Origin of the sequence: Thermophilibacter gallinarum, assembly GCF_014982725.1 — a bacterium.
Taxonomy (GTDB): domain Bacteria; phylum Actinomycetota; class Coriobacteriia; order Coriobacteriales; family Atopobiaceae; genus Thermophilibacter; species Thermophilibacter gallinarum.
Genome location: NZ_JADCJZ010000002.1, coordinates 510,576 through 568,246, shown reverse-complemented (window position 1 = coordinate 568,246; position 57,671 = coordinate 510,576). Strand labels below are relative to the sequence as shown.

Here is a 57,671-nt window from a genome sequence, read left to right as displayed (position 1 = left end):
AGGCCGGCGGCCTGCTCAAGGAGGAGGTTACCTCCGAGGAGATCGCCGAGGTCGTGAGCTCGTGGACCGGCGTGCCCGTCTCCAAGATGATGCAGGGCGAGCTGGACAAGCTCAAGAACCTCGAGGCCGAGCTGCACAAGCGCGTGATCGGCCAGGACGAGGCCGTCTCCGCCGTGGCCGCCGCCGTGCGCCGCAGCCGCGCGGGCCTCTCCGACCCCAGCCGCCCCATCGGCAGCTTCTTCTTCCTCGGCCCCACCGGCGTGGGCAAGACCGAGCTCGCCAAGGCGCTCGCCGAGTGCCTCTTCGACGACGAGCGCGCGCTCGTGCGCATCGACATGTCCGAGTACATGGAGAAGTTCAGCGTCCAGCGCCTCATCGGCGCGCCCCCGGGATACGTGGGCTACGACGAGGGCGGCCAGCTCACCGAGGCCGTGCGCCGTCGCCCCTACTCCGTCATCCTCATGGACGAGATGGAGAAGGCGCACCCCGACGTCTTCAACATCCTGCTGCAGGTGCTCGACGACGGCCGCCTCACCGACGGCCAGGGCCGCATGGTGAGCTTCAAGAACACGATCATCATCATGACGTCCAACGTGGGCAGCCAGTTCATCGCCGGCGCAGACGCCGCAAGTGACCCGGACGAGGTCCAGCGCGAGGTCAACAACGCCCTGCGTCAGACCTTCAAGCCGGAGTTCCTGAACCGCATCGACGACGTGGTGGTCTTCCACGCCCTCGGCCTCGAGGACATCGAGAAGATCGTGGACATCCAGCTCAAGGACGTCCGCGAGCGCCTGTCCCGCGACCGCATCCAGCTGGAGCTCACACCGGCGGCCAAGCAGTCGCTCGCCTTCGACGGGCTCGACCCGGTCTACGGCGCCCGCCCGCTCAAGCGCCTCATCCAGCGCCAGGTCGTGGACAACGTCGCCAACCTGATCATTGGCGGCGAGCTCGGCGAGGGCGACGTGGTCCGCATCGACGTGGGCGACGACGACCGGCTCTTCGCCGCGCGCGACGACGCCGCCTCCGAGCGCCGTCACGCCGGCGCGCCGGCTGGCTCCGTGCCTGCCGACGACGAGCCCCTGGAGCCGGACGCCCTGGAGTAGCGCCGACGCGTCCTTCTCGCCCGCGCCTTGCCAATCCGGCGCCGAGAAAGACAATCGGACCAAAATCGCCCTCCCAGAGGCCGCGTTTTGGATGAGATGTCTTTCTCGGCGCCGTTGCGTGCGAACGCGCCGGGACGCTACCATGAACGTGACGCAACGACCGGTTGAGGGGGCGAGATGGACGAGAAGAACGACGACAGGACCGTCAGGATGAGCCCCGACGACCTGCCCTCGGTCGACCCGGGCGCCACGCGCCTCATGGACGATGCCACGCGCGCGGACGCGACCCACGTCGCGCCGCGGCGCATGGCGGACCGTCTTCCCTCCATCGATACCCCGTCCGACCTGCCGCGCATTGACGACACGTCCGGACGCGACGGCATCGACGCGCTGTCCGACCCGTACTTCTCGCCCGCGGCGGCGCCCGAGGACCTCACCGCCGCGCGCCCCGTCGTCACCATCGAGTCCCCCGTGGAGAGCCTGCCGGAGCGCAAGCGCCGCATGCCGCGCTGGGGCATCGCCCTTCTCGTCGTCCTCGCGCTGGCGGTCGCCGGCGGGATCGCCTATCTCACCTACGCAAACGAGCTCTGGGGCGGCAAGACCGTCCCCGCGGTCGTCGGCCTGACCGAGGAGGAGGCGCGCGCCGAGCTCGAGGCGCTCGGCTTCCAGGTGGAGGTCGAGTACCGCTCCGGCGACGAGAACATCGGCATGGTCCTGGACTGCACGCCGGACGAGGGCCTTCGTACGGACCCTGCCGCGGGCGTGACGCTGGTCGTCGGGGCCGAGCGCACGATCCCCGACGTCATCGGGATGACGGAGGACGCCGCCACGCAGGCGCTCTACGACGCGGGCGCCACGGACGTCCTGGTGAAGACCAGCAACTCGGACGAGGAGGCGGGCACCGCGATCGAGGTGAGCCCCGGGGTCGGGGAGCCCTTCGTCTCCGGGGACCAGATCACGCTCGTGATCGCCCAGCCCTACAAGGTGCCCGACGTGAAGGGCCTCACGGCCGACGAGGCGCTCGCCGCGCTGGAGGAGCAGGGCCTCAAGGGCGAGGTCTCCTACGTCGACTCCGATGCCAAGAAGAACACGGTGGTCGCGGCCGACCCCGGCGAGGGCACCGAGGTGGCGGGCGGCACGACGGTCAAGCTGAGCGTGTCGAGCCCCAACCCGTCCTCGCCGACGAGCCTGGCCGAGTACTTCGAGGCCACGCCCGAGCAGCTCGCCGAGTATCTTGCGGACGAGGGCTTCTCGCTGGTCTACGGCGGCGTCTACGTCCACAACGGCAACGCTCACGCGGTGTACAAGGGCTCGTCTGGCGACCTGCTCCACATCACCGACGACCCCGAGACCTCCCACTACGAGGGCGGCTCCAAGGGAGACGTGCTCGCGGAAGGCGCGGGCGTCGGCGGCGTCCGCTACGCCTTCAGCTCCGACACGCTGCCCTCCGGCGGCGGGAGGGAGAACGAGGAGGGCGTGCGCGCCGTGATGGCGGCCTGCGGCCTCGAGGGCCTCAAGGACACCTGCACGGCCGAGGACGTCGTCATGCCCGAGGAGCTCCCGGAGGACGCGCACTTCATCTGCGCCGTCGGCGAGCAGGGCGGCTACACCTGGGCCGTCAGGATCGGGGGCGTGGGCGACTCCACGGGGGTCGTGGCCATGATCGCCCCGACGTCGCACTTCTCCGGCGTCGACCTCTCCGACTTTGACGGCAAGCTCTGCGACTACATCGCCTACATCGACCTGTTTACGGGGTGATCTGATGGACGACAAGGAAAAGACCGTCGAGAAGGACGAGTTCAGGCGCGCCGAGAACGAGGACGACGACGGCTACGACCCCTACTCGGACCGCCGCCCGGACCCCGAGCCCCTCTTCGAGCGCGACCCCTGGGCGTAGGCAAAAAAGGGGTCAAAAGGGACAGTCCCTTTTGACCCATACGGCTAGCGGGCGGTGGAGCCCCAGTTGGTCTGCATGTACTCCCAGACGAAGAAGACCACGATCGCCAGCACGGCCAGCACGGCGACGAGCGCGATGGCCGTCTTGATGCGCGTCTTGCGCTCGCGCGAGGCGAAGATGTCGCGTCGTCCCCGGGGAATCTCGAGGTACTGGCCATAGTGGAGGTCGCGGCGCAGCTGCACGCCCTCGGCGCGCGAGCGCCTGTGCCCGAGGGTGGGGAGGACGCCGCCGGCGGCCCTGCTGGAGCCCTGGTCGTCGGACTCGGGCTCGCCCGTCTCGGACGCAAGGTCGTCGATGGGCTCCACGCTGCGATGGGTGGGACGCTGACGGACGTAGGGGGCCGCATGCCTCTCGGCGTTCCCCTTGGCGGGCTCGGTGCTGCTCATGGTGCCTCCGGCTCTCTCTGTTACCGTCGCCATTATGATACAGGCCGCGCCGTGCTCAAAATCTAAGTTGATGACGCTTAGATATGGTGAGTATATGTCGCTCAGAAAAATGGTCCTTCTCGGTTTAGAAGCTGGATGGCGGGGAATAACTACCAACGAGCGACAGGGTGCCCGAGGAGGCGCCCACCACAGACCAAAAGGAGTGAGCACCATGGCAAGCATGATTCCGTATGACCGTTACTCGAGGGCTCTTCGCAGCTGGCCGTTCGACGAGTTCGACCGCTTCTTCGATGCGCCGTTCGCCGCGCTCTCCACGGGCAACGCCGGCTTCAAGATGAACGTCGAGGACGCGGGCACCGCCTACGTCGTCACCGCCGAGCTCCCGGGCGTCAAGCGCGAGGACATCGACGTCGAGCTCAACGAGGGCCGTCTCTCCGTCTCCGTCGAGAAGAAGGAGTCCGACGAGGAGAAGGGCAAGAACTACCTCTACAAGGAGTCCGGCGAGTGGAGCGCCACACGCGGCGTCTTCCTGAAGGACGCGGCCACGACCGGCCTCACCGCCAAGCTCGAGGGCGGCATCCTCACGGTGAACGTCCCCAAGCAGGACGAGAAGGCCAACGTCACCAAGATCGCCATCGACTAGCTGTTGCGTAGCGGCGACTCAGCGGGCCGGGACCCACGGGTTCCGGCCCGTTTTCTGTAGCGGGCGGGTGGCGCGCCCGCTCCTCAGAACACGGAGAGCGGCCAGTCCTGCGCGGCGCAGCAGATCGTGAGGCGACCGTCGGGCGTGCGTGCCTCCGGGCGACCGTCCTCGCCGGTCGCGACCTCGGCGCCCACCGCGGCTGCCAGCGCGCGAACGCAGACGCTCGGCCGGTTGTTCTGCTGGGAGAGGTGCATGGCCACCACGGTCTCGGTGTCGGGTCCCACGAGGTCCGCGAGTGCCGCCGCGGTCTGGGCGTTGGAGAGGTGGCCGGTCGGCCCGCCCACCCGCGCCTTGAGGTAGGCGGGGTAGTCGCCCGTCGCGAGCATGCGCTCGTCGTGGTTGGACTCCAGCGCCAGGATGCGCGTGCCGGCGAGGGCGTCCAGCGCCTCCGGCCCCAGCTCGCCGGTGTCGGTGCAGAAGCCGAGTGCGTCGTCGTCCGTCGAGAAGCGCAGGCCAACGGGGTCGGCCACGTCGTGCGAGGTGGGGAAGGTCCGCACGCGCATGCCGGCCAGCTCGAGCTCGTCGGAGTGGCCCACGAGCGTGAATGGCAGCTCGGAGAGGTAGCGGCGCGCCGCCACGGTTCCCGCCGTCGCAAAGAGCGGGCCGTCGAAGCGGTTGCAGAACACGCTGAGCCCACCCACGTGGTCCGAGTGCTCGTGGGTGAGGATGACGGCGACCACGCTCCCCATGTCCACCCCCAGCTCCTCCGCGCGGCCGAGAAGGGCGCGGCGCGAGATGCCGCAGTCCACTAGCACGGAGCCGTCGGGGCCCTCGATCACCGCAGCGTTGCCCTTTGAGCCGCTGGCGAGTACGTGCAGGTGGATCTCGGGGGTCATGGGGCTCCTCTCGCTGTCGTACACTTCTGGGTGGGACGCGCCCGCGCGTCGCCGAAGTACAGGGTAACCGTTGGAGGTGACCATGCCGAGCGTCTCTCGCCGATACGGCGCCTCGGGCGCCCGTTTCGAGCGGCCGAGTGGGCCGGCGGACGTCGAGCTCTCCGCGCCCGTCATCCTCATGGTCTCGGGCGGGGCGGACTCCACGGCGCTGCTCGTGCTGGCCGCGACCTCGGCGCTCGACATCGACGACGGCCGCGGCGTCGCGCGCATCGCCCGCGAGCGCCTGCGCGTGCTGCACGTCAACCACGGCCTGCGCGGCATCGATGCCGAGGAGGACGAAGAGTTCGTGCGCGACCTCTCCGCGCGCTTTGGCATCCCCTGCACCATTCGTCGCGCCGACGTGGCGGCCCTCGCCGCGGACGCGCGGGACAACGTCGAGAATGCCGGCCGCGAGCTGCGCTACGCCGAGGCTGCACGCCTCGCGAACGAGCTCTCCGAGCGCTTCGGCACGCCGCGCTCCGCCGCGCGCATCCTCACGGCGCACACCGCCGACGACCGCGCCGAGACCTTCTTCATGAACGCGATCCGCGGCACCGGGACGGCGGGGCTTTCGTCCATCCCGCGCCGGCGCAACCGCATCGTGCGACCCCTGCTGGACCGCACGCACGACGAGCTCTGCGACCTGCTGCGCATGCGCGGCATCGTCTGGCGCGAGGATGACACCAACGCCGACACTCGCTACCTGCGCGCCTACGTCCGCCATGAGGTCATGCCCGTCGTGCGGGCGAGAAACCCGCGCGTGACGGCCAGCCTCGCGAACACCTGCGACATCCTCTCGGACGAGGACGCGTACCTCACGGCGGTCGCCGGCCGCGCCCTGCGCGACCTCACGCGCCGCGAGGGCGACGGGCTCGTCGTGCTGGACGCGTCTCGCCTCGCCGCACTCGAGGTGGCGATCGCCCGGCGCGTGGTGCGCGCCGCGCTTCTCGCCCTGCGCCCAGACGCCCGCCTGGAGGCCCGCCACATCGCCGCGGTGTTGCGAGCGGTCGCGGCGGGGGAGGGCTCGCTCACAATTCCGATGGCCGTTTCCGCCCACGTGGAGCATGGGCTGCTGTTCCTTCGCGCCCGCAGCGCGGCGACGCCCTCGGCGGCGTGGCTCGAGGTGCCCGGCCGCCTCGAGCTCCCGGACGGCCGCGTGCTGTCCGCGCGCGTCGTCGAGTCGCCCGCCGGCGCGGATCCCGCCGCCCGTGCCCGCACCCACGCGCTCGAGTGGGAGGGCGCGTCCGTGCTTCTTGACGCGCAGGCCGCGGGCGTCGACCCCTCGCGCGGCGGCAGGCTCTGGGTGGACGCCCCGCGCCCCGGCGACGTCCTCTGCCCGCTGGGCATGCACGGGCAGTCGAAGAAGGTGTCCGACCTGCTGGGGGAGGCGCGCGTCCCCCTGGACGAGCGCACGAGCGTCCCCGTGGTGCGCACCTCGCCCACCGGGCCGGTCGTGTGGGTCGCCCCCGTGCGCCCCGACGAGCGCGTGCGATGCGCCCCCGCGACGAAATGGCTGCTCGAGCTGACGCTTTTGGAGGCGCCCGACCCCCTCGCGTAGGGTTTGGGTTCGAGATTTTGCCCCGGCCGCGCCACTCGGGCGCAAAACTCCAGTTGACACATATATCTAGAAACCAACTTCGCGTTTTCTGAACCCAAACCCGATTCGGGTTTGGGTTCGAAAAATCGGACACGACGCGCCAAAAATCAAACTAGAAATCAGTTATCTACGCTTTTGCGACCGGTTGCGACTCCGACGCCCCGTCTCCGAACCCAAACCCTATTTTGCGCGTGGCATTCCGGCGCCTCCGGCGGGTCGCAGGTGCGCTATCCTTGGAAATCAGGCCAGAGAGCTTCCGCCGACGGAAGGAGCGAGCGATGGAGGCACTGCATTCCGACGTCAAGGAGGTCCTGCTCAGCGAGGAGGACATCCATCAGATCGTCAGCCGCATGGGCGAGCAGATCACGCGCGACTATGCCGGAAAGAACCCGCTGGTCGTGGCCGTGCTGCGTGGCGCCGTGGTCTTCACGGCGGATCTCATGCGCGCCATCGACTGTCCGATGTCGGTGGACTTCATGGCGGTCTCCAGCTACGGCGAGGCGGCAAAGAGTTCCGGCGTGGTGCGCATCGTCAAGGATCTCGACACCAAGATCGAGGGCCGCGACGTCCTGATCGTCGAGGACATCCTCGACTCCGGCCTCACCCTCTCGTACCTCATCGACCTGCTCAAGGGCCGCGGTCCCGCCTCCGTCGAGGTGGCCGCGTTCCTCGTGAAGGACGTCACCGGCAAGACGCCCGCGATCGAGCCCCGCTACGTGGGCACCCACGTGCCCGACGAGTTCATCGTGGGCTACGGCCTCGACTTCGCCGAGCGCTACCGCAACCTGCCCTACATCGGCATCCTCAAGCCCGAGGTCTACCAGAAGTAACCCAAAAAGGAGTACGTGTTGCCAGATCCCGAGAACAACAACAGGCCGCCGCTCCCCGGCGAGCCCGGCGGCTCGTCGCGGTCCGGCGCGATCACGTCGCTGATCGTCCTTGCCATCGTGGTCTACCTTGCCTACTCGATGGGCTCCGCGCTCTTCAACAGCCGTCAGTCCAGTGAGGTGCTGCCCACCAACGAGTTCGTGACCGCCGTCGAGGAGGGCCGCGTGAGCGACGTCCGCTACCGCACCTCTGATGCCAGCGTCACCGGCTCCTACTGGAAGACAGAGGCCGACAAGGACGACGACTCCAAGCTCGTCTCGTACAAGAGCGTCTACGTGGGCTCCGACTCCCTTGCCGAGCTCATGGCGGACCACCCGGACGTCACCTACGAGATCGACACGTCCTCCGACGACCTTCTCCAGACGGTCCTGGTCTCCGTCGTGCCGACGCTGCTGCTCGTGGGCGTCTTCGTCTACTACATGAACCGCATGTCCGGCCAGCAGGACAAGACGATGTCCTTCGCCAAGACCAAGGCCCGCATCGAGGGGGAGCGTCCCAAGGTGACCTTCGCCGACGTCGCGGGCATCGACGAGGCGGTCGAGGAGCTCCAGGAGGTCCGCGACTTCCTCTCCGACCCCGAGCGCTACCGCAAGATGGGCGCCCGCATCCCGCGCGGCCTTTTGCTCGTGGGCCCGCCGGGTACCGGCAAGACGCTGCTCGCCAAGGCCGTCGCCGGCGAGGCGGGCGTCCCGTTCTTCTCGATCTCCGGCTCCGACTTCGTGGAGATGTTCGTGGGCGTGGGCGCCTCGCGCGTGCGCGACCTCTTCAAGCAGGCCAAGGAGGCCGCGCCCTGCATCGTCTTCATCGACGAGATCGACGCCGTCGGCCGTCAGCGCGGCGCCGGCCTCGGCGGCGGCCACGACGAGCGCGAGCAGACCCTCAACCAGCTGCTCGTCGAGATGGACGGCTTCGAGGACAACTCCGCGGTGATTCTGGTCGCCGCCACCAACCGCCCCGACATCCTCGACCCGGCGCTCCTGCGCCCCGGCCGCTTCGACCGGCGCGTGACGGTGGACCGTCCGGACGTGGGCGGCCGCGAGAAGATCCTGGCCGTGCACGCCAAGGGCAAGCCCGTCGCCGATGACGTGGACCTGGCGCGCCTGGCCAAGGTGACCCCCGGGTTCACGGGCGCGGACCTCGCCAACCTCATGAACGAGGCAGCCCTTCTCGCCGCGCGCCGCCGCAAGGAGACGATCGGCGAGGCCGAGGTCGAGGAGGCCATGGAGCGCGTCATGGCCGGCCCCGAGCGCAAGAGCCGCGTCATCACCGAGCGCGAGCGCCGCGTCATCGCCTACCACGAGTCCGGTCACGCCCTCGTGGGCCACGTCCTCGAGAACTCCGACCCGATCCACAAGATCAGCATCGTGAGCCGCGGCCAGGCGCTCGGCTACACCATGCAGATCCCCGAGGAGGACCACTTCCTCGAGACGCGCGACGGCATGCTCGACCAGATCGCCGTGCTGCTCGCGGGCCGCACGGCCGAGGAGCTCTTCTGCGACGACGTCACCACCGGCGCGAGCAACGACCTCGAGCGGGCCACCAAGCTCGCGCGCACGATGGTCACGCGCTACGGCATGAGCGACGAGCTGGGCGCGCAGGTCTTCGGCGAGGCGCAGCACGAGGTCTTCCTCGGCCGCGACTACGCCAACCACCAGGACTACTCAGCCGAGACCGCCAAGCGGATCGACGACGAGGTCGAGCGCATCATGCGCGAGGGCCACGAGCGCGCCCGCGAGGTCCTGGGCACCCGTCGCGACCAGATGGACACCATGGCGCGCGTGCTCCTCGAGCGCGAGACCGTGGAGGGCGCCGCCGTTGACGCCCTCCTCGAAGGACGCTGGGACGAGTACGCCGCGGGCGAGAAGGACGACGAGGCGGCGGAGGCCGCCGGAGGGGAGCAGCAGTGAGCATCAACGAGACCAGCCGCGCGTACGGCGCGCAGAAGTCCTCCATCCGCGAGATCGCGGCGTACGCGGGCGCCCGCAAGGCCGAGATCGGCTCCGAGAACGTCTTCGACTTCTCGCTGGGCAACCCCTCGGTCCCCGCGCCCGACGCCGTGCGCGCCTCGATCGAGCGCGCGCTCGCGCTCCCGGCGACGCAGCTCCACGGCTACACGCCTGCCAACGGCCTGCCCGCCGTGCGCGAGGCCGTGGCCGCGAGCCTGACGCGCCGCTTCGGTGACGGCGCTGCCTCCGCCGGTGACCTCTACCTCACCTGCGGCGCGGCCGCCTCGCTCTCCATCACCTTCCATGCCGTCGTGAACCCCGGCGACGAGGTCATCGTCATCGCCCCGTACTTCCCGGAGTATCGCGTCTGGATCGAGACCTCGGGCGCCACGTGCGTGGAGGTCCTCGCGGACCCCGCCACGTTCCAGGTGGACGTCGCCTCCGTGGCCGCCGCGATCACGCCGCGCACCAAGGCGGTGGTCATCAACTCGCCCAACAACCCCGTGGGCTCCGTGTACTCCCGCGACAACCTCGCCGCGCTCGCGGACGCGCTCCGCGAGGCCGAGAAGAGCCTCGGCACGGCCATCTACCTCGTGGCCGACGAGCCCTATCGCGAGATCACCTACGGCGCCGAGGTGCCTTGGGTGCCGTCCGTCTACGACCGCACGATCGTGTGCTACTCCTACTCCAAGAGCCTGTCGCTGCCGGGCGAGCGCATCGGCTGGGTTCTCGTGCCGCCGACCAACCCCGACCACGACGACCTGATTCTCGCCGTCGCCGGCGCCGGCCGCAAGCTGGGCTTCGTTTGCGCCCCCGCGCTCTTCCAGCGTGTGCTCATGGACTGCGTGGACTGCCCGAGCGACGTCGAGGCCTATGCCAAGAACCGCCGTGCGCTCACCGAGGGGCTCTCGGCGCTGGGCTACGAGTTCATCGAGCCCGAGGGTGCCTTCTACCTGTGGGTCAAGGCCCTCGAGCCGGACGCCGAGAAGTTCTTCGAGCGCGCCAAGGCGCTCGAGCTGCTGCCCGTCCCGTCCGACTCCTTCGGCTGCCCGGGCTGGGTACGCGTGGGCTACTGCGTGAGCTACGAGACGATCGTCAACTCCATGCCCGCCTGGGAGAAGCTCGCCGCCAGCTACCGCTAGGGAGCCACCATGCTCGAGAACCGCTGCGACACGCACACCCACACGATCTTCTCGCGCCACGCGTACTCGACGGTGCGCGAGGACGTGCTCGCCGCCCGTGACGCGGGCCTCGAGCTTCTGGGCGTGACCGACCACTTCTCCGACATGCTCTTCCGCGACGCCGATCTCGCGCATGCGGACCTTCGTGACTACCAGCACTTCCTCAACATGGTGGTCTGGCCGAGGACCTGGGAGGGCGTGCGTCTCCTGCGCGGTGCCGAGGCGGACATCCGCGCGCTCGACGGCCGGCTCTTCGGCCAGGACATCCCCGTTTTCGCCGACATCACCGGCGGCGGGCTGCGGAGCGAGACCACGCTCTACGACCACGTCGTCCGGGGCTGCGACTACGTGATCGCGAGCGTCCACTACCGCGAGTTCGCCCGCGACGCCACGCTCGCCCAGGCGACCGAGATGTACCTCGGTGCGCTCTCCCAGCCCAAGGTGCTCGTGCTCGGGCACGCCGGCCGCGCCGGGGTGCCGTTCGACGTGGCCGAGGTCGTGGGGGAGGCCGCCCGCCTCCACAAGCTGGTGGAGATCAACGCCCACAGCCTCGCCGCCCGTCGTCGCGAGGGCGGCACGTGGCAGGCGTGTCGCAGGATCGCGGAGACCTGTGCCGAGCTGGGCTGCCAGGTGGCGGTGAACAGCGACGCCCACATCTGCTGCGACGTGGGCGGCGTCGCGCCCGCGCTCGAGATGCTCGACGAGATCCACTTCCCGCAGGAGCTCGTCGCCACGCGCTCCGCCGGGGCGTTCCTCGCCGCGATGGACGCGGCCGGCCTCGAGGTGCCCGCCGCCTAGTCGAACTCCGACTTATGTACGAGCGCTCGGCACTTTTCGTCCGGCGAGGCGAAGCAATTAACTGCTCTAGCTGCGTATATGCATATCGCAACTACGTCGAAGTCGGTTGCGCTCATACATAAGTCGGAGTTTGAAAGTCGTCTTGCGCCGGTGGGGCATCATGCGAGGGGCAGGCGCCCCCAATCCGTGAGGATTTCGGCACGGAGACGCGTCTGGGCCGCGAGCTGTGCATCGGTCTTCTCGTGATACGGCAGCCCGAGCTTCTCAGCAAGGAGAGCCGAGAAGATCTTGAATCGTGCGGGGTCGGCAAGCTGCGCATAGGTAAGCTGCACAACCTCGATGCCCATGAGCTGCAGCGCCGTTGCCCGGTTTGCGTCGGAGGCGGAGCTCCTGGTGCCGAAGTGATGGGCGGAGCTCTGGCACTCCACGTCGATGCCCATGAGCTTCGGGTCGACGGCACCACGGTAGAACAAGTCACAGGAGCAGACGTGCCGCTCGGCGACCCGCGCCGCATTGGGCGTGAGCGCGATGCGGCGGTTGTGCTGGAAGTCGCCCAGGCTCTCCCCGCCTCGTCGCCGGCTGAGCCCGAGCAGCATACCCGCCTGGACTTCGAAAGGAGAGGCTGCTCCCGGGTGCACGAGCCCGGCCGCCTGTTCGAGACGCGCCCGTCCGCGCGAGGCCCCGCTCTCTTCGGCGCTGCGCACGAGCCCTGCGGGCGTTGCAAGCGGCGGCCTCGACCAGAGGCCCGTGAGTCGCCCGTTGTTGTCTGCCGCGGCGCCCCAACCTCCATATGGGATGAGCCTGCCCTCATCGAACAGGTCTTGGAGCATGTCCGCTAGCGGCTGAGGGGGTTGGTAGGCAGAGAAGACCCCGCAGAGCTCTGAGGCAAGCGCGATGGTGCGCCCAAGCGAGGAGCGCGCCGTAACCTGCTGCAGCGCGAGTGCCGGCGGGACCACCGTCAGCCCTGGAGCCGGCTGGAAAAGGGTCTCGCTGGGGAGTGCCCCTGTCCAGACGCGCGGGCGCACGAGGGACGAATGCCGGCGCTCGGTCGACTCGGCGACAAGCAGGTCGATTGGGGCGTCCGTGAAGGCCGCAAGCAACGGCGCGGCAGCTAGGAGCGGCTCGGCTTCGACGCCCAGGTGAGTGTGCCACGAGGCGGGTCCGTTTATCAGGCCGGCGAGCCTCGTGCCATCCACAAGGTCATGGCGCATGCGCTCCAGGCGCACTGGGTCCACGAGATGGCAGAGCGGGTCCTCGTCTGCTGGCCCAAGGGTCAGGAGACGGACAATTGGCGGTATCCGCCAGAAGAGCAGGGCCGATATGTCACAGAGGGTGTTCTCCATGCGGAGGAGGCTAGCACCCAGACTCCGGTCCGTGTCGTGATAGAAAGTACACGCAAACTTGTACGAGCTCAACAATCTCGCCATGCATGCCAGCTCATGTCGCCTGGGAGATTCGCGTCAGTTACATGCAAGTTGCAAATATGATGTCTGAGCGGACGGTTTTTCTCGGTGGCCGGCGTCGTGCGGGCCCGCCGCTCCCCCTCCGTCCTTCTCGCTCGGCGTCGCGACGGCTACACTGGTCCCAGCCTGCCCCCGTCGAAAGGAACCCCATGGCCCGCGAGCTGCGCCTCGTTTCCTGGAACGTCAACGGTCTGCGCGCCGTCATGAAGAAGGACCCCAGCTTCACCGACGTGGTGGAGGCCACGGGCGCGGACGTCTTCGCCGTCCAGGAGACCAAGCTCCAGGAGGGCCAGATCGAGCTCGACCTGCCCGGCTACCACCAGACCTGGAGCTACGCAGAGCGCAAGGGCTACTCCGGCACGGCCGTCTTCTCCCGCGAGGAGCCGCTGCAGGTGATCAACCACATCGGCGCCCCGGCGGCCGACGACGAGGGTCGCGTCTGCGCCCTGGAGTTCCCCAGCTACTGGTTCGTGGACGTCTACACGCCCAACGCCCAGAACGAGCTCGCGCGCATCGACACGCGCCTGGCCTGGGACGCGGCCTACCGCGAGTTCCTGTGCGGTCTCGCCGCGGAGAAACCGGTTGTGACCTGCGGCGACTTCAACGTCGCCCACAACGAGATCGACCTCAAGAACCCCGGCCCCAACCGCGGCAACGCCGGCTTCTCCGACGAGGAGCGCGAGAGCTTCACGCGCCTGCTCGACGCCGGCTTCACCGACACCTTCCGCGCGCGCCACCCGGACCTCGTCGGCGCCTACAGCTGGTGGAGCTACCGCTTCAACGCGCGCAAGAACAACGCAGGCTGGCGCATCGACTACTTCCTCGTGAGCAACGACATCGCAGACCGCGTGACAGGCGCCTCGATCCTCAGCGAGGTCTACGGCTCCGACCACTGCCCCGTGGAGCTCACGATCGAGCTGTAGCGCGGGCGGGGCGCTCGGCGCCGCGCTCCGGTTCAAAACTTCGAGATATGTGCGAGCGCTCGCCTCTTCTCGCTTGGCGAGAGGAGCGGGTCAATTTGTCTACCTGCATATACGAAAAATGCAAACAATATGAGTTCGGGAGCGCTCGTACATAAGTCAGAGTTCCGGCGCCGGCGCGCGGGCGAGAAGGACGCCCGGCCCCGCACTCCGCGCTAGAAGTCGAACGCCGCCGCGATGTCGCAGGCGCAGACGAGGTCTGCCGCGTCGTCATGCGGGGTGCGGTCGCGGTTGACGATCACGAGGTCGCTGCCGCCGAAGTAGTTCACCAGCCCGGCAGCCGGGTACACCACGAGCGACGTCCCCCCGATGACCAGCAGGTCGGCCGCGGATATGGCCCGGATGCTGGCGAGAAGAACCCGCTCGTCCAGCTGCTCCCCGTAGAGCACGACGTCGGGCTTGATCGTGCCGCCGCACCGCTCGCAGCGCGGCACGCCCTCGGTCGCGAGGACCCACTCGGCCGGGTAGGTCGCCCCGCAGGACCGGCAGACGTTGCGGTGGACGGAGCCGTGCAGCTCGTGGACCACGCGCGAGCCCGCAGCCTGGTGCAGGCCGTCGATGTTCTGGGTGACCACGGCGGCGAGGTGCCCCTCGGCCTCGAGCTCGGCGAGCTTCTCGTGCGCGCGGTTGGGCCGCGCCGCGAGGCAGATCATGCGCTCGCGGTAGAAGTCGTAGAACTCGGCGGTGTGGGCCACGAAGAAGTCGTGGCTGAGCATCTCCTCGGGAGGGTGGGCGAAGTGCTGGTGGTAGAGGCCGTCGGCGCTGCGGAAGTCGGGGATGCCGCTCGCCGTGGAGACGCCGGCGCCGCCGAAGAACACCGCGCTTCTCGCCCGCGCGAAGCGTTCGGAGAGCTCTGCCGCGGCCTCGGCCGCGCTCGTGACCGTACGTCCCATGGCCCCTCCTTCGAGAATCCCCCTATCATGGTAATCCTGCGAAGGCGGTTGGCCACCCGCCCGAATGGGAATAAGGCACTTTATCCGACTAAAGGAGGCGCGATGGAGACCCTCAAGAACAACGTCTTCGACTGCGCCCTCGTCTTCGAGGGGGGCGGCTATCGCGCCGCATACACCTGCGCGTTCGCAAACGTCCTTCTCGAGCAGGGCATCTACTTCGACTACGTGTGCGGCCTCTCGGCCGGCGCCAGCAACTCCGTCAACTACCTCTCGCGCGACCGCAAGCGCGTGCGCGAGGCCTTCATGACCGACGGCGTGGCGAAGGGCCTCGTGGGGCTTCCCTCGCTGCTGCGCGGACGCGGCTACTTCGACGCCGACTCCCTCTACGAGGGCGCTCTCCGCGACGGCACGCTCCAGTTCGACTGGGAGACCTTCTCCGCCAACCCCGCCCGCCTGCGCATCCAGGCCTTCGAGCGCGATACCGGCCGCACGGTGCGCTTCGGGCGCGAGGACATGACCGACCCCATGCGCATGATCGACCTCATCCGCGCCAGCTCCACGCTGCCGGGCATGATGAAGCCGCTCGAGGTGGACGGCAGCGTCCTCATGGACGGCGGCCTGGGCGCGGGCGCCGGGATCCCGCTGGGCATGGCCGAGGACGACGGCTTCGAGCGCTTCGTCTTCGTCGCCACGCGCCCGCGGGGCTATCGCAAGAAGCAGCCCGGCGCACGGGACAAGCAGATGTTCAAGGCCGTGACGCGCGACCGTCCCTACCTGCGCAACGCCCTGCTCACGCGCTGGGAGCGCTACAACGCCGCGCTCGACCACGTGGAGGAGCTTGCCGAGAAGGGCCAGGCGCTCGTCATCTATCCGGACGAGATGCCCGTCGAGAACGCCACGGTCAACCCGCGCCGCCTCGCCGCCGCCTACGACGCCGGCCACGCCCAGTACCTGAGCGAGATGCCCCGCCTGCGCGAGTTCCTCTTCGGCTCGGCCTCCGGCGGCCCCCAGCCCGAGGACCCGGATCAGGGCACGGGCTACATCACGCTGGGGTAGAGCGGGCGCGCCGAGAAGAACGCCCCGCCGGGGCGCCGGGTACAATGGTGCGAAACGACGGCGTCCCAAGGAGGGCTCATGCTCCGAGAGAACTACGCAACCTGGCACTGCGGCGCGCACGAGATCTCGCTCGCGCGTCCCCGCATCATGGGCATTCTCAACGTGACCCCGGACTCCTTCTCCGACGGCGGGGAGAACCTCGACCATGACGCGGCCGTCGCGCGCGGCCTGGCCATGCTCGACGAGGGCGCCGACATCATCGACGTCGGCGGCGAGTCCACGCGTCCCGGCCACACCCCCGTCTCCTCCGAGGAGGAGGCCGCGCGCGTGGTGCCCGTGGTGCGCGCGCTCGTGGAGGCCGGCGCCGTGGTCTCCATCGACACCCGCCACGCCGACGTCGCCCGCATGTGCGTGCGCCTGGGCGCCTCCATCGTCAACGACGTCACCGGCTTCACGGACCCCGAGATGGTCCAGGTCGCCGCCGACACCGACTGCGGCTGCGTCGTCATGCACTGGAACCGCGAGGGCCTGGGCACGCACGTCGCGCGCCGGCAGGTCCTTCTCGACGAGTCCCGCCCCGCCGGCAGCGCCCTGCCGCGCCCTGCGGCGTCCCAGCACCGCTTCACCCTGCCTGACCAGGCCCCCGTCATGCGACAGGTCATGGGGTTCCTGGGCGACCAGGCCCGCACGCTCATGCGTGCCGGCGTCTCCCGCGAGCGGATCTGCATGGACCCGGGCGCCGGCTTCGACAAGTTCGCGGACGAGGACGTGGTGATCCAGCGCGCCACGCGCTCGATGGTCTCCATGGGCTACCCGCTGCTCTGCGCCGTCTCGCGCAAGCGCTTCGTGGGCGCGCTGTCCGGCGTGACCGACGCCGCCGCCCGCGACGCGGCCACGGCCGGCGTCTGCATCTCCGCGATCGAGAACGGCGCCCGGATCCTGCGCGTCCACAACGTCGCCGAGGTCGCGCAGGCCGTGAACGCCTACTGGGCCGTCGCGCACAAGGACGCGCGCCAGGGCTTCGTGAGCCTGGGCTCCAACGTGGGCAACCGTGTGGCCAACCTCGCCCGCGCCGCCCAGCTCATCGACGAGATCCCGCTCACCTGCGTCGTCAGCGTGAGCCACGCCTACGAGACCGAGCCCGCCTACGGCATCGCCACGCCGGTGGCCAACGCCGTGGCGGAGATCCGCACCGAGCTCCACCCGCTCGTGCTCATGGGCAAGCTGCTCGAGGTCGAGGACCAGCTCGGTCGCATCCGCCCGAAGGGCGAGAAGGACGACGCGCCCCGCCCCGGCGCCAAGAAGCCGGGCAGCGGGCCGCGCACGATCGACTGCGACCTCGTCTGGGTGGAGGGGGAGACCCACGCCGGCGCGCGCCTCACGCTGCCCCACCCCCGCCTCGGCGAGCGCGACTACGTGATCGTGCCGATGGAGGACCTCATGCACGACCCGGAGCGCTTCCTCGCCCACGCCGGGATCGCGGTGACCCCGCGCGACGAGCGCGTGGGCCACGTGACGGCGGACCTGGGGGAGGTCGCGTGGGAGTAGGGACGTCCTTCGCGCTGCGCCCGGCGGTGCCGATGGGCCACATGACGGGCGTGCCGCACGTGTGCGCGCTCGGCGTCGCCCGCGAGCTGGGCGCCCGCGTGCGCTGGCCGCACGAGGTGGTCTCGGCGGACGGGGAGCCGCTCGTGAGCGTCGACGCCCGCGCCGGCTACGACGACGGGGGCGTCTTCGTCCGCTGCGACCTCGCCTGGGACGCCGGGAGGGACCTCGACGCCACCGCGCTCGAGGACGCCGCGCGCGAGGCCGTCGACGCATGGGCGCAGGGCGTCGCGGGGGGCCGTGCCGCCGCAGGCCCGCTGGCACCGGTGCTCTCCGACTACTTCGACGCCCTTCTCGGCATGGGGGAGCGGGTCGAGGTCCTGCGCGGCGACCGCGTGATCGGCGAGGGCACGCTCGTGGCCGTGGACGTGTGGGGTCGTGCGACGGTGCACCTGGCGAACGGCACCCAGGAGCTCGAGGTCGCCCCCGAGCAGGTGCGTCTGCGCTACGTCTAGCGACGTCCCTCTCGCCCGCCCGCCCCTCTTTCCGGGTGTGTACGAAGTTGTAGTCTTGATGACCCACTCGGCAATTCGTCTGCCAGCGGTTTTCCGATTGCAAGGCACCGTATCAATCTTGCAACTTCGTACACGCCCGGAAGGGGGGCCGGCGAGAAAAGGCGCCCGCCTGCGGCCCGCTACGCGCGGGCGCGCTCCCAGAGCCAGATCTCGCGGATGCCGCGCAGGGTGAGGTCGGGGTCGATCGCGTCGAAGACGTCGGTCGCCCGCGCCACGGTGCGCGCGAGCCCGCCCGTCCCCACGACGGTCGCGTCCGGCTCGCCGAGCTCCGCCCGGATGCGCGCGACGAGCCCCTCCGCCTGTGCGGCCGCCCCGATCACGAGGCCCGACTGCAGCGCGGCCTCGGTGCTGTCGCCGAGGGCGTGCTCGGGCGCCTCGACCGGGATGCTCGCGAGCTTGGCCGCGCGCGAGAAGAGCGCGTTCGCCGAGAGCATGAGGCCCGGCGAGATGGCGCCCCCGCGGTACGCGCCGCTCGCGTCCACCACGTCGATATTCGTCGCGGTCCCAAAGTCCACCACGATGACCGGCGCCCCGTAGGTCGTGCGCGCCGCGACGGCGTTGGCGATGCGGTCGGCCCCCACCTGGCGGGGGTTGGGCATGGCGATCTCCATGCCGCAGTCGTGGCCCGGGCTCACGACGAGCGGGTCGTGCCCGAGATGCGTCTCGAGGCAGCGCCGCCATGCGCGCTCGAGCGCGGGCACCACGCTCGCCACGCCCGCGTCGGTGACGGAGCCCAGCTCGAGGCCGTCCTTGCCGAAGTAGCCCCACAGCCGCGAGTGCAGCATGTCGGAGGTGTCCGTGGCGTTGGTGGACATGCGCCACCCGCGCACGAGCGCGCCCCCCTCGTCGAAGAGGCCGAGCGTGGACTGCGTGTTGCCGACGTCTATCGCAAGGAACATGGGGCCTCCCGGGCTGCGGTCGGACGTTCTTCTCGCCCTATCTTAGCGCGGCGTCCCTCTGACGGCCTGCAAATCTCCACAGACGCGCCACGCCCGTTCTGATATAGTCATACAGCTATTGTGTCTTGGTCGGAACCAAGACGAACCCCTGCCCTGGTCGGAAACCAGGGCCGAAGAAGAGGAGTCCTGCCATGAAGCAAGGTATCCACCCCGAGTACGTGGAGTGCCAGGTCCGCTGCTCCTGCGGCAACACCTGGACCACCCGTTCCACCAAGAGCGAGATGCGCGTCGACCTCTGCGACAAGTGCCACCCGTTCTACACCGGCACCCAGAAGCTCGTTGACACCGGCGGCCGCGTCCAGCGCTTCGCCGACAAGTTCGGTGGCGCCGCCGCTGCCCAGCTGAAGAAGGCCGAGGAGGCCAAGGCCGCCAAGGCCGCCAAGGCTGCCGAGGAGGCCGCCGCCAAGAAGGCCGCCAAGGAGGCCAAGGCCGCCGAGAAGGCCAAGCGTGCCGCCGAGTACGCCAAGAAGGCCGAGGCCGAGGCTGCCGCCGCTCCCGCCGAGGAGCCCGCTGCCGAGGCTGTCGCCGAGGAGACCACCGAGGCTGCCGAGTAGCGAACGCCCCCAAGCTCGTCCGGCGCCCCCACGGGTTTCTCGCCCGCGGGGGCGCCATTTTGTGTCGTGCCGACGCGCCGGCAGCCGTCCGGGCCGAGCGCTCGCGCTGCCTGCCTGCCGAGAAGGGCCCAGCCCCGCGCGCCCGCTACTCCGCGCGCGACAGCGCGAACGCGTCCGTGTACGTGACCGTGCGCTCGTGCGGTATGAACAGGATCGCGTCGGTGTAGGTGTGGGAGCTCTCCACCAGCGCCTCCACGCGGCCGGGGTCGTCCTCCGTCCCAAAGCACAGCGTCAGCGTCACCGTGCCGTCCACGTCCTCGGGCAGCGTGGCGACAAACTCGAGCGGGCCGTCGCCCGCGCCGTCCCCGGTCAGCCGCGCCAGGAACCCCACATTCTCGAACGCGAGGTCGCCCTCGCAGGACTCGCTGTCGCCGTCCGGGTGGGCGTGGTAGTGGGCGACGCCGCTCAGCTCGCCGGACAGCATGACGGCCGAGTCGCTGACACTCGTCCCGATGACGTTGACCGTGAGGCCCGCCGCGCGACCCGCCAGGCACTTGGTTCCGTCGGTCTCCTGGCTCTGGAACGCGCCCTCCCAGACGCCGAGCAGCGAGTCCAGGACGGGGGTGCGCGCCCCCTCGGAGACGCTCATGCCGGAGACGCTCCACTGGCCGCTCGCCTGGGCGAACGAGAAGGTCACGGTGAGCCGGCACTCGTACGAGAGGAACGAGTCGCCGCGTGAGAACGTGAGCTCCAGGGTGTCCGTCTGGGCGGCCTCGTCGAAGGAGCCGTCTCCCACCGCCGCGGACGCCTCCGCGTAGAGGGCGGCGAGGCTCGGCTCTCCCTCCCCGGAGGCCTCGTCGGCGCGGGCGAGCAGCGTCTGCGCGTTGCGCAGGACCTTCTCCTGGTCCACGCCGCCCGTCGCGTGCCAGGCCACCCCGCCGTCCTCGACCCCGGGCAGCACGGACCAGGCGCCGTCGACGAGCGCATAGCTCAACGTCGCCGCGCGCGTGGCGCTCACGGACTGGCCGCCGTAGGTGACCACGACCTCCGCCGTGGCGTATCCCGAGGCGCCGAACGCCGCGCCCGCCCCCTCGGGGGCCGCCTCGGCGCGCGCGAGGGAGCGAACCTCGACGCCCTGCGCCACGAGGGGCGTGTCCGTCCCGTAGGTCCCGCCCGAGAACTCGGGGACCCCCAGGAGCTCGCGGGCGTCGGACTCGACGGTCGCGGCGTCGGGCAGGGTGGCCGCCCGCACGAACGCGATGCCGAGAAGCGCCACGACGACGCAGGCCATGAGGGCGAGCGCCCCGGTCACGGCGCGGTGACGTCGCGCGATCCCGGCCACGAGCGCCACGCGCCCGCGCACGTAGTCTCCGGCCGCCCGGCCGACGTCGCGCAGGCGCGGCGCCTCGACGCGCTCATCCGGGCTCTGCGGCGCGCCCTCGTTCGCGAGAGGCCGCCGCAGGGTGCGCTCCGCCTCGGGGCGGTCGAGCTCCTCGGTGGGCTGCTCGGGGGCGTCGGCCGGCTGGGCCGCGCGGTCCTTCTCGCCCTCTGCGCCCGTGTCCAGCTCGCGCTCGGAATCAGACATGGTGCCTCCCTTTGTGCAGGATGCGTCTAGTGTCTCACAAGCCGCTCGGGGTATGATAGAAAGGCTAGAGACTCACTCAGGGAGAAGAACGATGCGAGACAAGCTGCTCAAGATCATCCAGGCCTACGAGGAGCTGGAGAAGAAGCTCATGGACCCGGCCGTGGTCTCCGACCCCAAGGAGTACGCGCGCCTGGCCAAGGAGCACGCCAGCCAGACCGAGCTCGTGACCCGCGCTCGCGAGTATCTGGCCGCCCTCGACGACATCGAGGCCGCCAAGGAGATGCTCCACGAGGCCGACGCCGACGAGAAGGCCATGCTCCAGGAGGACATCGCCGCCAACGAGGCCAAGCTCCCGGCCCTCGAGGAGGACATCAAGTACCTGCTCATCCCGGCCGACCCCAACGACGAGAAGGACACGATCGTGGAGATCCGCGCCGGCGTCGGCGGCGACGAGGCAGCCATCTTCGCGGGCGACTTGTTCAAGATGTACCAGCACTTCTGCGACGGCCGCGGCTGGAAGATCGAGGTCCTCTCGTCCAGCCCGTCGGAGGCCGGCGGCTTCAAGACCATCGAGTTCAAGGTCACGGGCGACAAGGTGTACTCCGTCATGAAGTACGAGAGCGGCGTCCACCGCGTCCAGCGCGTCCCCAAGACCGAGAGCCAGGGCCGCATCCAGACCTCCACGGCCACCGTGGCGGTGCTGCCCGAGGCGGACGAGATCGACATCCAGATCGACCCCGGCGACCTGCGCATCGACACCTACTGCGCGTCCGGCCCCGGCGGTCAGTGCGTCAACACCACCTACTCGGCGGTGCGCATCACCCACCTGCCCACCAACACCGTGGTGCAGTCGCAGGACCAGCGCTCGCAGATCCAGAACCGCGAGGTCTGCATGCAGATGCTGCGCGCCCGCCTCTACGAGATGGAGCTCGAGAAGCAGCAGGCCGAGCAGGGCGCCGCGCGCCTCTCGCAGATCGGCCACGGCAACCGCTCCGAGAAGATCCGCACCTACAACCAGCCGCAGGACCGCGTGACCGACCACCGCATCGGCTTCAACGGCACCTACAACGGCGTGCTGCTGGGCGACACGCTCCCCAGCGTCATCGAGGCACTGGCCGCCGCCGAGCGTGCGGAGAAGCTCGCTCAGGCGGTGTAGGGCGTGCCCGCGACCGAGCCCTGGACCATAAAGCGCATACTCGACTGGACGAGCGGCTACCTCGAGCGCAAGGGTGACGAGCACCCGCGCCTCTCGGCGGAGTGGCTGCTCGCGGCCGTGACGGGCCTCTCCCGCGTCGAGCTCTACGTCAACTTCGACCGCCCGCTCGAGCCCGCCGAGCTCTCCGCCATGCACGAGGCGATCGAGCGCCGGGCGGCCGGCGAGCCCCTCCAGTACGTGACCGGCGAGATGCCCTTCCGCCACATCGTCCTGCGCTGCGAGCGCGGCGTGCTCATACCGCGCCCCGAGACGGAGATCCTGGTGGACGCCGCCCTCGAGGGCGTGGACGGCGCGGCCGAGAAGGACGGGGACGTCTCGGCCCCCGTCCGCGTGCTCGAGGTCGGTACCGGCACCGGCTGCATAGCGCTCTCGGTGGCCTCCGAGCGCCCGGGCACACTCGTGACGGCGACCGACCTCTCCCCGCGCGCCGTCGAGCTCGCGAGCCGCAACCGCGAGGCGCTCGGCCTCAAGGAGGCGGTCGACATCGTGGAGTGCGACCTGGCGTCGGGCGTGGACCCCGAGCTCATGGGGTCCTTCTCGGTGCTCGTCTCCAACCCGCCCTACATTCCCACGGACGTCCTGCGCGACGAGGTTCCCGCCGAGGTCGCCGACTTCGAGCCGGAGCTCGCGCTCGACGGGGGGGAGGACGGCCTGGACGTGTTCCGCCGCCTGCTCGACCTTGCGCCCGTCGCCCTGGCTCCAGGCGGCATGCTCGCCGTCGAGCTCTTCGAGGGGTCCCTCGAGGACGCCGCCGCGCTCGTGCGCGCCCGTGACGGCTGGGCGTCGGTCGAGGTACGAGAGGACCTGACACGCCGCCCGCGGGTCCTCGTGGCCGTGAGGGAGGGCTAGCCATGGGCGCCGTGCTTCTCGCCAGCCAGACCGATCCCAGCCCGGAGGTCGTGGGCCGCGCCGCCGCCGTCCTGCGCGCCGAGGGCGTCGCCGTGCTCCCCACGGACTCCGTCTACGGGATCTGCTGCGCCGCGCTGCCGGGCAACCCCGCGCACGCGCGCATCTTCGACATCAAGCGGCGCGACCGAGCGCAGACGCTGCCGTGGTTCGTCGCCGACCCCGCCGACCTGACCCGCTACGGGCGGGACGTCCCCGCCTGGGCGCTGCGGCTCGCCGAGCGCCACTGGCCGGGCGCGCTCACGATCGTGGTCCGCGCCTCGGACGCCGTGCCCCCCGAGTACGCCCAGCCCGGCGAGGCCGGCGCGACGATCGCCCTGCGCGTCCCCGACTCCGAGCTGGACCGCGCCATCGTCCGCGCGCTCGGGTGCCCGCTCGCCCAGACGAGCGCCAACACGCACGGCGCCCCCGCCGCCACCTCGGGCGCGGGGCTCGAGCCCGCCATCGTCGCCGCGGCGGACCTCGTGCTCGACGCCGGGGCGGCTCCCGTGGGCGTGGCCTCCACCATCGTCGACGCCACGGGGCCCGAGCCGCGCGTCCTGCGCGCCGGCGCCCTCACCGAGGCCGACGTCCTTCTCGCCGTGCGCTGACCGACGGAGCCGTCTGCTTAAGAATTCGGGGTAGTTGCAGGTTCTCCACGACCGGCGGCTTAAGAAATCGGAGTAGTTGTAGGTTCTGGCAGCCTCATGGGCTGGCGAGAAGTACTTCTCGCCGACGAAACCCCAGTTGACCGCGGTCCGCCCGTCCTTCTCGCCGTCGCATGGCGCCCCCGAAGGTGCAACTACCCCGAAATCCTAAGCACAAAGCCGCGGCCAGCCTGCAACCACTCAGTATTACTAAGCATCCGGGCGCGCCGAGATTCCGAGAGGTGTCGAGAAGCGCTTCTCGCCCCCTCAGTCTGCGCCGGGGCGGTCCCGGGTCGGCAAGTGATACCCTAGGAAAAGCGCCGAGAGACCACGTCGGGGAGGAGACCCATGCGCATTGCCATCGCTTCCGACCATGCCGGCTTCGTCCAGAAGGACCCGCTCGCGGAGTACCTGCGCGCCCAGGGCCACGAGGTCGTCGACTGCGGCCCCGACTCCGACGAGCGCTGCGACTACCCCGACTACGCGGACAAGGTCGCCCGCCGCGTCGCCCGCGGCGAGGTCGACCGCGGCGTGCTCATCTGCGGCACCGGCCTCGGCATCGCCATGACGGCGGACAAGGTCGCCGGCGTGCGCGCCACCCCCATCCAGACCGTCGAGTTCGCGCGCCTCGCCCGCGAGCACAACGACGCCAACGTCATCGGCCTCTCGGGCCGCTTCGTCTCGCTCGAGGACAACGAGAAGATCCTCGACGCGTTCCTCACCACCGAGTTCGGCGGCGGCCGTCACACCGCGCGCGTCGAGAAGATGATGCGCGAGGACGACCCCGCCTTCCCCGGCGTCGAAGCCTAGGGGAGAGCCAGCCGCCCGGCGCAACCGACCGTCGCCGCGCCATCGCAACAAGGAGGCCCCATGAACTACGAGCACCTGGTCGCGTCCGATCCCGAGGTCTTTGCCGCGGTCGACAACGAGCTGCGCCGCCAGCGCTCCTCGATCGAGCTCATCGCCTCGGAGAACTTCGTCTCGATGGCGGTGATGGAGGCGGTGGGCTCCCCGCTCACCAACAAGTACGCCGAGGGCCTGCCCGGCAAGCGCTACTACGGCGGCTGCTGGGCGGTCGACGTGGTGGAGGACCTCGCGCGCGAGCGCGCCAAGCGCCTCTTCGACGCCGGCTTCGCCAACGTGCAGCCCCACTCCGGCGCCCAGGCCAACTACGCCGCCCTCGCGGCGCTCGCCCAGCCCGGCGACACGATCCTCGGCATGGCGCTGGACAACGGCGGCCACCTCACGCACGGCTCGCCCGCCAACTTCTCCGGCAAGCTCTACAACGTGGTCTCCTACGGCGTGGACGAGAAGACCGAGCTGATCGACATGGACGCCGTGGAGGCCCTGGCCCGCGAGCACAGCCCCAAGGTGATCATCGCCGGCGCCTCCGCCTACCCCCGCATCATCGACTTCGCGCGCTTCGCCGAGATTGCGCACGCCGTCGGTGCCTACCTCATGGTGGACATGGCCCACATCGCCGGCCTCGTGGCCACCGGGCGCCATCCCAGCCCCGTGCCGCACGCCGACGTGGTGACCACCACCACGCACAAGACGCTGCGCGGCCCGCGCGGCGGCCTCATCCTCACGAACGACCCCGACCTCGCCAAGAAGGTCGACTCCGCCGTCTTCCCCGGCAGCCAGGGAGGCCCGCTCGAGCACGTGATCGCCGGCAAGGCCGTGGCCTTCGGCGAGGCGCTGGCCCCCGAGTTCGCCGCCTACACGGACGCGATCCTCGTCAACGCCCGCGCGCTCGGGCGCGGCATGGAGTCGCGTGGCCTGCGCCTGGTCTCCGGCGGCACGGACAACCACCTGCTGCTCGTCGATCTCACGGCGGCCGGCGACGTCACGGGAAAGGACGCCGAGCGCGCGCTCGACGAGGTCGGCATCACCGTCAACAAGAACACCATCCCCGGCGAGAAGCGCTCCCCGTTCGTCACGAGCGGCATCCGCGTGGGCTCGGCGGCCGCCACCACGCGCGGCTTCTCCGAGCGCGAGTGCGAGCGCATCGGCGAGCTCATCGGCGACGTCGTGACCAACCTGGGCGACGAGGGCGTGACCGAGCGCGTCTCCTTCGAGGTGCGCGAGCTCCTCGACGCCCACCCGCTCTACCCCGAGCTGTAAATCGGGGACAGTCCCCAATTTACAGAGTGCGCAGAAACAAGAGAGAAGGGACCAACCATGGCAGAAGAGTTCGACCCCACGCGCTTCACGGTCATCGACCACCCGCTCGTCCAGCACAAGCTGCACATCCTGCGTGACAAGGCCACCGGCACCAAGCAGTTCCGCGAGCTGGTGACCGAGCTCGCGATCTTCGAGGGCTACGAGGCCATGCGCGACTTCCCGCTCGAGGACGTCGAGGTCGAGACTCCGCTCGAGACCACCACCTGCAAGCGCGTCTCCGGCAAGAAGGTCGCCATCATCCCGATCCTGCGCGCCGGCCTCGGCATGGTCGACGGCATCCTCCAGCTCGTGCCGTCCGCCCGCGTCGGCCACGTCGGCATGTACCGCGACCCGGAGACCCACGAGCCGCACCAGTACTACTGCAAGTTCCCGGACGACATCGAGAACCGCATCTGCCTGGTCGTCGACCCGATGCTCGCCACGGGCGGCTCGCTCACCGCGGCCATCAAGTTCCTGCGCGACGCCGGCGTGAAGGACATCCGTTGCCTGACGCTCGTCTCGGCGCCCGAGGGCGTGCGCGCCACGCTGGACTTCGACCCGGACGTGCGCCTCTACACCTGCGCGCTCGACCGCTGTCTGAACGACCACGCCTACATCCTGCCCGGCCTCGGCGACGCCGGCGACCGCATCTACGGCACCAAGTAGGCGTCCGCACGACGGTATGCGCAACCGGCGACGGTATGCACAACGTTCAGATTCCTGAATCAACGGGTAGACGGCCTGGCGAGAAACCCGATCTCTCGGCAGGTTGCGCATACCCCAACGCGTTGCGCACACCTCCCTCGCCCGCGCCCCTCATCGCCCGATTGTGACAAAACGGGGGCGAACGGCGCCCTGCTTGACTATTTCCCCCGGCGCGCTAGAGTTCTCGTGTCCTTAATTCGCTCGGACGGGAGGCGATGCGACGTGGATCCTCAGGTCGCCGTCGTCTCCGGCGCGCTCTTCGGCCTCATGGGCTGCGTCGCGCCGGCCGTGCTGTTCGAGCGGGCTCTGAGGGGGAGCCGCGCGGTCTCGCTGGCCGCCGGCATCGCGGCGATGGGCGTCACGTTCCTGACGCTTACCGTCGTCCTGCTCGTGGTGTACACTTCCACGAACACCGGCTTCTTGGAGTTCGGCTGTGCGCTGGTCGCCGCGTTCCTGCTCTTCTGGGGCGTCGAGGCGATACGGGCCTGGAGGGCGGCCAACGGCCGTCCGCGCCTTTGAGGGGAGAGATAAGCGTGGGCAATCCTCTGGACAGCCTGGGCGAAGAGGTAAACGAGCTCGTTTCGAGCTTCACGTCCCAGCCGATCGCAGGCTCGCTCGACACCATCGGCTTCACGCAGTACTCGTTCTGGTTCGCCGTGGCGGTCGTGCTGATGCTCGTGGCGCTCTTCGTCTTCAAGAAGAAGCAGTCCGCGAGCCTCGTGCCGCAGGGCTTCTTCGTGAACGGCATGGAGTACCTCGTCGAGTTCGTCCGCGATGACATGTGCAAGGGCCTGCTGGGCGATTCCTGGAAGCGCCACTTCCCGTTCATCGCCACGACGTTCCTCGTGGTCCTCGCCAACAACATCGTGGGCATCATCCCGGGCTGCAAGCCGGGCACCGGCACCATCTCCACCACCGCGGCCCTGGCCATCTGCTCATTCGTCTACTTCATCGTCTGCGGCATCAAGAAGAAGGGCGCGCTCGGCTACGCCAAGAGTCTCGCGCCCGCCGGCGTGGCCTTCCCGCTCAACGCCCTCGTGTGGCTGATCGAGGTCTTCTCCACGATCCTGCGCCTCATTACCCTCGCCGTCCGACTCTTCTGCAACCTCTTCGCGGGTCACGTGGTCATGGGCACCTTCGCGATCCTGGCCTCGCTCTTCTTCGAGCCCATGGTGCAGGCCTTCTCCGTCGCCACCGCCGTGCAGGCGGGCGCGTCGATCCTGTGGGTGGGCATCCTGCTCGTCATCTACGTCGTGGAGATCATGGTGGCCGCCATCCAGGCCTACGTCTTCGCGCTTCTCTCCGCCGTCTACATCCAGATCGCCGAGTCCGAGGAGGAGTAGGCGAGAAGAACGGCAACTCGCGGGCACCCGCCTGCTGAGGAATAGCACGTTGGTTTGAAACTCGTCCCGGCTTCACAACACCCATCGGGGCGAATGTCAAAGGAGGAACAGTGGGAGCTCTCGGTGTCGTTGGTTATGGTCTCGGCGTTATCGGCGCGGGCATCGGCATTGGCCTGGCCGCCAGTGGCGTCGCGCAGGGCATGGCTCGTCAGCCTGAGGTCCAGGGCCGTCTGTTCACGGTCTTCATCCTGGGCTCGGCCTTCGTCGAGGCCCTCGCCCTCATCGGCTTCGTCGTCAGCCTTATCGTCAAGTAGCGCTGTCGCACGAACGTCCGAGTTGGAGGCACGTATGAAAAACACTGCCATGAGAGTGGCCTCTCGCGCGGTCGTCGCCCTAGGCGTCGCCCTCGCCACGCCCGCCGTGGCGCTCGCCGAGGAGTCGGCGGTCGGCCCCGACATCCTGATCCCCAAGATGGCGGAGTTCATCCCGGCCCTCATCGCCTTCCTCATCATCCTCGCCGTGCTCGCCAAGCTTGTGTGGCCGCCGGTGCTGGAGATGATGGAGAAGCGCCAGCAGAAGATCCAGTCCGACCTCGACGCCGCCGAGCGCTCCAAGCTCCAGGCCGCCGAGGAGGCCAAGAGCTACGAGGCCAAGATCCTCGACGCGCACCACGAGGCCGACGCCATCGTCGCCAAGGCCAAGAAGGAGGCCGAGGAGGTCCGCTCCGCGGTTCTCGCCAAGGCCCAGCGCGAGGCGGCAGACATCATCGCCAAGGCCCACGGCGCCGTGGACTCCGAGCGCCACAAGGCCATGATCGAGCTCTCCAGCTCCGTCGTGGACCTCTCCGTCGAGATCGCCAGCAAGATCATCGGCAACGACCTCTCCGTCGAGGAGCAGCGCAGGCTCGCCGAGAAGTACCTCGCGGAAGTGGGCAAGTCCGATGGGCGCTAAGCGGGTCGACGCCGAGAAGGTCGAGGCGTACACCAGGGCGCTCCTGGAGGCCGCCCGCTCCGAGGGCCGCGCCAACGCGGACCTCGTGCAGTGGCAGCACGCCCAGAAGTTCACGCCCGAGGTGCTGGAGACCCTCGCCGCCATGCAGCGCGAGGACGACCTCGACCTCGTCGAGGCGGTCGCCAAGCAGTACAAGGAGCTTCTCGACGCGCAGGACACCACGGTCTCGGTGACCGTGACCACCGCCGTCCCCATGGACGACGAGCTCCGCGCCAAGGTGCGCGCCAAGACCGAGAAGGACCTCGGTGCGCCCGTCTACCTCGTCGAGCGCATCGACCCGGCGATCATCGGCGGCATCATGCTCGAGGTGCGCGGCAAGCGCTACGACGCATCGGTGCGCGCCCAGCTCGCCAACATCCGCAAGACCCTCTCGTCGACCTTCATCGAAGGCGAGGAACACTAATGGAAACCATCAGCTCCGAGAAGATCATGAGCACCCTGCGCGAGGAGCTCGCGCAGATCAACGCCACGGTCGACCGGCAGGAGGCCTCGGTCGTCACCGAGGTCGCCGACGGCATCGCGCGCATCTCGGGACTCAAGACCGCCATGGCCGGCGAGCTGCTCAAGTTCACGAGCTCGACCACCGGCCTGGACGTCTACGGCCTGGTCCAGAACCTCGACCAGGACGACGTGGGCGCCGTCCTCTTCGGCGATGCCGAGGAGATCAAGGAGGGCGACGAGTGCCGCACCACCGGGCGCGTCATGGACATCCCGGTCGGCCACGCCATGCTCGGCCGCGTCGTCAACCCGCTCGGCCAGCCGATCGACGGCCTCGGCCCGATCAACTCCACCCACCGTCGCCCAATCGAGTTCAAGGCCCCCGGCATCATGGAGCGCCAGCCGGTGTGCGAGCCCGTCCAGACGGGTCTTCTCGCCATCGACGCCATGGTCCCCATCGGCCGCGGCCAGCGCGAGCTCATCATCGGCGACCGCAAGACGGGCAAGACGGCCATCGCGATCGACGCCATCGTCAACCAGCGCGAGACCGACATGATCTGCATCTACGTCGCCATCGGCCAGAAGGCCTCCACGGTCGCCGCCATCCGCGAGTCCCTCGCTCAGCACGGCGTCTTGGACAAGACGGTCATCGTCTCCGCCACCGCGGCCGAGTCGGCCCCGATGCAGTACATCGCCCCGATGGCGGGCGCCGCGATCGGCGAGTACTTCATGTACAACGACGCACATGGCAACCCCGCCGACGCCGAGCATCCCGGCGGCCACGTCCTGGTGGTCTACGACGACCTCTCCAAGCAGGCCGTCGCCTATCGCCAGATGTCGCTGACGCTGCACCGCCCGCCCGGACGCGAGGCGTACCCCGGCGACATCTTCTACCTGCACTCTCGCCTGCTCGAGCGTGCCTGCAAGCTCTCCGACGCCCTGGGCGGCGGTTCGCTCACGGCCCTGCCGATCATCGAGACGCAGGAGGGCGACGTCTCCGCCTACATCCCCACGAACGTGATCTCCATCACGGACGGCCAGATCTACCTGCAGTCCAACCTGTTCTTCCAGGGCCAGCGCCCGGCAGTCGACGTGGGCATCTCCGTCTCCCGCGTCGGTGGCGACGCCCAGATCAAGGCCATGAAGCAGGTCGTGGGCACGCTGCGCCTGGACCTCGCCGCCTACCGTGAGAAGCAGGCCTTCTCGCAGTTCGGCTCGGACCTGGACGCCACCACCCAGTACCAGCTCAACCACGGCGCCCACGTCATGGAGATGCTCAAGCAGCAGCGCTTCTCGGCGCTCGACGTCCGCGACCAGGTCATCGCGATCTTTGCCGCCAAGGAGGACTTCCTCGACGACATCGACCTCGAGAACGTGACGCTGTTCCGCGACGGCCTCGCCAAGTACATGGTCGAGCACAGCCCCAAGCTGCGCAGCTCCGTCATGAACGGCAAGATCGACGACGCCACCGCGTCGCGCCTGCGCGCCCGCATCGCCCGCTTCAAGAAGCTCTTCCTCGCCGAGCACCCCAACCGCCGGCGCATGGAGGACGTCGAGCAGGCGGCCGAGCAGACCGTGTCGGCACCGCCCGAGGGCGGGCACGAGCCGCTGGACGGTCAGGGGCAGTAGGCCATGGCGAGTCTTCGTGAGATACAGCGCCGCATGAGCTCCATCCGGAGTACGATGCAGATCACGCGCACGATGGAGATGATCTCCACGGCCCGCATCCACAAGGCGCTCCAGCGCGCCGAGGAGGCGGAGCCGTACAAGAACGCCATCACGCGCATGCTCGCCAACGTGGCCGAGGCGGGCTTCTCGTCCGGCCAGCCGCTGCTCGCGCAGCGCACGGAGGAGAAGCACGTGCTCTTCATCCTCGTGGCCTCCGACAAGGGCCTCGCGGGCGGCTTCAACATCGTCCAGCAGCGCGCCGTCGAGGCCGAGATGCGTCGCCTCAAGGCCCGTGGCGTGCGCTCCTCGCTGATCACGTGCGGCCGCAAGCCCACCGAGTACTTCACGTACCGGAAGATGACGCCGGTCATGTCGTTCGTCGGCATCTCCTCGGAGCCCAACCAGGACCAGGCCGACCGCATCGCGTCCTACGTCATGCGCGGCTACGCCACCGGCGAGATCGACCGCGTCGTGATCTACTACTGGCACGCCAAGAACCGCGTCGAGCAGACCCAGGTCGTCGAGCAGCTGCTGCCCATCTCCAAGGAGCAGCTCACGATGCCGAACAAGCCGCGCGAGCGCGAGGCGCTGACCACGGTGGAGAGCCACACCTACACCGACTTCGCCTTCGACCCCTCCGCCGAGGAGGTCCTGGGCAAGCTCATGCCCGCCTACTTCAGGACGGTCATCTTCCACGCGCTGCTCGACTCGGCGGCCGCGGAGCACGGGGCGCGCCGCCGCGCCATGCAGTCCGCGACCGACAACGCCCGCGAGGTGCTGGACACGCTCGAGCGCACGTACAACCGAGTCCGCCAGGGCTCCATCACCACCGAGCTCAACGAGATCATCGGCGGCGCTTCCGCATTGGAGGACAACTGATGGCAGAGAAGAACCAGGAGACGCGCACCGCCCTCGAGGAGGCCGCGTACAACAAGCTCAACCGCACCGTCGGCGTGGGCACGATCGTCCGCATCGTCGGACCGGTCGTGGACGTCAAGTTCGACGGCCAGGTGCCGGGCATCTACACCGCGCTCGAGGTCGAGGGCGACACGCCCGTCGGCCACGTGAGCACGGTGCTCGAGGTCGAGTCCCAGCTGCCCGGCGGCGTGGTCCGCACGGTGGCCATGTCCTCGACCGACGGCCTCACCCGCGGCCTCAAGGTGCGCGACACCGGCCACCCCATGATGATGCCGGTCGGCCCCTCCACGCTCGGCCGCGTCTGGAACGTCATGGGCAAGCCCGTGGACGGCGGCGAGGTCCCCGAGGACGTCCGCTACTACCCGATCCACCACCCCGCGCCGTCCTTCGACGAGCTCACCACCACCACGGAGATCTTCGAGACGGGCATCAAGGCCATCGACCTTCTCGAGCCCTACGTCCGCGGCGGCAAGACGGGCCTGTTCGGTGGCGCCGGCGTCGGCAAGACGGTCCTCATCCAGGAGCTGATCAACAACCTCGCGCAGCAGCATGGCGGCACCTCGGTCTTCACCGGCGTCGGCGAGCGCACCCGCGAGGGCACCGACCTCTACCTCGAGATGCGCGAGTCCGGCGTCATCGACAAGACCTGCCTGGTCTACGGCCAGATGAACGAGCCGCCCGGAGCCCGCATGCGCGTCGCGCTCGCCGGCCTCACCACCGCCGAGTTCTTCCGCGACCAGGGCCAGGACGTCCTGCTGTTCATCGACAACATCTTCCGCTTCTCCCAGGCGGGCTCCGAGGTCTCGGCCCTTCTCGGCCGCATGCCGTCCGCCGTCGGCTACCAGCCCACGCTGGCCACCGAGATGGGCGAGCTCCAGGAGCGCATCACCTCCACCAAGGAGGGCTCCATCACCTCGGTCCAGGCCGTCTACGTCCCTGCGGACGACCTCACCGACCCGGCCCCGGCGACCACGTTCACGCACCTCGACGCCACGACGGTCCTCTCCCGCGCGATCACGGACCTGGGCATCTACCCGGCCGTCGACCCGCTGGCGAGCTCGAGCTCCGCGCTCGATCCCTCCATCGTGGGCGATGAGCACTACCGCGTGGCCATCGCCGTCCAGGAGACGCTCCAGGAGTACACCGACCTCCAGGACATCATCGCCATCCTGGGCATGGACGAGCTCTCCGAGGAGCAGCAGCACGTCGTGGCCCGCGCCCGCAAGATTCAGCAGTTCCTCTCGCAGTCGTTCCACGTCGCCGAGAAGTTCACGGGCAACCCCGGCACCTACGTGACCGTCGAGGACACGGTCCGCAGCTTCGGCGAGATCGTCGACGGCAAGTGTGACGACCTCCCCGAGCAGGCGTTCCGCTTCGCGGGCACGATCGAGGACGTCCGTCGTCGCGCCGCCGCCATGGCGGGCGCCCCCGCCGAGCCCGAGGCCGAGCAGGCCGAGGACGAGGGCGAGGCCCCGGCTGACGAGCAGACGGAGGCGTAGGTCCCCATGGCCGAGCTCAACTGCCAGTTCGTGCGTCCCGACCGCCTGCTCTTCGACGGTCCGGTCGCCAACCTCGTCCTCGTGACCTACGCGGGCGAGCTGGGCGTCTGGCCCGGGCACGCGCCGGAGATCGTGGCGCTCGGCGACGGCGTGGTGCGCATGCGCACCCGTCCGGAGGACGGTGGCCAGGAGTATGACGTGGTGGTGTCCGGCGGCTATGCCGAGATCGACCACGACGGCGTCATCATCCTCGCCGACCACGCCCGGCGCACCGACGACATCGATCCCGAGGTCGTCCGCCGCACGCGTGACGAGGCGATTGAGGCTCTCGACGAGATTGGCGCCGGCAACCACCGTGCGGCATACTATGAGAAGAAGATCAGGTGGTGCAACCTGCTGCTGAAGCATGCGGCGGCGGCCGGCACCGCGTAGGCCCCCAGGCACGGAGGCAGCATGGAAGTCATTCAGGTAGAGGGCGGCCACCGCTTCACGGGCGAGGTCCGCGTCGAGGGCGCCAAGAACTCGGCGCTCAAGCTCATGGCGGCCACCATCATGGCGCCGGGCGTCACCACGCTCACGAACGTCCCCAACATCGCGGACGTCCACGTCATGGGCAAGGTCCTCAAGAACATCGGCGCCGAGATCGAGGTCGTCAACGAGCACGAGCTCAGGATCGACACCTCCGGTGTGACGTCCTGGGAGACCCCCTACCACCTCGTCGCCCAGATGCGCGCCTCCACGGCCGTCCTCGGCCCGCTGCTCTCGCGCTTCGGCAAGGCCATCGTGGCCATGCCCGGCGGCTGCAACATCGGTGCGCGCAAGATCGACATGCACATCCTCGGCCTCGAGGCGCTCGGCGTCGAGTTCGAGGTCAAGCACGGCAACATCCACGCCAGCGCCCCCCACGGGCTGGTGGGCGACACCGTGACCCTGAACTTCGCCAGCGTAGGCGCCACCGAGAACCTCATGATGGCCTCGGTCTTCGCCAAGGGCGTCACCACGATCGACAACGCCGCCCGCGAGCCCGAGATCGTGGACCTCGCGAACCTCCTCAACGAGATGGGCGCCAAGATCTCCGGCGCGGGCTCTCCCGTGATCGAGATCGAGGGTGTCTCCGAGCTCCACCCCGTCACCCACAGGGTCGTGGGAGACCGCATCGAGGCGGGCACGTTCCTCGCGATGGGCGCGCTCATGGGCGAGCCCGTCACGGTGCGCGGGTTCGCCCCGCTGCACCTCGGCCTCGTGCTCAAGAAGTTCGAGCAGATGGGCATCTCCCTCGAGCGCGGGTCGGACTCCTGCACCGTCTGGCGCGACCGCCCGCTCGTCCCCACCGACATCCAGACGCTGCCGTTCCCCGGCTTCCCCACGGACATGCAGGCGCAGACCATGTGCCTGCTGGCCCTCGCCAAGGGCAGCTGCGTCATCACCGAGAACGTCTTCGAGAACCGCTTCATGCTCGCGAGCGAGCTCCAGCGCATGGGCGCCGACATCGTGATCGAGGGGCACCACGCCATCGTCCACGGCGTCGACGGCTTCTCGGGGACGCAGGTCAGGTCCCCCGACCTGCGCGGCGGCGCGGCCCTGGTCATGGCCGGCCTCATCGCCGACGGGGTCACCACCGTCTCCGACATCTACCACATCGACCGCGGGTACGAGGGCTTCGTCGAGAAGCTCGCGTCGCTGGGCGCGCGCATTCGACGCGTCGAGCTGCCCGACGAGACGGACTAGGAGGGGCCGTGAGCAGCTCGGAGCATCGGGACGACCACGCCCTCAGCCGTGCCGGCGAGGACTACCTCGAGGCCATCTACCGACTCGCCTGCGCCGGGTCGTCCGAGACGGAGCGCTCCGTGCGCTCGGTCGACGTCGCCGACCAGCTGGGCGTCTCCAAGGCGAGCGTCAACAAGGCGCTCTCCACGCTCAAGGAGGCGGGCATGGTGGAGCAGAGCCGTTACGGCCGCGTGACCCTCACCCCGGAGGGGAGGAGGTACGCCTCCCTCGTGTGGCGCGCACACCGCGCCCTGCGCATCTTCCTCGAGTCCGACCTCGGCGTCGCCCCGGAGACGGCCGACTCCGAGGCCTGCCTCATGGAGCACGTCCTCTCGGAGGACACGATGGAGCGGCTGATCGGCTATCTCGAGGGCCAGGGGATCGTCGTCCCCGAGTAGGGCCGCGCCCCTCTCGCCCGCGCCCCCGCGCGGCGCCGCTGGCGGACCGGCTCTGTATGAAGCGTCCTCTCTGGGGTATGTTTTGAGTGCCGCCGGGCATGCGCACGGCGGGCCCTTGCTCACGACCCGAAGGGAAGAACATGAAGGCAATCATTCCTGCCGCCGGCCTCGGAACGCGCTTTCTCCCCGCAACCAAGTGCTCCCCCAAGGAGCTGCTCCCCGTCATAGACAAGCCCGTCATCCAGTACGTGGTCGAGGAGGCCCTCGAGCCCGACGGCGTCGACGGCGTCGTCATCGTCAACTCCCACGAGAAGCCCCAGATCGAGCAGTACTTCTCCGTGGACGAGGACTTCGAGTCCATGCTGCGCGAGCGCGGCAAGTCCGCCGAGGCCGACCGCGTCCACGCCGCCTCCGCGCTTCCCGTCTCCTTCGTCTACCAGGACGTCGCCCGCGGCCTCGGCCACGCCGTCCTGCAGGCCGCCGAGAAGATCGACGGCGAGCCCTTCTTCGTCCTTCTCGGCGACTACTTCGTGCCGGGTCGCCAGATGTGCGTCCGCATGGCCGAGGTCTCGCGCGAGCACGGCGGTGCCTCCGTCATCGCGGTGGCCCCCGTCCCCGCCGACCAGGTGAGCCGCTACGGCATCATTGCCGGCGAATGCGTGGGATGCCTGCCGGGCACGGACGCCACGGGCGAGCAGGAGGGCGCGGTCTGGAAGGTCACGGGCCTGGTCGAGAAGCCCAGGCCGGAGGACGCCCCCTCTCACCTGTTCATCGTCGGGCGCTACCTGCTCTCGCCCCGGATCATGGAGCTCCTCGCCACGCAGGGCCCGGGCGCGGGCGGCGAGATCCAGCTGACGGACGCCATGGAGCGCCTGCTCGCCGAGGAGGAGATGTACGCGCTGGTCGTCGACCCCGCGGAGGGCTGCGACACCGGCACGCCCGCCGCCTGGGCAGCCACCAACGCGCGCATGGTGCTCGAGGACCCCGGCCAGAGGGAGGCCTTCCTCGAGGCCTTTGGCGAGGAGGGCGTCGCCCGTCTTGGATAAGAGGGCGGACATACTCAGATTCGGCGTCGACGGGTGGCACGCCCGCTTCGAGGACGCCTTCACCGACGAGAACGTCGCGCGCATCGCGGACGCCCTCGGCCTGGTCTGGGCCGACGAGCACCCCGCCGCGACCGTCTACGTCGGATACGACACCCGGCACGGGGCGGGGGACCACGCGCGCCTCGTCGCGGGCGTGCTCTCCTCGTTCGGCCTCGACGCCCGGGTGTCCGACTGCGCCTGCCCCACGCCGGCGGTCTCCTGGACGTGCGCACGTGACGAGCGCGCCGTCGGCGCCGTCGTCCTGACGGCGAGCGAGCTCTCGTGCGAATACGGCGGCGTCATCGTCCGGGGCGCCGACGGCGGCCCCGTCTCCAGGGAGTTCCTCGACCGCGTCGAGCAGGCCATCTCGCTTTCCCCCACGTCGGAGCGCGGCGCCTTCGAGGAGGTCGACCTGATGGGGGCCTATCTCGACGACCTCGGCTCCTGGGTCGACCGAGGCGCCATCGAGGCGCGACGCCCCAAGATCGTCGTGGACGCTATGTACGGGTCGGGGACCGGTCACCTCGCGCGCCTGCTCTCCGAACTGGGGTGCGAGGTGGTGGAGATCCACGTCGAGCCCCGGGACGACTTCGGCGGGATCCACCCCGACCCGCGCGACCCCTGGGCCGACTCGTGCGAGCAGGCCGTCGTCGCCCACGGGGCGGACATGGGCTTGCTCCTCGACGGGGACGCGGACCGGGCCTCGGTGGTGGACGAGCGCGGCGAGCTGCTGCCGGCGCGCGTGCTCGTGCCGATGCTGCTCGGGAACCTCGTGATGAGCCACGGGGCACACGGCCGCGTCGTCACGACGCTCACCTGCTCGGCGTGCATCGCCCGCGAGGCGGAGCGCCTCGGCTGCGTCACCACGCCCGTGTCGGTCGGCTTCGCAAGGATATATAGAGAGACGCTCGAGTCGGACGTGGTCATGGGCGTCGAGGAGTACGGCGGCGTGTGCGTCCCCTCGCACCTGCGCGAGCGCGACGGCCTGCTCGTGTGCCTGCTCGCCGTGGAGATGCTCGCGCGCTCGGGCAAGAGCGTGTCCGTCATGGCCTCCGAGCTCGAGGCGATCGTCGGGACGATGTGCTACGCGAGAAGGGACGTGCGCCTGGACCCAGCCGCGAGCCAGGCGTTCCGCAACGTGCTGCCCGGGCTCAACCCGGGTGAGCTGGCCGGTCGGGCCCCAGTCGAGGTCTCCCATGCGGACGGCCTGCGCCTGCAGTTCGAGGACGACTCGTGGGTCCTGGTGCGCCCGTCGAGAACCAGCTCCGTGGTGAGGGTCTATGCGGAGGCCCCCACGGCCGCCCTGCGCGACGCGCTGCTCGGCGAGGCCTGCGAGCTCGTCAGGAGGGGCCTGTAGCCCCCCTCCTTTTCCCACTTGTGCAGAAACCGTGGAGGCGCGGATTGTCGCCGGCGCGGGGCGTCCGGGCGCGTATAGTTATTCCCCGCGCGGCGACGGGCCCACGGCCCACGACCTGCGCGGCGTACCTTGAGAACCGGATACTGCGATCGAAAGATCGACGTGACAGACAAGCGAAATTCGAATTCTGACATCTGAGTCAGAGACGTCAATTTCAGCGAATCCGAGATCAGCGGGATCTATGGACGGGACGGACCGACCACTCACACTGTAAGGCGGCTCTACGCCGCCTGGCATTTGAACGGAGAGTTCGATCCTGGCTCAGGATGAACGCTGGCGGCGCGCCTAACACATGCAAGTCGAACGGTTAAAGCACCTTCGGGTGTGTATAAAGTGGCGAACGGCTGAGTAACACGTGGGCAACCTGCCCCTCGCACCGGGACAGCCTCGGGAAACCGTGGATAATACCGGATACTCCGGACCCTCCGCATGGCGGGTCCGGGAAAGCCCAGACGGCGAGGGATGGGCCCGCGGCCTGTTAGCTAGTTGGTGGGGCAACGGCCCACCAAGGCGATTATGGGTAGCTGGGTTGAGAGACCGACCAGCCAGATTGGGACTGAGACACGGCCCAGACTCCTACGGGAGGCAGCAGTGGGGAATCTTGCGCAATGGGCGAAAGCCTGACGCAGCGACGCCGCGTGCGGGATGAAGGCCTTCGGGTCGTAAACCGCTTTCAGCAGGGACGAGGCCGCAAGGTGACGGTACCTGCAGAAGAAGCCCCGGCTAACTACGTGCCAGCAGCCGCGGTAATACGTAGGGGGCGAGCGTTATCCGGATTCATTGGGCGTAAAGCGCTCGTAGGCGGTCCGTTAGGTCGGGAGTCAAATCCGGGGGCTCAACCCCCGCACGCTCCCGATACCGGCGGACTTGAGTTTGGTAGGGGAAGGCGGAATTCCAAGTGTAGCGGTGGAATGCGCAGATATTTGGAAGAACACCGGTGGCGAAGGCGGCCTTCTGGGCCACAACTGACGCTGAGGAGCGAAAGCTAGGGGAGCGAACAGGATTAGATACCCTGGTAGTCCTAGCCGTAAACGATGGACACTAGGTGTGGGGGGAACGTCCCTCCGTGCCGCAGCTAACGCATTAAGTGTCCCGCCTGGGGAGTACGGCCGCAAGGCTAAAACTCAAAGGAATTGACGGGGGCCCGCACAAGCAGCGGAGCATGTGGCTTAATTCGAAGCAACGCGAAGAACCTTACCAGGGCTTGACATCTAGGTGAAGCGGCGGAAACGCCGTGGCCGAGAGGAGCCTAGACAGGTGGTGCATGGCTGTCGTCAGCTCGTGTCGTGAGATGTTGGGTTAAGTCCCGCAACGAGCGCAACCCTCGTCGCATGTTGCCAGCGGTTCGGCCGGGCACCCATGCGAGACCGCCGGCGTCAAGCCGGAGGAAGGTGGGGATGACGTCAAGTCATCATGCCCCTTATGTCCTGGGCTGCACACGTGCTACAATGGCCGGCACAATGGGCTGCCACTGCGCGAGCAGGAGCGAATCCCCAAAGCCGGTCCCAGTTCGGATTGGAGGCTGCAACCCGCCTCCATGAAGTCGGAGTTGCTAGTAATCGCGGATCAGCACGCCGCGGTGAATAAGTTCCCGGGCCTTGTACACACCGCCCGTCACACCACCCGAGTCGATTGCACCCGAAGTCGTCGGCCCAACCCGCAAGGGAGGGAGGCGCCGAAGGTGTGGTTGGTAAGGGGGGTGAAGTCGTAACAAGGTAGCCGTACCGGAAGGTGCGGCTGGATCACCTCCTTTCTAGGGAGAATCACCTCTTCTAGAGAAGACATCAGACGGACGCCCCGTCCATCCCAGCTGAGAGTCAGTCGCGTCGCGCGAGAGCGCGCAGTGTCCGGTCCCCGGGGCACGCCCCCGCCGTACCTTGAGAGCTGCATAGCGTGACGAAGATTCTTCTTCAAAGATCGCATCTATACGATTAAGTATGTTCGAGCCATCGAAGAGAAGATGGTAAGGGCAAACGGTGGATGCCTTGGCACAGGAAGCCGACGAAGGACGCGACAAGCTGCGATAAGCCACGGTTAGGGGCACTTGCCCGCTCGACCCGTGGATCTCCGAATGGGAAAACCCGGCGGGAGTCATTTCCCGTCACGCCCGGCTGAACACATAGGCCGGGCCGAGGCAACCGGGGGAACTGAAACATCTAAGTACCCCGAGGAAGAGAAATCAAACGAGATTCCCCTAGTAGTGGCGAGCGAACGGGGACCTAGGACAAACCGGCGGCCGCGCAAGCGCCGCCGGGGTTGTAGGGCCGCACATCGTGCAGTTACAAAACCTCGTGGAAGCGGAATGGCATGGGAAGGCCAGCGGGACAGGGTTAGAGCCCCGTACGCGAATCCGCGAGGACTGCCGTGCGGTACCTGAGTACCGCCGGACACGTGAAACCCGGTGGGAAGCTGGGGGGTCCACCCTCCAATCCTAAATACTCTCCTGTGACCGATAGTGGACCAGTACCGTGAGGGAAAGGTGAAAAGCACCCCGGGAGGGGAGTGAAATAGTACCTGAAACCGTTTGCCTACAAGCAGTCGGAGCACCCTTCGGGGTGTGACGGCGTGCCTTTTGTAGAATGAGCCAGCGAGTTACGGTGCGTGGCGAGGTTAAGCCAGCAAGCGAGCCGCAGCGAAAGCGAGTCCGAATGGGGCGAGCAGTCGCGCGCCGTAGACGCGAAGCCGGGTGAGCTATCCATGGGCAGGCTGAAGCGGGGGTAAGACCCCGTGGAGGGCCGAACCCACCTAGGTTGAAAACTGGGGGGATGACCTGTGGATAGGAGTGAAAGGCCTATCAAACCCGGAGATATCTCGTTCTCCCCGAAATAGCTTTAGGGCTAGCCTCGGACGTTTACCTGCGGGGGTAGAGCACTGAATGGACGCGGGGGCCTCACCGCCTACCAACTCCAATCAAACTCCGAATACCGCCGGTCCAGAGTCCGGGAGTCAGAACATGTGGGCTAAGCTGTGTGTTCGAAAGGGAAACAGCCCAGACCGCCCGCTAAGGTCCCGAAGTCCATGCTAAGTGGCAAAGGATGTGCGTTTGCTCAGACAACCAGGATGTTGGCTTAGAAGCAGCCATTCATTTAAAGAGTGCGTAATAGCTCACTGGTCGAGTGGACATGCGCCGACAATATACGGGGCTAAGCATGGCACCGAAGCGGCGGACCAGTCTTTGACTGGTGGTAGGGGAGCTTTCCGTCCGCGGCGAAGCGCCGGGGTGACCCGACGTGGAGCGGCCGGAAGTGAGAATGCTGGCATGAGTAACGAGAGCGGCGTGAAAAACGCCGCCGCCGTAAACCCAAGGTTTCCTGGGCAAGGCTAATCCTCCCAGGGTCAGTCGGGAGCTAAGGCGAGGCCGGAAGGCGTAGCCGATGCACAGCAGGTTGACATTCCTGCACCTCCGAACGGACGCTATTACCGATGGGGCGACGGAGAAGGGTAGCCGAACGGGGTTCTGGACGTCCCCGCGATGGCACGTAGGCCGCAGGGTAGTGAAACGCGCCCTGCGTCGAGGCTGAGGTGCCGGACGAAGCGAATGAGCGAAGTCGGTGAGCCCATGCTTCCAAGAAAACCCTCTAGGGAGCCCGCAGGAGCCCGTACCGCAAACCGACACAGGTGGGTGGGTAGAGCATACCAAGGCGATCGGGAGAACCATGGTTAAGGAACTCGGCAAAATTGCCCCGTAACTTCGGGAGAAGGGGTGCCGCCTCGGGTGGAGGGACTTGCTCCCCGAGCCCAGGGCGGTCACAGTAAATAGGCCCAAGCGACTGTTTATCAAAAACACAGGACTCTGCTGAAGTCGTAAGACGACGTATAGGGTCTGACGCCTGCCCGGTGCCGGAAGGTCACGAGGAGCCGTCAGCGCGAGCGAAGCGGCGAATCCAAGCCCCGGTAAACGGCGGCCGTAACTATAACGGTCCTAAGGTAGCGAAATTCCTTGTCGGGTAAGTTCCGACCTGCACGAAAGGCGTAACGATTTGGGCGCTGTCTCAACCATGGACCCGGTGAAATTGCACTAGTCGTGAAGATGCGACTTACCCGCGGAAGGACGGAAAGACCCCGTGAACCTTTACTGCAGCTTGACATTGGCTGCCGGTTCGTCGTGTAGAGGATAGGTGGGAGACGCTGAACCAGGGACGCCAGTCTCTGGGGAGTCGCCCTTGGAATACCACCCTCGACGTTCTGGCATCCTAACCCGCGACCGTTATCCGGCGTGGGGACCGTGTCAGGTGGGTAGTTTGACTGGGGCGGTCGCCTCCTAAAGAGTAACGGAGGCGCACGTAAGGTCTGCTCAGGACGGTCGGCAACCGTCCCTTTGAGTGCAAGAGCATAAGCAGGCTTGACTGCGAGACGGACAGGTCGAGCAGATGGGAAACCAGGTTCTAGTGATCCGGCGGCTCAGTGTGGTATGGCCGTCGCTCAACGGATAAAAGGTACTCCGGGGATAACAGGCTGATCTTCCCCAAGAGTCCCCATCGGCGGGAAGGTTTGGCACCTCGATGTCGGCTCATCGCATCCTGGGGCTGGAGCAGGTCCCAAGGGTATGGCTGTTCGCCATTTAAAGCGGTACGCGAGCTGGGTTCAGAACGTCGTGAGACAGTTCGGTCCCTATCCTCCGTGGGCGCAGGAGAATTGAGGGAGGCTGCCCCTAGTACGAGAGGACCGGGGTGGACGGACCTCCGGTGTACGGGTTGTCGACCAACGGCACTGCCCGGTAGCTGAGTCCGGTTCGGATAACCGCTGAAAGCATCTAAGCGGGAAGCCAGTCCCGAGATGAGTTCTCCTTTCGGTAAGGCCACTCGTAGACTACGAGTTCGATAGGCCGCAGATGTAAGCCCTGCGAGGGGTTGAGTCGAGCGGTACTAATCGGCCGAGCTCTTCTCTTCACACACTCGCTCGAACGCGATCCTCGAGACGATCGACGTCACGCTGTGCGGCCCCCAGGGCACGGCTCCGGCCGCCCCTGACAGCAGAATGCCCCTTGTTGGTCAGCGACCATGGCAGGGGAGGCACACCCGGTCCCATTCCGAACCCGGAAGTTAAGCCCCCGAGCGCCGATGGTACTGCGGAGTAGTCCGTGGGAGAGCAGGACGTCGCTGACCAACAAGGGGCATTTTCGCGTCTCGACCGAGGGCCCGCGAGGGCCCCTCTTCTGTCGACAACTACCGATCCCGTTCCTCCCCGCGCCGACAACAATCCACGCCTCTTGGCGTCCGTAAGCCTTCCTTTTCTGCAACGACGGCCCTCCTTTCTCACTAAGCGGAGATTCCGCAAAGCGCATCTCCGCGTGTGAGAAAGGAGGGCCATCCCTTACAGAAAAGAAGAATTGTGCAGAAACCGTGGAGGCGCGGATTGTCGCCGGCGCGGGGCGTCCGGGCGCGTATAGTTATTCCCCGCGCGGCGACGGGCCCACGGCCCACGACCTGCGCGGCGTACCTTGAGAACCGGATACTGCGATCGAAAGATCGACGTGACAGACAAGCGAAATTCGAATTCTGACATCTGAGTCAGAGACGTCAATTTCAGCGAATCCGAGATCAGCGGGATCTATGGACGGGACGGACCGACCACTCACACTGTAAGGCGGCTCTACGCCGCCTGGCATTTGAACGGAGAGTTCGATCCTGGCTCAGGATGAACGCTGGCGGCGCGCCTAACACATGCAAGTCGAACGGTTAAAGCACCTTCGGGTGTGTATAAAGTGGCGAACGGCTGAGTAACACGTGGGCAACCTGCCCCTCGCACCGGGACAGCCTCGGGAAACCGTGGATAATACCGGATACTCCGGACCCTCCGCATGGCGGGTCCGGGAAAGCCCAGACGGCGAGGGATGGGCCCGCGGCCTGTTAGCTAGTTGGTGGGGCAACGGCCCACCAAGGCGATTATGGGTAGCTGGGTTGAGAGACCGACCAGCCAGATTGGGACTGAGACACGGCCCAGACTCCTACGGGAGGCAGCAGTGGGGAATCTTGCGCAATGGGCGAAAGCCTGACGCAGCGACGCCGCGTGCGGGATGAAGGCCTTCGGGTCGTAAACCGCTTTCAGCAGGGACGAGGCCGCAAGGTGACGGTACCTGCAGAAGAAGCCCCGGCTAACTACGTGCCAGCAGCCGCGGTAATACGTAGGGGGCGAGCGTTATCCGGATTCATTGGGCGTAAAGCGCTCGTAGGCGGTCCGTTAGGTCGGGAGTCAAATCCGGGGGCTCAACCCCCGCACGCTCCCGATACCGGCGGACTTGAGTTTGGTAGGGGAAGGCGGAATTCCAAGTGTAGCGGTGGAATGCGCAGATATTTGGAAGAACACCGGTGGCGAAGGCGGCCTTCTGGGCCACAACTGACGCTGAGGAGCGAAAGCTAGGGGAGCGAACAGGATTAGATACCCTGGTAGTCCTAGCCGTAAACGATGGACACTAGGTGTGGGGGGAACGTCCCTCCGTGCCGCAGCTAACGCATTAAGTGTCCCGCCTGGGGAGTACGGCCGCAAGGCTAAAACTCAAAGGAATTGACGGGGGCCCGCACAAGCAGCGGAGCATGTGGCTTAATTCGAAGCAACGCGAAGAACCTTACCAGGGCTTGACATCTAGGTGAAGCGGCGGAAACGCCGTGGCCGAGAGGAGCCTAGACAGGTGGTGCATGGCTGTCGTCAGCTCGTGTCGTGAGATGTTGGGTTAAGTCCCGCAACGAGCGCAACCCTCGTCGCATGTTGCCAGCGGTTCGGCCGGGCACCCATGCGAGACCGCCGGCGTCAAGCCGGAGGAAGGTGGGGATGACGTCAAGTCATCATGCCCCTTATGTCCTGGGCTGCACACGTGCTACAATGGCCGGCACAATGGGCTGCCACTGCGCGAGCAGGAGCGAATCCCCAAAGCCGGTCCCAGTTCGGATTGGAGGCTGCAACCCGCCTCCATGAAGTCGGAGTTGCTAGTAATCGCGGATCAGCACGCCGCGGTGAATAAGTTCCCGGGCCTTGTACACACCGCCCGTCACACCACCCGAGTCGATTGCACCCGAAGTCGTCGGCCCAACCCGCAAGGGAGGGAGGCGCCGAAGGTGTGGTTGGTAAGGGGGGTGAAGTCGTAACAAGGTAGCCGTACCGGAAGGTGCGGCTGGATCACCTCCTTTCTAGGGAGAATCACCTCTTCTAGAGAAGACATCAGACGGACGCCCCGTCCATCCCAGCTGAGAGTCAGTCGCGTCGCGCGAGAGCGCGCAGTGTCCGGTCCCCGGGGCACGCCCCCGCCGTACCTTGAGAGCTGCATAGCGTGACGAAGATTCTTCTTCAAAGATCGCATCTATACGATTAAGTATGTTCGAGCCATCGAAGAGAAGATGGTAAGGGCAAACGGTGGATGCCTTGGCACAGGAAGCCGACGAAGGACGCGACAAGCTGCGATAAGCCACGGTTAGGGGCACTTGCCCGCTCGACCCGTGGATCTCCGAATGGGAAAACCCGGCGGGAGTCATTTCCCGTCACGCCCGGCTGAACACATAGGCCGGGCCGAGGCAACCGGGGGAACTGAAACATCTAAGTACCCCGAGGAAGAGAAATCAAACGAGATTCCCCTAGTAGTGGCGAGCGAACGGGGACCTAGGACAAACCGGCGGCCGCGCAAGCGCCGCCGGGGTTGTAGGGCCGCACATCGTGCAGTTACAAAACCTCGTGGAAGCGGAATGGCATGGGAAGGCCAGCGGGACAGGGTTAGAGCCCCGTACGCGAATCCGCGAGGACTGCCGTGCGGTACCTGAGTACCGCCGGACACGTGAAACCCGGTGGGAAGCTGGGGGGTCCACCCTCCAATCCTAAATACTCTCCTGTGACCGATAGTGGACCAGTACCGTGAGGGAAAGGTGAAAAGCACCCCGGGAGGGGAGTGAAATAGTACCTGAAACCGTTTGCCTACAAGCAGTCGGAGCACCCTTCGGGGTGTGACGGCGTGCCTTTTGTAGAATGAGCCAGCGAGTTACGGTGCGTGGCGAGGTTAAGCCAGCAAGCGAGCCGCAGCGAAAGCGAGTCCGAATGGGGCGAGCAGTCGCGCGCCGTAGACGCGAAGCCGGGTGAGCTATCCATGGGCAGGCTGAAGCGGGGGTAAGACCCCGTGGAGGGCCGAACCCACCTAGGTTGAAAACTGGGGGGATGACCTGTGGATAGGAGTGAAAGGCCTATCAAACCCGGAGATATCTCGTTCTCCCCGAAATAGCTTTAGGGCTAGCCTCGGACGTTTACCTGCGGGGGTAGAGCACTGAATGGACGCGGGGGCCTCACCGCCTACCAACTCCAATCAAACTCCGAATACCGCCGGTCCAGAGTCCGGGAGTCAGAACATGTGGGCTAAGCTGTGTGTTCGAAAGGGAAACAGCCCAGACCGCCCGCTAAGGTCCCGAAGTCCATGCTAAGTGGCAAAGGATGTGCGTTTGCTCAGACAACCAGGATGTTGGCTTAGAAGCAGCCATTCATTTAAAGAGTGCGTAATAGCTCACTGGTCGAGTGGACATGCGCCGACAATATACGGGGCTAAGCATGGCACCGAAGCGGCGGACCAGTCTTTGACTGGTGGTAGGGGAGCTTTCCGTCCGCGGCGAAGCGCCGGGGTGACCCGACGTGGAGCGGCCGGAAGTGAGAATGCTGGCATGAGTAACGAGAGCGGCGTGAAAAACGCCGCCGCCGTAAACCCAAGGTTTCCTGGGCAAGGCTAATCCTCCCAGGGTCAGTCGGGAGCTAAGGCGAGGCCGGAAGGCGTAGCCGATGCACAGCAGGTTGACATTCCTGCACCTCCGAACGGACGCTATTACCGATGGGGCGACGGAGAAGGGTAGCCGAACGGGGTTCTGGACGTCCCCGCGATGGCACGTAGGCCGCAGGGTAGTGAAACGCGCCCTGCGTCGAGGCTGAGGTGCCGGACGAAGCGAATGAGCGAAGTCGGTGAGCCCATGCTTCCAAGAAAACCCTCTAGGGAGCCCGCAGGAGCCCGTACCGCAAACCGACACAGGTGGGTGGGTAGAGCATACCAAGGCGATCGGGAGAACCATGGTTAAGGAACTCGGCAAAATTGCCCCGTAACTTCGGGAGAAGGGGTGCCGCCTCGGGTGGAGGGACTTGCTCCCCGAGCCCAGGGCGGTCACAGTAAATAGGCCCAAGCGACTGTTTATCAAAAACACAGGACTCTGCTGAAGTCGTAAGACGACGTATAGGGTCTGACGCCTGCCCGGTGCCGGAAGGTCACGAGGAGCCGTCAGCGCGAGCGAAGCGGCGAATCCAAGCCCCGGTAAACGGCGGCCGTAACTATAACGGTCCTAAGGTAGCGAAATTCCTTGTCGGGTAAGTTCCGACCTGCACGAAAGGCGTAACGATTTGGGCGCTGTCTCAACCATGGACCCGGTGAAATTGCACTAGTCGTGAAGATGCGACTTACCCGCGGAAGGACGGAAAGACCCCGTGAACCTTTACTGCAGCTTGACATTGGCTGCCGGTTCGTCGTGTAGAGGATAGGTGGGAGACGCTGAACCAGGGACGCCAGTCTCTGGGGAGTCGCCCTTGGAATACCACCCTCGACGTTCTGGCATCCTAACCCGCGACCGTTATCCGGCGTGGGGACCGTGTCAGGTGGGTAGTTTGACTGGGGCGGTCGCCTCCTAAAGAGTAACGGAGGCGCACGTAAGGTCTGCTCAGGACGGTCGGCAACCGTCCCTTTGAGTGCAAGAGCATAAGCAGGCTTGACTGCGAGACGGACAGGTCGAGCAGATGGGAAACCAGGTTCTAGTGATCCGGCGGCTCAGTGTGGTATGGCCGTCGCTCAACGGATAAAAGGTACTCCGGGGATACCAGGCTGATCTTCCCCAAGAGTCCACATCGACGGGAAGGTTTGGCACCTCGATGTCGGCTCATCGCATCCTGGGGCTGGAGCAGGTCCCAAGGGTATGGCTGTTCGCCATTTAAAGCGGTACGCGAGCTGGGTTCAGAACGTCGTGAGACAGTTCGGTCCCTATCCTCCGTGGGCGCAGGAGAATTGAGGGAGGCTGCCCCTAGTACGAGAGGACCGGGGTGGACGGACCTCCGGTGTACGGGTTGTCGACCAACGGCACTGCCCGGTAGCTGAGTCCGGTTCGGATAACCGCTGAAAGCATCTAAGCGGGAAGCCAGTCCCGAGATGAGTTCTCCTTTCGGTAAGGCCACTCGTAGACTACGAGTTCGATAGGCCGCAGATGTAAGCCCTGCGAGGGGTTGAGTCGAGCGGTACTAATCGGCCGAGCTCTTCTCTTCACACACTCGCTCGAACGCGATCCTCGAGACGATCGACGTCACGCTGTGCGGCCCCCAGGGCACGGCTCCGGCCGCCCCTGACAGCAGAATGCCCCTTGTTGGTCAGCGACCATGGCAGGGGAGGCACACCCGGTCCCATTCCGAACCCGGAAGTTAAGCCCCCGAGCGCCGATGGTACTGCGGAGTAGTCCGTGGGAGAGCAGGACGTCGCTGACCAACAAGGGGCATTTTCGCGTCTCGACCGAGGGCCCGCGAGGGCCCCTCTTCTGTATAGGACTGTTCTTATCTCGCGCTCATGGTGCCCTGGCCGCCTGCATCTGGTGTGTCAACCGCACGTTGTCGTCGGGCGTCCTCTCAATTCCTATGTTTATCAACACGATGTTTGTCAATGTTTGTCCTAACACGACAAACGATATCCCTGTTTTCATCTGACTTTCCGCTATCTCCCATCACTCGTCCGGATTTGTGCCGAAAAGTCGAAAGTTTCAGCTTCACAACTGATACCGTTTTTGTTGGCTCGAGCCCAAGTCTGTCCGTTTCTCCGAGAATGGGGATGCAACTATGGGCTCACATACAACCAAAGGGCAGTCGGTTGCCCTGTCTTCGCAGGTGAAAGCTGTCACCGCCGATGGCGGGGAGGCGATCTCCGACCTCCTCGGCCGGCTCGGCCTGGGGCCTTCGCCTGCCGAGGAGGGGCCTCTCTGCCCGCGGATCGTCGCGTTCTGTGCTGAGCCTGGCATGGAGTGCGGGACAGTCATCACCCGTGTCCTTGCCGAGGCCGCGCGTTCGGGGGCGCGCGTCGTTCGCCGTGGCTTCTCGGGCGCGTCTCCGGAATCAGCAACCCGTTCGCTTACTCGTCTTGCGCGTGAGCTCGACGCCGACTCTCGACTGATCGCAATCGGCCTTGACGACCTGCCGCCCTCCGACGAGTCCTGCACACTCAGGCAGGCTCGGGCGCTCAGAAAACTGTGGTCCGCCGGCGCGCTGGTCCTGTTCTCCGTCTATCCCGAGGCCCGTCAGCTCGTGGAGCGGCTCCCGGAGTGCACGAAGGTTTCCGCCGCACTGCTCCTCGATCAGTGCGTGAGCGCCCCGGAGACGGATCGGTGCGCGCACGATCGCGCGCGCCTCACGCGAGGAATACCGCGACTCGCGCGAGCGCTGGGCGCTCGCGGCAAGGAGCGGCCCGTCGATTCGCCCTCCCCGGCGTACCTCGACGCGCTTGGTGAGGTCGTCGAGCTCTCGCTGAGGCCGACGCTCTCCGACGAGGAACGGCGCCTCCGGCTTGCCATGCTCCTCCTGGGCAGGGGCACTAGGGGAGACCTGCGGCTCGTCCTCGGCGAGGCTCCCTCCGACCTTCTCGAGGGGCTCAGGGCCGACGCGCCGCTCTTTGGGGTCTCGGGCGGCCTGAGACGGTTCTGCGCCCTCAGCTCGTTGTCAAGGGGGTCCCTCCTGACGTGCCTGCGGCATGCGTCCTCGGCGTGCGCGCTCTTCCCCGACGTGCCGGCGGCCTGCCTGGGACTTCTCGTCGACCATGGCGACCTGAGGCGAGCGGCGGCGCTGGCGACGCTCCCAGAGTGTGCGCCGGCCCTTTCCAAGGTCGTGAGCCGCGGCGCCGAGTTTCTCGACCTGGGGGAGGTCGCGCTCGTGCTCCACTCGCTGAAGCTGGCGGGGGACGAACGTCCCGATGCGGCGGGCCGGTTGGAATCCGCGGCGCGTGCGCTCACCTCCTCTCACTCTCCGCTCGCCCTCGACGCCAGGGGCTCGGCCCGCGTCGCGGGTGAGGCGGAGAGCCTGTTCGTGGACGCTCGGAGGGTTCTGCGCGGAGAGCTTCCGATCGCCCGCCCCGACACGCCGGTGCGGGGACGACTCCGGAACAGGCTGATGGCCCATGTGCGAGCTTGTGTCCTCATGCGGCGTGGCGCGTTCTCCGCTGCCCTGGCCATGCTCGTCTGTGGCCCAGAGGAGGGGGAGCGGGAGAGCGTCTCGGGCGGTCTTCTCGCCATCGACCGCGAGCTGGCGCGCCTGATGACGGGGGGAAGCCCAAGGGAGTCCTCCCCTGCGGCGGAGCAGGCCGAGGGCTTCATGCGCAGGCGCCCGCTCAAAGGCCTCATGGGGTATGTGGCGGTGCTCGACCTCGTGCGCGCGCTGATGTCGGATGACGACGGGTCCGTGGCGGAGCTGGAGGCGCTCTCGTCGCGCTACGAGCGCTCGGAGGACACCTTGGTTCAGATCGTCGCCCTGGCCTGCGGAGCGGTTGCGGACCTGAGAGGAGGCTCCGCCGCCCGGGCGAAGATCAGAGCCTCGCTTGCGGGGACGCTGGCGCACGGTGCGGGGGTTGAGTATCTGGAGAGGGCCTCGCGCTGCGTCGCGGAGATCGCCGCCGTCCGACTGGGAGAGGGCCTCGGTCCGGCGACGACGGAGGGGCAGTCCGATGACCTTGGGTCCGTGTGCGCCCTCGTGCGGGGTGTCCTGCTCTCCGACGATGGCTCCGCGATCCCCTCGTTGCCCGAGGGGATTCCCTGGGACGCCGTCTGGCTGATCAGGGTGCTCGGAACGGGGCTCGGCAAGTTCTCGTTGGGGCTTATCGAGGGGATGCCGACCGCATGGAGGAGGGCGGCTTCGGCAAACGGTCCGCTGCGCCCGCATGCGGCCGCTCCCAAGGTCCCCGCGTCCCAGGGAGGCCCCGGCAAGACCAGGAAGCCCGTCGACCTGAGGCTTCTCGGGGGATTCGAGCTACGCGTCCGAGGGGTCCTCATCGCGGACTGGAAGCTGGAGCGGCGGAACGCAAAGGCGATGCTCGAGTACCTGGTGCTTCACGGCGGAGGCGCCAAGCGCTTTCAGCTCGTCGACCAGGTCTGGCCCGACAGCGACTACGACTCGGGATTCAATCGCGCCTATCAGGCCACGAGCGTGCTGCGCAGAGAGGTCGCCGAGATCGACCCGAACCTGAGCCTGCTCATGGCGGGCCGGACGAGCGGCGAGATCATGGTGGACACGAGCGTCATCGGGTGCGACGTCGACGCCTTCAGGGCCGCCGCGCGCGAGGCGGTCGACTCCAGGGACGACGCGAGAAAGCTCGAGTATGCCCGCGCCGCGGAGCGCCTCTACGTCGGGGACCTCTACGTGCCGACGCTCGACGCGACCGGGTTCATCTCATCCATGAGGGAGTCGCTCAGGAATCTCTACGCCGACGCTATGGTCGAGGGAAGCGCCGCAGCGCTGAGGCTGGGGCGCGAGAGGACCGCGACGCGGCTCGCCGAGAACGCGGTCAGGGCGAACGAGCTCAGGGAGGACGCGAACTCGGCCCTGGTCCGGGCGCTCAGGGCCTGCGGGAGAGGGGTGGAAGCGGACAGGAGGCTCAGGTCCTTCGAGGCACGGCTGCGTCGGGGGCGGGGCGAGCTCACGGCGGCCCCCGACGAAACGGCGGGCCAATAGGCCGTCGTCGGGTGCGGTTTTGGTGATACCTCGACGCCCTCATCTCCAACGGGGCGTTCTGTGAGTAAAGTATCGAAACGAATGTCTGCATCACGCTGCCCGATGACAAGGGAGACACATGCCCAACTTCCTCTCAAAAATCCTCTCCTTGGGAGCCGACCGGGAGCTCCGGGAGTTTGAGCAGATTGCCGCGCGCGTCAACGAGCTCGAGCCCAAGTTCCAGGCCATGAGCGATGCCGAGCTCCGCGAGACGACCCCGCGGCTTCGCGAGCGCTATGCCCAGGGGGAGACGCTCGACGACCTCCTGCCGGAGGCCTTCGCCGCCGTCCGCGAGGCGTCGGTGCGCACGACGGGGCTCCGCCACTTCGACGTGCAGATCATCGGCGGCATAGCGCTGCACCGCGGCACCATCGCCGAGATGAAGACCGGCGAGGGAAAGACGCTCGTCTCCACGCTCGCGGGCTACCTCAACGCCATCCCGGGCAAGGGCGTCCACATCGTCACCGTCAACGACTACCTCGCCCGCCGAGACAGCGAGTGGATGGGCAGCATCTATCGCTTCCTCGGCATGTCGGTGGGCCTCATCCAGAACGGCATGCGGCTCAACCTCAAGAAGCCGGCCTACGAGGCGGACGTCACCTACGGCACGAACTCGGAGTTCGGCTTCGACTACCTGCGCGACAACATGGTCACCCGCCCGAGCATGCGCGTCCAGCGGGGGCACCACTACGCCATCGTCGACGAGGCCGACTCGATCCTGATCGATGAGGCGCGCACCCCGCTCATCATCTCCGGTGCCGGTACCAAGTCGGCGGGCACCTACAAGGACTTCGCCCGCGCGGTGCGCGGGCTCACGCCCGACGTCGACTTCGAGATGGACGAGGCCAAGCACACGATCGCCACCACCGACGAGGGCCTCAAGAAGGTCGAGCGTGCCCTCGGCGTCGACGATATCTACGGCGACGTCTCCGGCCAGCTCGTGAACCACCTCCAGCAGGCCCTCAAGGCCGAGTACATGTTCCACCGCGACCAGCAGTACGTCGTCGTGGACGGCGAGGTCAAGATCGTCGACGAGTTCACCGGCCGCATCATGGAGGGCAGGCGCTACTCCGAGGGTCTCCACCAGGCGATCGAGGCCAAGGAAGGTGTGTACGTGCGCGAGGAGAACCAGACGCTCGCCACGATCACCCTCCAGAACTACTTCCTCATGTACGACAAGCTCTCCGGCATGACGGGAACCGCCATGACCGAGGACGCGGAGTTCCGCGAAGTCTACCACGTCCCCGTCCAGGTCATCCCGCCCAACAAGCCCGTCGTGCGCGTCGACCACGACGACCTCGTCTACCGCACGGTCGACGCCAAGTTCAAGGCGGTGGCCGAGGACGTGGCGGAGCGTCACGCGAAGGGCCAGCCCTGCCTGGTCGGCACCGTCTCGATCGAGAACTCCGAGCGCCTCTCCCGCATCCTCAGCAAGCGCGGCATCAAGCACAACGTCCTCAACGCCAAGTACCACGAGCGCGAGGCACAGATCGTCGCGCAGGCCGGCCGCGAGGGCGCCGTCACGATCGCGACGAACATGGCCGGCCGAGGAACGGACATCCTGCTGGGCGGCAACGCCGACGAGCTCGCGGAGGAGGAGGTCCTGGGCCTCGACTTCGGCATAGAGCAGGACGTGCTGCGCCGCATCCTCGCCGAGGGCGATCCCGCCAAGCTCACTGTGGAGGGGCTCGCCGAGATCGGCGTCGAGGTCGAGCCCGACGTCCTTCTCGCCGTCGCGCGCGAGCACGAGCGCGCCCTCGCCGCCGCCAAGGAGCGCTGCGAGGTCGAGAAGCGCCACGTGATCGACGCCGGCGGCCTGTGCGTCATCGGCACGGAGCGGCACGAGAGCCGCCGCATCGACAACCAGCTCCGCGGGCGTTCCGGCCGTCAGGGCGACCCCGGCGAGACCCAGTTCTACCTCTCGCTCGAGGACGACCTCATGCGCCTGTTCGGCGGCGAGCGCATGGACCGCATCTCCGGCATGATGCAGAAGTACGACATGCCGGACGACATGCCCATCCAGGCGAAGCTCGTTACCAAGGCCGTGGAGAGCGCGCAGCGCAAGATCGAGGAGATCAACTTCGCGATGCGCAAGAACGTCCTCGACTACGACAACGTCATGAACACCCAGCGCCAGGTCATCTACGAGGAGCGCAACAAGATCCTCGACGGCAAGGACCTGATGGCGCGCGTCGGCGAGGTCACCTACGACACCGTCCAGCGCGAGGTCTCCGGCTACTGCCCCGAGGGCGCCAAGCACGAGGACTGGGACGTCCGGGGGCTGCACAAGTGGCTCGAGGAGCTCACAGGCCGCAAGGACGTCCCCGAGGTCACCGACGACCAGGACGAGGGCGACGTCGCCGACGCCGTTAACGAGTACGTGCGGCGCTGCTTCGACGAGAAGGCCCAGCGCATCGGCGAAGCCCCCATGCACGCGCTCGCGTCTCAGGTCATGCTGCGCGTCATAGACACGCGCTGGATGTCCTACCTCCAGGAGATGGACTACCTCAAGACCGGCATCGGCCTGCGCGGCTTCGGCCAGCGCGACCCGCTCGTGGAGTACAAGAGCGAGGCCTACGCCGCCTTCTCCGAGCTCGTGAACACGATGTACGAGGACTTCCTGCGCACGATCCTGCGCATCGAGGTCGCCGTCCGCCCGAACGCCCCCTCCGCCCCCGCGGACGAGGAGCCCGCGGAGCTGCGCGGCGCGAGCTACTCCGGCCCCGCCGAGGTCGACGGCGACCAGGGCCCCCGCAGCGCGGTGGCCCCGCAGGGCGCCCCCTCCGGCATGCCCCCGGCGGCGCCCACCGCCAAGCCCCGCACCTATCGCAAGGCGGATGACCCCGACCCCTACGTGAACGTGGGCCGCAACGACCCCTGTCCCTGCGGGAGCGGCAAGAAGTTCAAGAACTGCCACGGCAGGAACCGGTAGATGGCTGAGGTCACCAGGCCGGACCTCGACGCGCTCTCGTCGCGTCTCGTCGAGGTCGAGGGCTATCTCCACATCGACGAGAAGCGCGGGGAGGTCGCGGACCTCGAGGCGAGGAGCGCGGCGCCCGGCTTCTGGGACGACGCGGACGCCGCCCGCGAGCTCATGGCCCGTCTCGCCGCCGCGCGCGACGACGTGAGCGGGATCGACGCCGCCCGGGCGCGACTCGAGGACGCCCAGGCCGCGCTCGAGCTCGCCGAGGAGACGGGTGACGAGGACCTTCTCGCCGAGGCCGCCGGCATCGCCGCCGCCCTCGAGGGCGACCTCTCGGAACTCGAGCTCTCGAGCTGGTTCACGGACGAGCTCGATCACGGCGATGCCATCGTCACGGTGACCCCGGGCCAGGGCGGCCTCGAGGCGCAGGACTGGTGCGAGATGCTCTTCCGCATGTACCAGCGCTACTGCGACCGCCGCGGCTGGAAGGTCGTCGTCAACGACGCCGAGCCCGGCGAGGCGATCGGCCTGAACCGCGCCACCTTCACCGTGAGCGGCCACAACGCCTACGGGATGCTTCGTGCCGAGCAGGGCGTGCACCGGCTCGTGCGCATCTCGCCCACCGACGCCAAGAAGCGTCGCCAGACCACCTTCGCCGGCGTCGAGGTGCTCCCGGTGCTGCCCGACGACATCGAGGTCGAGATCGACCAGAACGACCTGCGCATCGACGTCTACCATGCGTCCGGCCACGGCGGCCAGGGCGTCAACACGACCGACTCCGCGGTGCGCATCACGCACCTCCCCACGGGCATCGTCGTGACCTGCCAGAACGAGCGCAGCCAGCTCCAGAACAAGGCGTTCGCCATGAGCGTGCTCAAGAGCCGACTCTACGAGCTGGAGCTCGCCCGCCGCGCGGAGGAGCTCGACGAGCTGCGCGGCCCGAAGCACGACATCGGCTTCGGAAACCAGATCAGGAGCTATGTGCTCTACCCCTACCAGCTCGTCAAGGACCTGCGGACGGGCGTCGAGACGAGCAACGTGGACGCGGTCCTCCAGGACGGCGACCTCGACCGCTTCGTCGTCGGCTATCACCGCTGGGCCGTCGGTGGCGGTGGCGAGCGATGAGGGGCATTCCCTGGCGGACCGTCGTCCGCGACACGCTGCTGATCGTCGCCGGCTCGATCGTGTTCGCGATAGGCGTCGACGTGTTCGAGGTCCCCTACGGCCTCGCTGCCGGCGGGGTGACGGGCCTCGCGATGGTCTTCTCGGCCATCGCCGAGACCTTTGGCGTGACGCTCCCCGTCGGCCTGCAGACAATTGTCATGAACGCGCTGCTCATGATCTTGGTGGTGCGCTCGGGGAGCCGCGGCTACGTGGCACGCACGGTCGCCGGCATCATAGCCTGCGGCTTCTTCACCGATGCGCTCGTCCCCTTCCTGCCCGTGGTCGGGGGCGAGGAGGACCTGCTGCTCTGCGCGCTCTGGGGCGGCGTCATCACCGGCCTGGGCCTCGGCCTGGTCTTCAGGACGGGCGGCAACACCGGCGGCACCGACATCGTGGCCCAGGTCCTGTCGAGAAGGACCGGGTTGCCCGTGGGCACCTCCGTCATCATCGTCGACGGTCTCATCATCGCCCTCTCCGCCACGGTCTTCTCCGTCGAGCAGGCCCTCTACGCCGCCGTCGCGATGTTCATCTCCGGCAAGGTGATCGACGCCGTGGTGGACGGACCGGGAGGAGCTCGAGCGGCCTACATCATCTCCGACAGGCACGAGGAGATCGCGCACGAGATCCTGCATACGCTCGAGCGGGGGTGCACCCGCCTCGAGGCGCGCGGGATGTGGAGCGGCGAGGAGCGCCCCGTGCTCTTCTGCGTGCTCGGCCGCTCCGAGACGGTCTGGCTCAAGCAGACCGTCGCCCAGTGCGACCCCCGGGCCATCGTGGTGATCTCGGAGGTCCACGAGGTGTTCGGCGAGGGCTTCCGCCAGATCAAGGCCTGACGCGTGCCCCTGGCGGCCCGCGTCTTTCGAAGTCTGGCGGCCGACGCGCGCCGTCAGATGGTATCTTCTGTGTAGGTGCATGTCCGCGTGTCGCGACGAGCTGCAGGGAGTCGCGGTCGCACATCTGACGCGAGGAGAGGGATTCATGACAGACGACGAGCTCAGGCGCGTAGCCACGGAGATCCGGAAGGGGGTTCTCACGGGAACGCACGCCGCCAAGTCCGGTCACCCCGGCGGCTCGCTCAGCGCAACCGACATCCTGGCGTACCTCTACTTCGAGGAGATGAACGTTCGCCCCGAGGAGCCTCGCTGGCCGGGGCGCGACCGCCTCGTCCTCTCCAAGGGCCACGCGGCGCCGGCTCTCTACGCGACCCTCGCCGAGCGCGGGTTCTTCCCCAAGGAGGAGCTCGAGACGCTGCGCCACATCGGCAGCCACCTCCAGGGCCACCCCAACATGAACGACACCCCGGGCGTGGACATGTCCACGGGATCGCTCGGCCAGGGTATCTCCGCGGCCGTCGGCATGGCCCTCGCCGCCCAGCACTGGGGTGACACGTACCGCACGTACTGCCTGCTCGGCGACGGCGAGATCGAGGAGGGGCAGGTCTGGGAGGCCGCGATGTTCGCGGGTAACCACGGCCTCGACAACCTGGTGCTCGTCGTCGACCACAACGGCCTGCAGATCGACGGCACCATCGAGGAGGTCAACTCCGCGATGCCCATCGCCGACAAGTTCCGGGCGTTCCGGTTCCACGTGATCGAGCTCGCCGACGGCAACGACATGGCCCAGATCCGGGCCGCCTTCGCCGCCGC

Annotated in this window: 44 protein-coding genes and 6 rRNA genes (2 of these 50 cut by a window edge); 44 read left to right on the top strand and 6 right to left on the bottom strand. The window is 67.7% G+C overall.

Annotation, left to right across the window (positions count from 1 at the left end):
- From clpB to INF26_RS08595, 3 genes are all read left to right on the top strand, one after another.
- Positions 1-1,103, top strand: the final stretch of a protein-coding gene (clpB, locus tag INF26_RS06500; protein WP_193530025.1) for an ATP-dependent chaperone ClpB. The gene continues 1,573 nt to the left of window position 1, outside the view; the window shows 1,103 of its 2,676 coding nt (coding positions 1,574-2,676); its start codon lies off the left edge, out of view; the stop codon is at positions 1,101-1,103.
- Between the two features lie 177 nt (positions 1,104-1,280).
- The gene (locus INF26_RS06495) at positions 1,281-2,861 is read left to right on the top strand and encodes a PASTA domain-containing protein (RefSeq protein ID WP_193530023.1); all 1,581 of its coding nucleotides are present in this window, start codon (positions 1,281-1,283) and stop codon (positions 2,859-2,861) included.
- A 4-nt stretch (positions 2,862-2,865) separates the two neighbouring features.
- Positions 2,866-3,000 (top strand): hypothetical protein, encoded by a 135-nt coding sequence (locus INF26_RS08595; protein ID WP_269747154.1) that lies wholly within the window; start codon positions 2,866-2,868, stop codon positions 2,998-3,000.
- A gap of 44 nt (positions 3,001-3,044) precedes the next feature.
- Here INF26_RS08595 and INF26_RS06490 read toward each other — a convergent pair whose 3' ends face one another.
- On the bottom strand, positions 3,045-3,446 hold the full coding sequence (locus INF26_RS06490; protein WP_193530021.1) for a hypothetical protein: 402 nt from the start codon (positions 3,444-3,446) through the stop codon (positions 3,045-3,047).
- Positions 3,447-3,657: 211 nt separating this feature from the next.
- On the opposite strand from INF26_RS06490, the gene INF26_RS06485 reads away from it, so the two are divergent.
- Complete coding sequence (locus tag INF26_RS06485) at positions 3,658-4,089, top strand: Hsp20/alpha crystallin family protein (RefSeq protein WP_193530019.1); 432 nt, start codon at positions 3,658-3,660, stop codon at positions 4,087-4,089.
- 83 nt (positions 4,090-4,172) lie between these two features.
- On the opposite strand, the gene INF26_RS06480 is transcribed toward INF26_RS06485, so the two are convergent.
- Positions 4,173-4,985: an MBL fold metallo-hydrolase gene (locus INF26_RS06480; RefSeq protein ID WP_193530018.1), complete on the bottom strand. Its 813-nt coding sequence runs from the start codon at positions 4,983-4,985 to the stop codon at positions 4,173-4,175.
- A gap of 82 nt (positions 4,986-5,067) precedes the next feature.
- Here INF26_RS06480 and tilS point away from each other — a divergent pair, with 82 nt between their 5' ends.
- The 5 genes from tilS to INF26_RS06455 all read left to right on the top strand — a co-directional run bounded on the left by tilS (position 5,068) and on the right by INF26_RS06455 (position 11,434).
- Positions 5,068-6,582, top strand: coding sequence for a tRNA lysidine(34) synthetase TilS (tilS, locus tag INF26_RS06475; protein WP_193530016.1), 1,515 nt, complete (start codon positions 5,068-5,070; stop codon positions 6,580-6,582).
- 317 nt (positions 6,583-6,899) lie between these two features.
- Entirely contained in the window at positions 6,900-7,451 is a 552-nt protein-coding gene (gene hpt, locus INF26_RS06470; RefSeq protein WP_193530014.1) for a hypoxanthine phosphoribosyltransferase, read from the top strand.
- A gap of 18 nt (positions 7,452-7,469) precedes the next feature.
- Positions 7,470-9,416 carry an ATP-dependent zinc metalloprotease FtsH gene (gene ftsH, locus INF26_RS06465; protein ID WP_269747153.1) on the top strand — a complete coding sequence of 649 codons (1,947 nt, stop codon included), beginning with the start codon at positions 7,470-7,472 and terminating at the stop codon, positions 9,414-9,416.
- Positions 9,413-10,597, top strand: coding sequence for a pyridoxal phosphate-dependent aminotransferase (locus INF26_RS06460; protein WP_193530011.1), 1,185 nt, complete (start codon positions 9,413-9,415; stop codon positions 10,595-10,597). The genes ftsH and INF26_RS06460 overlap by 4 nt, the downstream gene beginning before the upstream one ends.
- Before the next feature lie 9 nt (positions 10,598-10,606).
- The gene (locus INF26_RS06455; protein WP_193530009.1) at positions 10,607-11,434 is read left to right on the top strand and encodes a phosphatase; all 828 of its coding nucleotides are present in this window, start codon (positions 10,607-10,609) and stop codon (positions 11,432-11,434) included.
- A 158-nt stretch (positions 11,435-11,592) separates the two neighbouring features.
- On the opposite strand, the gene INF26_RS06450 is transcribed toward INF26_RS06455, so the two are convergent.
- Complete coding sequence (locus INF26_RS06450; RefSeq protein WP_193530008.1) at positions 11,593-12,777, bottom strand: hypothetical protein; 1,185 nt, start codon at positions 12,775-12,777, stop codon at positions 11,593-11,595.
- Between the two features lie 269 nt (positions 12,778-13,046).
- Here INF26_RS06450 and INF26_RS06445 point away from each other — a divergent pair, with 269 nt between their 5' ends.
- On the top strand, positions 13,047-13,820 hold the full coding sequence (locus INF26_RS06445) for an exodeoxyribonuclease III (protein WP_193530006.1): 774 nt from the start codon (positions 13,047-13,049) through the stop codon (positions 13,818-13,820).
- Positions 13,821-14,032: 212 nt separating this feature from the next.
- On the opposite strand, the gene INF26_RS06440 is transcribed toward INF26_RS06445, so the two are convergent.
- Entirely contained in the window at positions 14,033-14,770 is a 738-nt protein-coding gene (locus tag INF26_RS06440; protein WP_193530005.1) for an NAD-dependent protein deacylase, read from the bottom strand.
- Positions 14,771-14,872: 102 nt separating this feature from the next.
- Here INF26_RS06440 and INF26_RS06435 point away from each other — a divergent pair, with 102 nt between their 5' ends.
- The 3 genes from INF26_RS06435 (at position 14,873) to INF26_RS06425 (ending at position 17,886) form a co-directional block, all read left to right on the top strand.
- A complete protein-coding gene (locus INF26_RS06435) occupies positions 14,873-15,826 on the top strand; it encodes a patatin-like phospholipase family protein (protein WP_193530003.1) in 954 nt (317 codons plus the stop codon).
- Positions 15,827-15,904: 78 nt separating this feature from the next.
- On the top strand, positions 15,905-17,374 hold the full coding sequence (gene folP / locus INF26_RS06430) for a dihydropteroate synthase (RefSeq protein ID WP_193530002.1): 1,470 nt from the start codon (positions 15,905-15,907) through the stop codon (positions 17,372-17,374).
- Positions 17,365-17,886: a hypothetical protein gene (locus INF26_RS06425; protein ID WP_193530000.1), complete on the top strand. Its 522-nt coding sequence runs from the start codon at positions 17,365-17,367 to the stop codon at positions 17,884-17,886. The genes folP and INF26_RS06425 overlap by 10 nt, the downstream gene beginning before the upstream one ends.
- Positions 17,887-18,065: 179 nt before the next feature.
- Here INF26_RS06425 and INF26_RS06420 read toward each other — a convergent pair whose 3' ends face one another.
- On the bottom strand, positions 18,066-18,845 hold the full coding sequence (locus INF26_RS06420; RefSeq protein ID WP_193529999.1) for a type III pantothenate kinase: 780 nt from the start codon (positions 18,843-18,845) through the stop codon (positions 18,066-18,068).
- 191 nt (positions 18,846-19,036) lie between these two features.
- Between INF26_RS06420 and rpmE the strand changes: the two genes are divergently transcribed.
- A complete protein-coding gene (rpmE, locus tag INF26_RS06415) occupies positions 19,037-19,459 on the top strand; it encodes a 50S ribosomal protein L31 (protein WP_193529998.1) in 423 nt (140 codons plus the stop codon).
- A 145-nt stretch (positions 19,460-19,604) separates the two neighbouring features.
- Here rpmE and INF26_RS06410 read toward each other — a convergent pair whose 3' ends face one another.
- A complete protein-coding gene (locus INF26_RS06410; RefSeq protein WP_193529997.1) occupies positions 19,605-21,044 on the bottom strand; it encodes a hypothetical protein in 1,440 nt (479 codons plus the stop codon).
- A gap of 91 nt (positions 21,045-21,135) precedes the next feature.
- On the opposite strand from INF26_RS06410, the gene prfA reads away from it, so the two are divergent.
- The 30 genes from prfA to INF26_RS06265 form a co-directional block, all read left to right on the top strand.
- Positions 21,136-22,200, top strand: coding sequence for a peptide chain release factor 1 (gene prfA, locus INF26_RS06405; protein WP_193529996.1), 1,065 nt, complete (start codon positions 21,136-21,138; stop codon positions 22,198-22,200).
- Between the two features lie 3 nt (positions 22,201-22,203).
- Entirely contained in the window at positions 22,204-23,109 is a 906-nt protein-coding gene (prmC, locus tag INF26_RS06400; RefSeq protein WP_193529995.1) for a peptide chain release factor N(5)-glutamine methyltransferase, read from the top strand.
- A 2-nt stretch (positions 23,110-23,111) separates the two neighbouring features.
- Positions 23,112-23,756: an L-threonylcarbamoyladenylate synthase gene (locus INF26_RS06395; protein ID WP_193529994.1), complete on the top strand. Its 645-nt coding sequence runs from the start codon at positions 23,112-23,114 to the stop codon at positions 23,754-23,756.
- A 384-nt stretch (positions 23,757-24,140) separates the two neighbouring features.
- Positions 24,141-24,602 carry a ribose 5-phosphate isomerase B gene (rpiB, locus tag INF26_RS06390; protein ID WP_193529992.1) on the top strand — a complete coding sequence of 154 codons (462 nt, stop codon included), beginning with the start codon at positions 24,141-24,143 and terminating at the stop codon, positions 24,600-24,602.
- A gap of 60 nt (positions 24,603-24,662) precedes the next feature.
- Positions 24,663-25,916, top strand: coding sequence for a serine hydroxymethyltransferase (glyA, locus tag INF26_RS06385; RefSeq protein ID WP_193529990.1), 1,254 nt, complete (start codon positions 24,663-24,665; stop codon positions 25,914-25,916).
- A gap of 57 nt (positions 25,917-25,973) precedes the next feature.
- The gene (gene upp, locus INF26_RS06380; protein WP_193529988.1) at positions 25,974-26,621 is read left to right on the top strand and encodes a uracil phosphoribosyltransferase; all 648 of its coding nucleotides are present in this window, start codon (positions 25,974-25,976) and stop codon (positions 26,619-26,621) included.
- 261 nt (positions 26,622-26,882) lie between these two features.
- Entirely contained in the window at positions 26,883-27,179 is a 297-nt protein-coding gene (locus INF26_RS08505; RefSeq protein ID WP_226371907.1) for a hypothetical protein, read from the top strand.
- 14 nt (positions 27,180-27,193) lie between these two features.
- The gene (gene atpB, locus INF26_RS06375; protein ID WP_332307321.1) at positions 27,194-28,003 is read left to right on the top strand and encodes a F0F1 ATP synthase subunit A; all 810 of its coding nucleotides are present in this window, start codon (positions 27,194-27,196) and stop codon (positions 28,001-28,003) included.
- Positions 28,004-28,113: 110 nt separating this feature from the next.
- Positions 28,114-28,317 (top strand): ATP synthase F0 subunit C, encoded by a 204-nt coding sequence (gene atpE, locus INF26_RS06370; protein WP_075278954.1) that lies wholly within the window; start codon positions 28,114-28,116, stop codon positions 28,315-28,317.
- 49 nt (positions 28,318-28,366) lie between these two features.
- Positions 28,367-28,954, top strand: coding sequence for a F0F1 ATP synthase subunit B (atpF, locus tag INF26_RS06365; RefSeq protein WP_226371906.1), 588 nt, complete (start codon positions 28,367-28,369; stop codon positions 28,952-28,954).
- The gene (locus INF26_RS06360; RefSeq protein ID WP_193529983.1) at positions 28,944-29,417 is read left to right on the top strand and encodes a F0F1 ATP synthase subunit delta; all 474 of its coding nucleotides are present in this window, start codon (positions 28,944-28,946) and stop codon (positions 29,415-29,417) included. Before atpF ends, INF26_RS06360 begins: the two co-directional genes overlap by 11 nt.
- Positions 29,417-31,081: a F0F1 ATP synthase subunit alpha gene (atpA, locus tag INF26_RS06355; RefSeq protein ID WP_193529981.1), complete on the top strand. Its 1,665-nt coding sequence runs from the start codon at positions 29,417-29,419 to the stop codon at positions 31,079-31,081. The genes INF26_RS06360 and atpA overlap by 1 nt, the downstream gene beginning before the upstream one ends.
- 3 nt (positions 31,082-31,084) lie before the next feature.
- Complete coding sequence (gene atpG / locus INF26_RS06350; protein ID WP_193529980.1) at positions 31,085-31,999, top strand: ATP synthase F1 subunit gamma; 915 nt, start codon at positions 31,085-31,087, stop codon at positions 31,997-31,999.
- Complete coding sequence (atpD, locus tag INF26_RS06345; protein WP_193529978.1) at positions 31,999-33,537, top strand: F0F1 ATP synthase subunit beta; 1,539 nt, start codon at positions 31,999-32,001, stop codon at positions 33,535-33,537. Before atpG ends, atpD begins: the two co-directional genes overlap by 1 nt.
- 6 nt (positions 33,538-33,543) lie before the next feature.
- Positions 33,544-33,969 (top strand): ATP synthase F1 subunit epsilon, encoded by a 426-nt coding sequence (gene atpC, locus INF26_RS06340; RefSeq protein ID WP_193529977.1) that lies wholly within the window; start codon positions 33,544-33,546, stop codon positions 33,967-33,969.
- 21 nt (positions 33,970-33,990) lie between these two features.
- Complete coding sequence (gene murA / locus INF26_RS06335; protein ID WP_193529975.1) at positions 33,991-35,265, top strand: UDP-N-acetylglucosamine 1-carboxyvinyltransferase; 1,275 nt, start codon at positions 33,991-33,993, stop codon at positions 35,263-35,265.
- An 8-nt stretch (positions 35,266-35,273) separates the two neighbouring features.
- Positions 35,274-35,702, top strand: a complete 429-nt coding sequence (locus tag INF26_RS06330) for a metal-dependent transcriptional regulator (protein ID WP_193529973.1) — start codon at positions 35,274-35,276, stop codon at positions 35,700-35,702.
- Between the two features lie 140 nt (positions 35,703-35,842).
- The gene (locus INF26_RS06325; protein ID WP_193529971.1) at positions 35,843-36,748 is read left to right on the top strand and encodes a UTP--glucose-1-phosphate uridylyltransferase; all 906 of its coding nucleotides are present in this window, start codon (positions 35,843-35,845) and stop codon (positions 36,746-36,748) included.
- Positions 36,741-38,144, top strand: a complete 1,404-nt coding sequence (locus tag INF26_RS06320; protein WP_193529969.1) for a phosphohexomutase domain-containing protein — start codon at positions 36,741-36,743, stop codon at positions 38,142-38,144. Before INF26_RS06325 ends, INF26_RS06320 begins: the two co-directional genes overlap by 8 nt.
- 298 nt (positions 38,145-38,442) lie before the next feature.
- Positions 38,443-39,957, top strand: a 16S ribosomal RNA gene (locus tag INF26_RS06315).
- 200 nt (positions 39,958-40,157) lie between these two features.
- Positions 40,158-43,093: ribosomal RNA gene (locus INF26_RS06310) — 23S ribosomal RNA — on the top strand.
- 101 nt (positions 43,094-43,194) lie between these two features.
- Positions 43,195-43,309 (top strand): 5S ribosomal RNA (gene rrf, locus INF26_RS06305).
- Between the two features lie 504 nt (positions 43,310-43,813).
- Positions 43,814-45,328: ribosomal RNA gene (locus tag INF26_RS06300) — 16S ribosomal RNA — on the top strand.
- A gap of 200 nt (positions 45,329-45,528) precedes the next feature.
- Positions 45,529-48,464, top strand: a 23S ribosomal RNA gene (locus tag INF26_RS06295).
- Between the two features lie 101 nt (positions 48,465-48,565).
- Positions 48,566-48,680: ribosomal RNA gene (rrf, locus tag INF26_RS06290) — 5S ribosomal RNA — on the top strand.
- Together the 16S, 23S and 5S rRNA genes form the textbook arrangement of a ribosomal RNA operon.
- A 522-nt stretch (positions 48,681-49,202) precedes the next feature.
- Positions 49,203-51,899 (top strand): bacterial transcriptional activator domain-containing protein, encoded by a 2,697-nt coding sequence (locus INF26_RS06285; protein WP_193529968.1) that lies wholly within the window; start codon positions 49,203-49,205, stop codon positions 51,897-51,899.
- A gap of 118 nt (positions 51,900-52,017) precedes the next feature.
- Positions 52,018-54,870, top strand: a complete 2,853-nt coding sequence (gene secA / locus INF26_RS06280) for a preprotein translocase subunit SecA (RefSeq protein WP_193529966.1) — start codon at positions 52,018-52,020, stop codon at positions 54,868-54,870.
- Positions 54,871-55,986, top strand: coding sequence for a peptide chain release factor 2 (prfB, locus tag INF26_RS06275; protein WP_193529964.1), 1,116 nt, complete (start codon positions 54,871-54,873; stop codon positions 55,984-55,986). It begins immediately after the preceding gene.
- Positions 55,983-56,858, top strand: a complete 876-nt coding sequence (locus INF26_RS06270; protein WP_193529962.1) for a YitT family protein — start codon at positions 55,983-55,985, stop codon at positions 56,856-56,858. The genes prfB and INF26_RS06270 overlap by 4 nt, the downstream gene beginning before the upstream one ends.
- 145 nt (positions 56,859-57,003) lie before the next feature.
- A protein-coding gene (locus INF26_RS06265; protein ID WP_193529960.1) for a transketolase crosses the window boundary here: on the top strand, positions 57,004-57,671 show its 5' portion. The gene runs 154 nt beyond the window's last position; 668 of the gene's 822 nt are visible here — the first part of the coding sequence; the start codon lies at positions 57,004-57,006; the stop codon falls past the right edge of the window.

Bases quoted from the DNA above. Each gene is read 5' to 3' on its own strand.
- hpt (WP_193530014.1), top strand. From the start codon at position 6,900: ATGGAGGCACTGCATTCCGACGTCAAGGAGGTCCTGCTCAGCGAGGAG.
- folP (WP_193530002.1), top strand. From the start codon at position 15,905: ATGCTCCGAGAGAACTACGCAACCTGGCACTGCGGCGCGCACGAGATC.
- INF26_RS06455 (WP_193530009.1), top strand. From the start codon at position 10,607: ATGCTCGAGAACCGCTGCGACACGCACACCCACACGATCTTCTCGCGC.
- murA (WP_193529975.1), top strand. From the start codon at position 33,991: ATGGAAGTCATTCAGGTAGAGGGCGGCCACCGCTTCACGGGCGAGGTC.
- INF26_RS06440 (WP_193530005.1), bottom strand. From the start codon at position 14,770: ATGGGACGTACGGTCACGAGCGCGGCCGAGGCCGCGGCAGAGCTCTCC.
- atpC (WP_193529977.1), top strand. From the start codon at position 33,544: ATGGCCGAGCTCAACTGCCAGTTCGTGCGTCCCGACCGCCTGCTCTTC.
- rpmE (WP_193529998.1), top strand. From the start codon at position 19,037: ATGAAGCAAGGTATCCACCCCGAGTACGTGGAGTGCCAGGTCCGCTGC.
- INF26_RS06445 (WP_193530006.1), top strand. From the start codon at position 13,047: ATGGCCCGCGAGCTGCGCCTCGTTTCCTGGAACGTCAACGGTCTGCGC.
- INF26_RS06285 (WP_193529968.1), top strand. From the start codon at position 49,203: ATGGAGTGCGGGACAGTCATCACCCGTGTCCTTGCCGAGGCCGCGCGT.
- atpG (WP_193529980.1), top strand. From the start codon at position 31,085: ATGGCGAGTCTTCGTGAGATACAGCGCCGCATGAGCTCCATCCGGAGT.
- INF26_RS06495 (WP_193530023.1), top strand. From the start codon at position 1,281: ATGGACGAGAAGAACGACGACAGGACCGTCAGGATGAGCCCCGACGAC.
- upp (WP_193529988.1), top strand. From the start codon at position 25,974: ATGGCAGAAGAGTTCGACCCCACGCGCTTCACGGTCATCGACCACCCG.
- INF26_RS06450 (WP_193530008.1), bottom strand. From the start codon at position 12,777: ATGGAGAACACCCTCTGTGACATATCGGCCCTGCTCTTCTGGCGGATA.
- INF26_RS06480 (WP_193530018.1), bottom strand. From the start codon at position 4,985: ATGACCCCCGAGATCCACCTGCACGTACTCGCCAGCGGCTCAAAGGGC.
- INF26_RS08595 (WP_269747154.1), top strand. From the start codon at position 2,866: ATGGACGACAAGGAAAAGACCGTCGAGAAGGACGAGTTCAGGCGCGCC.
- secA (WP_193529966.1), top strand. From the start codon at position 52,018: ATGCCCAACTTCCTCTCAAAAATCCTCTCCTTGGGAGCCGACCGGGAG.
- INF26_RS06435 (WP_193530003.1), top strand. From the start codon at position 14,873: ATGGAGACCCTCAAGAACAACGTCTTCGACTGCGCCCTCGTCTTCGAG.
- INF26_RS06270 (WP_193529962.1), top strand. From the start codon at position 55,983: ATGAGGGGCATTCCCTGGCGGACCGTCGTCCGCGACACGCTGCTGATC.
- glyA (WP_193529990.1), top strand. From the start codon at position 24,663: ATGAACTACGAGCACCTGGTCGCGTCCGATCCCGAGGTCTTTGCCGCG.
- INF26_RS06490 (WP_193530021.1), bottom strand. From the start codon at position 3,446: ATGAGCAGCACCGAGCCCGCCAAGGGGAACGCCGAGAGGCATGCGGCC.
- INF26_RS06420 (WP_193529999.1), bottom strand. From the start codon at position 18,845: ATGTTCCTTGCGATAGACGTCGGCAACACGCAGTCCACGCTCGGCCTC.
- INF26_RS06485 (WP_193530019.1), top strand. From the start codon at position 3,658: ATGGCAAGCATGATTCCGTATGACCGTTACTCGAGGGCTCTTCGCAGC.
- INF26_RS06395 (WP_193529994.1), top strand. From the start codon at position 23,112: ATGGGCGCCGTGCTTCTCGCCAGCCAGACCGATCCCAGCCCGGAGGTC.
- prfA (WP_193529996.1), top strand. From the start codon at position 21,136: ATGCGAGACAAGCTGCTCAAGATCATCCAGGCCTACGAGGAGCTGGAG.
- rpiB (WP_193529992.1), top strand. From the start codon at position 24,141: ATGCGCATTGCCATCGCTTCCGACCATGCCGGCTTCGTCCAGAAGGAC.
- INF26_RS06360 (WP_193529983.1), top strand. From the start codon at position 28,944: ATGGGCGCTAAGCGGGTCGACGCCGAGAAGGTCGAGGCGTACACCAGG.
- atpF (WP_226371906.1), top strand. From the start codon at position 28,367: ATGAGAGTGGCCTCTCGCGCGGTCGTCGCCCTAGGCGTCGCCCTCGCC.
- atpA (WP_193529981.1), top strand. From the start codon at position 29,417: ATGGAAACCATCAGCTCCGAGAAGATCATGAGCACCCTGCGCGAGGAG.
- prfB (WP_193529964.1), top strand. From the start codon at position 54,871: ATGGCTGAGGTCACCAGGCCGGACCTCGACGCGCTCTCGTCGCGTCTC.
- tilS (WP_193530016.1), top strand. From the start codon at position 5,068: ATGCCGAGCGTCTCTCGCCGATACGGCGCCTCGGGCGCCCGTTTCGAG.
- INF26_RS06325 (WP_193529971.1), top strand. From the start codon at position 35,843: ATGAAGGCAATCATTCCTGCCGCCGGCCTCGGAACGCGCTTTCTCCCC.
- INF26_RS06410 (WP_193529997.1), bottom strand. From the start codon at position 21,044: ATGTCTGATTCCGAGCGCGAGCTGGACACGGGCGCAGAGGGCGAGAAG.
- atpD (WP_193529978.1), top strand. From the start codon at position 31,999: ATGGCAGAGAAGAACCAGGAGACGCGCACCGCCCTCGAGGAGGCCGCG.